The sequence below is a fragment of the Glycomyces sp. MUSA5-2 genome (assembly GCF_037034145.1).
Taxonomy (GTDB): domain Bacteria; phylum Actinomycetota; class Actinomycetes; order Mycobacteriales; family Micromonosporaceae; genus Glycomyces; species Glycomyces artemisiae.
The window spans coordinates 1-55,744 of the sequence record NZ_JBAGKG010000005.1; the positions used below are offsets into that span (position 1 = coordinate 1).

The window sequence follows — 55,744 nt, forward strand, 5'->3', positions numbered from 1 at the left end:
CCTAGCCCCCACCCACCCAGAGGGGATCGCGAGTCTGCGGCCGATCATTGCCGAGGGGTCCGACAGAAAACGGCCCCGGAACCACCTGTGTGCGCAAAATGCGCCCGAAAGAGTGATCCGGTACCGTTGATCGCATGGACCTCAACGCGGACCTGGGGGAAGGTTTCGGCCGCTGGGAGCTCACCGACGACGCCGCGCTGCTGCGGATCGTCACGAGCGCGAACGTCGCCTGCGGCTTCCACGCCGGCGACCCGGCCACGCTCCGGCGGGTCTGCGAGCTGGCCGCCGCCGCGGGCGTGCGGATCGGGGCGCAGGTCTCCTACCGCGACCTCGCCGGGTTCGGGCGCCGCGAGATGGACGTCCCGCCCGCCGAGCTCGCCGCCGAGATCGCCTACCAGATCGGGGCGCTGCGGGTCTTCGCCGAAGCCGCCGGGTCGCACGTCGCCTACGTCAAACCCCATGGGGCCCTGTACCACCGGGCCGGCCGCGACCCGGCCCAGGCCGCAGCCGTCGCCGAAGGCGCGCGCCTCGCCGGGATCGGGCTCGTCCTGACCCAGCGGGGCGGCGAACTCGACCGCGCCGCCACCGCGGCGGGCCTGCGGGTCGCGGGCGAGGCGTTCGCCGACCGCGGCTACCTGAGCGACGGCCGCCTGGTCCCGCGCGGCGCGCCCGGCGCGCTCCTCGCCCCGGCCGCCGCCGTGCTCCAAGCGCTCGACCTGGCCGCCCACGGCGAGGTCACCGCGGTCGACGGCACCCGCACCACCATTGCGGCCGAATCGATCTGCGTGCACGGCGACGGTCCCGACGCGGTCGCGGTCGCCGCAGCAATCCGGGCCGCACTGGACGAACGAGGCATCGACGTGGAGGCATTCTCGTGAGCACACCGCCCGCCGCCCACCGGCTCAGGCCCCTCCCGGCCGGGCCGAGGGGCATCCTGATCGACTGCGGCACCACAGCCGCCGCCCGCGCCTGCTACCGCTCGCTCCAGAGCCGCCGCATGTCGGGCCTCCTGGAGGCCTCCGACCTCGTCCCGGGGGCGACCACCGTCCTCGTCGACGGCGTCGACGAGCCCGAGCTCCTCGCCGCCGAACTCCCCGGCTGGCCGCTCGCCGACGAGCCCGACACCGCGGGCGAGGCCGTCGAGATCCCCGTCTGCTACGACGGCCCCGACCTCGAAGCCGTTGCGGCCCTGTGGGGCGTGCGCCCCGACGAGGTCGCCGACATCCACTCCGGGATCGAGTACGAGGCCGCGTTCTGCGGCTTCTCGCCCGGCTTCGCCTACCTCGAAGGGCTCCCCGAGCGCTACCGCGTGCCGCGCCGCGACAGCCCGCGCACGCGCGTCCCCGCGGGCTCGCTCGGCATCGCCGGGCCCTACACGGGCGTCTACCCGCGCACCAGCCCCGGCGGCTGGCAGCTCATCGCGACCATGACGAACCCGGGCCGCCTGTGGAACGAGCACCGCGAACCCGCGGCGCTCCTCGTCCCCGGCACCCGCGTGCGATTCGCGGCGGTGCGGGTATGAGCCACATCGAGATCCTCCGCACCGGCGTCCTCACGACCTGCCAGGACGCGGGCAGGCCCGGCTGGGGCCACCTCGCGGTCCCGCCCTCCGGCGCCGCCGACCGTCCTTCCTGGAGGCTCGCGAACCAGCTGGCGGGCAACCCGACCGGGGCATGCGCCCTGGAGACGACCCTGAACGGCTGCACGGTGAGGGCCCACCGCGACGTCACCGTCGTCGTCGGCGGCGCCCCCTGCGCGGTCACGGTCGACGGCCGCCCCGAGTCCTGGGGCCAGCCCGTGAAGCTCCAGGCCGGGTCGGTCCTCGACGCCGGGCCCGCCGAGGTCGGCGTCCGGTCCTACCTCGCGTTCTCCGGTGGCCTGCACCCGAAGTCGAGCCTCGGCTCGCACTCCACGTGCCTGCTCTCCGGGCTCGGCCCGGCCCCGCTGAAGGACGGCGACACGATCCCCCTCGGCCCGGCCCCGGCCCACCCGCCGCTGCCGACCCAGTGGCCCGCACCATGGGCGGGCATCGGCGACGAGTTCGTCATGAAGCTCCACTTGGGACCGCGGCTGGAGTGGTTCCGCCCCGAGGCGGTCGCGGAGCTGACCCGCGGCGTCTGGACGGTCTCGGAGCACTCCAACCGCATCGGCCTGCGCCTGGAGGGCCCGGCCCTCGCCCGCACCGACGCGTCCCTGGAGCTCCCGAGCGAGGGCATCGCCGCAGGCGCGCTCCAGGTCCCGCCGAACGGCCAACCGATCCTCTTCGGCGCCGACCACCCCACGACCGGCGGCTACCCGGTCATCGGCGTCGTCGGCCCCGAAGCCCAGGCCGCGGCCGCCCAGGCCCGCCCGGGCTCCCGCATCCGGTTCGTCCCGATCCCCATGCCCCACTGGAGCAAACGGGCCTGAACGCCAGCTACCAGGGCAGCGGGCCGTCGGCGCTGAGGAACGCGCCGGTCGGCCCGTCCGCCTCCAGCAGTGCCAGGTCCGCGAGGTACTCGGCCGCCTGCGCCGGAGCGAGGAGGCCGGTGTTGCCGTTGATCTCGGTGTCCACATAGCCCGGTGCGGCGGCGTTCACCAGGATGCCCTCGGCCCGCAGCTCGTTGGCGTACTGGACAGTGACCGCGTTGAGCGCGGTCTTCGACGGCGAGTACGCCGCCGACGGCAGGGCCGTGAACGGGCCCTCGGGGTCTGCGTACAGCGTCAGCGACGCCGCGTGGCTCGTGAGGTTCACGATGCGGGCCCGCGGCGAACGGCGCAGCAGCGGCAGCATGGCGTTGGTCACCGCGATCACGCCGAACACGTTGACCTCGAACACCTCCCGCACCACCGCGAGGTCGACGGCGCTGGCGACGCGGTCCACGGCGTCCTGCGGCGCCGCGTTCCCCGACCCGGAGATCCCGGCGTTGTTCACGAGTGCGTCGAGGCGGCCGTAGCGCTCCTTGATCTCCTTGGCGGCCCGGTCGATCGACGCCTGGTCGGTGACGTCGAGCGCGACCGCGCGTGCGTCCCCGCCGTCCGCCCGGATTGCCGCCGCGGCCTGCTCGCCGCGGCCCGGGTCCCGCGATCCGACGAGCACCGTCGCACCCCTGGCGGCGAGCCGTTCCGCGGTCGCCCGCCCGATCCCCTTGTTCGCGCCGGTGACCAGCGCGATCGTGCGCGATGCGTTGTCCGTGTTCATGTTCGGTCCTCCAGTGGTTCCGGTTCCTCGCACTCATGACGTACGGGCGCCGGAACTTGTGACCGCCGAACCGCAGGATCACTCAGGCACGAGAACCCCACCGGACCCGGCCGCACCTGGCGAGACCGGGACCAGTCGGCCAGGCGGACCCCGGGTCGGCCTGGCAAGACCGGGCTCAGCCCCGCCGGACCCCGGGTCGGCTTGGCGGGACCGGGATCAGCCCAGGCTCCCGCTGGACCCCGAGCCCGTCAGGCGGGGCCGGACTCAGCCCGCGTCCGTCTCCGGAGTGCGGCGCAGCAGCAGCGTTCCCCGCTCGTGGGGGAGGTGCTCCGTGGTGAAGTCGGGGTGGGCGTCGGTCCAGCGGGCGGCGATGGCGCGCTCGTCGGGGCGGTCGGCGTCGTCGAGGACGACGAGGGCGTCCTTGGCGAGGCGCTCGGCGAGGACCGGCAGGGCCGGGAAGCGGGCCTGCGGGCCGGTCGGGCCGGGAGGGCCGTCCACGAGGAGGATGTCGATCTCGCTGTGCGGCACGAGGTCCGGGTCGTACCAGCGCCAGCGCTCGCCGTCGAGGTCGACGTCGGTCAGGGGAGCGTCGACGACCTTGCCCCAGCCGCCGAGGTGGCGCGCGTCGAGTTCGGCGCGGGTCTGGGCGGCGTAGTGCGGGTCGTGTTCGAGCGCGGTGACCTGCCCGGTGCCGAGTGCGCGCGCGACGAGGGCGAGGACCACGGTGGTGGTGCCGGAGCCGCATTCGAGGACGCGGGCGCCGCCGCGGGCGGTGAACTCCTCGGCGAGGAACCGCGTCAGTTCGGGTCCGGCGGCCCAGCCGCGCATGCGCGGGAGCGGTCCGGCGGGCCCGGCGAGACGGTAGAGCGCCATGAGGTCCTCGACCTGGGCGTACGAGGTGCGCGCGCTCGCCTTGAGGGCCTTGCGGTTCGCGGCCGCTTCGGCTTCGAGGGCGTCGAGGCGCCGTTCGATGCCCGCTTGGGTCTCGCGGACGCCGTCGACGGCGTCGCCGAGGCGTTTGAGCCGTTCGGTGATCTCGACGAGCAGCATCCGGTCGGACGGTCCCATGGCACGGCCCCTTTCGCGGGCATTCGGCGCATTGGCCCCACCCTAATGAAGTTCTGTTCCCTGCGCCAGCGACCACCCCCTTCGTGTTCGTGCGGTTCCCCGGTGTCAGTCGCCGAGGGCGCGGCGGAAGTCGGCGATGAGGTCGTCGGCGGCTTCGATGCCGGTGGAGAAGCGGATGAGGTCGTCGGGGATGCCTTCGGCGGCGCGCTCCTCGGGGCTCATGCCGGCGTGGCTGGTGATCGCGGGCCGGGTGATGAGGGATTCGACGCCGCCGAGGCTGGGGGCGACGTAGGGGAGGCGCAGCGCTTTGAGGATCGCTTCGGCGGCCTCGACGCCGCCTGCGGGGCGGAAGGAGAGCACGGAGCCGTAGCCGTCGAAGAGCGCGGCGGCGCGGGCGTGGTCGGGGTGGGTGTCGAGGCCGGGGTAGTTGACTTCGACGACGGCGTTGTGGCCGTTGAGGAACTGCGCGAGGGCGAGGGCGGTGGCGCCTTGCTGGCGCACGCGCAGGGCGAGGGTCTTGAGGCCGCGGGCGAGGAGGAATCCGGCGTGGGGGTCGAGGCTGCCGCCGTAGAGGTTGAGGACGTGGCGGACGGCGGCGATCTTCTCGTGCGAGCCGGTGACGACTCCGGCGACGAGGTCGGAGTGGCCGTTGAGGGCTTTGGTCGCGGAGTGGCAGACGAGGTCGAATCCGATGGCGTGGGGCCGGAAGACGACTGGTGTGGCGAAGGTGTTGTCGATGATGCTGGTGAGGCGGTGCTCGCGGCTGAACGCGGCGATGCCTTCGAGGTCGGCGACGCGGGCGAGCGGGTTGCTGATGGTCTCGACGATGAACGCCTTGGTCTGGGGACGGAGTGCTTCGGTCCAGGCGTCGTGGTCGTCGGGGTCGACGAAGTCCACGGTCCAGCCGAGGCGCGGGGCCTGCTCGGTGAGGAAGTGGTGGGTGCCGCCGTAGAAGGCGCCCGCGGCGATGAGGTGGTCTCCGGCGCCGAGCGTGGCGAGGAGGGTGGTGGTGATGGCGGCCATGCCGGAGGCGGTGGCGAGCGCGGTCTCGGCGCCTTCGAGGGCGGCGAGTTTGCGGTGGAGGTACTCCTGGGAGGGGTTGGTGTTGAGGCGGATGTACTGGAGGTCGTCGTAGGCCTGGCCGGGGACGGTCTCGAAGACGGTGCCCTGGTAGAGGGGGTGGACGACGGATCCGCCGTGTGCGGGCCGGGGTTCGGCGGCGTGGACGGCGAGGGTCTCGAAGGCGGCGGTTTCGCTGGTGTGGCTGGTGTCGCTCATGCCGCAACGGTATGGCGGCCGGGGGCGGGCCGCATCTGTCTTTCGACCGGAATCGGGGGCCGGAATCCCTGACGTTGGTCGGGGGTGGTTCCGGACGTTCGTCTAGCGCCGTTCCTGGTCGAGGCTGGCAAGGTAGGCGTTGTACACCTCGTGGGGGTCGTCCTCCGGATGGCCTGAGGCGGCGGCGCGTTCGGCCATCCGGTCGAGGCGGCGCCCTTCCCGCTCCTCCGAGCGGGCCCACTGTCCAATGAGGACCACGATGATGATGAGGGAGGGGATTTCTCCGAAGCCCCAGGCGATCCCGCCTCCGGCGCGCTGGTCGGCGAGGAGGTCGGCGACCCAGGGGACGGCGATCTGGGTGTACCAGCCGTCGGCGATGAGCGTGGTCCCCATCATGAGGGTCACGCCGAAGATGGCGTGGAAGACGATCGACACGAAGTAGAGGAGGACCTTGGCGGGGTAGGAGAGCGGCCGGGGCTTCGGGTCGGGGCCGATGACGACCCAGAAGAACAGGCTTCCGGCGGCGAGGAAGTGCGCGGTCATGAACAGGTGCCCGAAGTGGGACCGCATGGCCCACTCGAACATCCCGGTGAAGTACATGAGGTAGAGGCTCGTCAGGTAGATGAGGAGCGCGATGAGCGGCCGCGAGATGAAGCTCGACCACTTGCTGTGGAGCGCGGCGAGGAGCCATTCGCGCGGGCCTCCGGCGCGATCGGGCTTGAGGGCGCGCAGCGCGAGGGTCACGGGCGCGGCGAGGACGAGCAGGATCGGCGCGAGCATGTTGAGCGCCATGTGCTGCACCATGTGGGCGCTGAACAGGACCATGCCGTACTTGCCGAGACCGGTGGAGGTGGTGAGCACGATGACCGCCCAGCCGCCGATCCACAGCGCGGTGCGGTACCAGGCCCAGGTGTCGCCGCGGCGGCGCAGGCGCACGACTCCGGCGATGTAGAAGCCGGTCGCGGCGAGGGCCGCGGTGCAGAACAGGACCGACGGGTACCAGTCGGTGAGGAGGCGCGCGAGCGTGATCGGCTCGGGCGTGGGGAATCCGAGGAGGGCCGTGTTCGGGTCGGGGAGCTCCTCGGCCGGGGGCGGGGTGACCGACAGGGAGGAGGCGAGGCCGAACGCGACCGCCATGAGCGCGAGCTCGACGGCGGCGAGCCGGTTGAACGCGCGGCGGCTCCCGGCCGCGACGGCGGGGAGGGTGCGGCGCCGGTGCGCCCACCCGAGGACGCCGCCGACGGCGAGGACCGCGAGCTTCGCGAGGGCGATGCGCCCGTACGCGGACGCCCACAGGTCGCTGAACGCGACGTTCGCGACGAACACGATGAGCCCGGAGGCGGCCACGGCTGGGTACGCGAACGCGGCGGCCGCGGAGTACCGGCGGGCGGCGACCGCGGGGTCCTTGCGGGCGATGAACAGCGCGAACAGGCCCCCGGCCCAGAACGCGGCGGCCACGATGTGGATGAGGAGCCCGTCGACGGCGATCTGGTGGTTGCCGTTGGACGCCGAGTGCCCGGTGAACACCGGCGGCACCGCGGCCGCGAGTGCCAGCGCCGCGGCGAGGGCCGCGCCCGGGATCGTGAACGCGCGCGCCGCCGCGACGGCGGCCGCGCCCGCGAGGAGCACCGTGAGCCCGAGCGCCCGGCCCTGCTCGTACTGCGCGATGTAGGACCACAGCCCCGGAAGGGTGACGCCCGAAAGGGGCCGCGCGAACGTGTTCGCGAAATCCACCGGGAGGCTCACGAGCGCCACGGCCGCCCACAGCCCGGAGGCCGCGGCGCCCACGCGCAGCCACCGCCACGACTGGGCCGACAGGCGCCCCCGCGCGTCCGCGCGACCAGGCAGGAAGCACGCCGCCGCGATGGTGCAGCCGACGGCGGCGAGCATCGCCAGGTCGTACGCGTACTTGAGGAGCCCGGCGGCCCACGTGACCGCGGGGTCCGCGGCCGAGAGCCCGGGGACGGCCTCGACGTCGACGGCGCCGCCAAGGTCGAGGGCGATCACCGCGGCGAGCAGCCCGGCGATCACCGCGGCGGCGACGGCGAGGACGCGCAGCCCCCGGCCGCGCTTCGCCGCGCGCAGCCCGCTTCGGGGACCGCCGCCGCCAACAGGTATGGTGTCGGCGGTGTTTTGGCTGGTCTCGGTCGATGCGGTCACGTAACCCAGCATGGCTGATTGTTCCAGCTCACGCCCCACCGGGTGGGGTCAGATATCTCCGGCAACTCCCCCGGCCCAACCCCGCGGGCGCCGATCCGCGCTGTCGGGGTCATAAGGCACGATCACGGGGCGCCGTCCGAAGAGCATTGCCAGTCGCAGCGACGCGGGCGGAGCCGTATTTTCTATGGTGGATCGCGATGGGAATCATCGAAAGACGCGGTGAGATCATGAACCTGCTCCAGGGAGGCGGCGGCGTGCTGGGCAACATGCACTTCACGTTGGACGGCTCGGACGACCCGTCCAACGTGCTGAACCTCATGGCACTGGACGCGTACGTGACCGGCGCGCAGCCGCACGCGGTCGTCCGGGCGCTCGACATGGTCGCGGACGACGTCGACCTGATCCCCGAGGGCGGGTCCCTCATCCGGTCGATCTCGGGGACCTCGTTCCTCCAGCTCGTCACCGGCGACGGCTGGACGCTGCGCACGCAGCGCTGGCGCGACGGCTCCGGCCAGGCCGTGGTCACGGCCGTCACCCGCGAGCGCGCCGAGGAGATCGCCGCGTACATCACCGACCGGACCGGCTCGGTCGAGGAGGTCGGCGAGGACAAGGTCGACATGGGCTTCTGGTACCGCTCGGCCCGCGGCCCGTTCCGCTCGACCCGCTCGATCAGCGCCCCGCGCTGGCCGGAGATCGAGCGCAACTACTCCTCAAGCGCCGGTTCGGCGCTCGGGAAGCTCATGGCGACCCAGTCGTCGGACGTGACGGGCCGCCTCGTGCTCTTCCACGGCCCGCCCGGCACCGGCAAGACCACCGCGCTGCGGGCCCTCGCCCGCGAGTGGGCGCCGTGGTGCCAGGTCGACACGGTCCTCGACCCGGAGGCGTTCTTCGCGGACCCGTCCTACCTGATGGAGGTCATCATCGGGTCGGAGATGGACCTCGCGATCGAGACGGACCTCGCCCCGGGCGAGACGCGCCGCGAGCACTGGCGGCTCATGGTCCTGGAGGACTGCGACGAGCTCATCCGCGGCGAGGCGAAGGAGGCGTCGGGCCAGTCGCTCGCGCGGCTGCTGAACCTGACGGACGGCCTCCTCGGCCAGGGCCGCGAGATCATGGTGGCGATCACCACGAACGAGCGCCTCGACCGCCTCCACCCGGCCGTGGTCCGCCCCGGCCGCTGCCTCGCGCAGATCGAGGTCGGCGAGCTGTCGCCGCTCGAATCCAGCGACTGGCTCGGCGGCGCCCAGGTCCGCGAGCCCATGACGCTCGCGGAGCTGTACGCGCGCCGCGGCGGCACCGACCCGCACCGCACCGAGCGCCAGGTCCCGCACCAGCAGGTCGGACAGTACCTCTAGGCTCCGACAATCCCGGAGAACATGCCGCGGAACTCCGCGTCGGTGTACTCGGACGCGAGGGACATGAAGTCGCCGGAGTACGAGAAGTAGACCGTCGAGTACGTGTTGTCCATGGTGTCCGGGCAGGCCTTGCCGATCTGCCGGGAGTACGCCGCGACCTCTTCGCCCGTGCGCAGCTCGTACGCGGTGATGTCGAACCGGTGCGCGTAGAACGTGGCCCACAGGGTGCTCCCGTCGGACCGCTGGTACCGGCACGAGTCCTGGTAGTCGCCGACCTCGGCGGTGACGCACACGACGAGTTCGGTCCCGGCCGCGTCCTCGCCGAGCCATTCGGCGGGGAACCCGCGGTCCTCTGACGTGGTGCCCTGCAACCGCATCGGGTGCGGCCCGCGGCCGCTGTACGCGGGCGCCCCGGGGTACGCGACGGGGTCGGCGCAGTACGAGCCGGTGTCGAGCACCCCGTCCGCGGCCTCCGCGGCGAGCTCGTGCTCGGGATACTCGGTCAAGAACTCGCGGTAGAGGGCCGCGGCCGTCTCCAGGTCGCCGCCGTCGGCCCATTCCTGGCCGCAGCGGAGCGTCCGCACGGGCGCGTCCGCCACCGAGGCGGCGGCGGGTTCGGCGAGTTCCGGTGCGTCCCAGTCCTGTTCGGCGAGCCAGTGGTCGGCGGCGTACCCGTGGCAGGGCGGCATGTCGACGAGGCCGGCCGTGAACGCCTCCACGACGCCGCGCACCGCCCCCGCCTGCCCGGGGTGCTCGTCGAGCGTGGTCTCCAACTGCGCGAACGCGTTCTCGACGTCGGTCAGGTCGAGCGCCCCGCCTTCGGCGGCCGCTTCGAGCAGCAGCGCGGCCCGCTCGGGCCCCGCGCCGTCCCACAGCGCCCCGGGGTGCTCCAGGTACTCCCCGAGGCCCTCCGCGGCCTCCGACGGCGCTTCCTCAAGGGCCGCAAGGAGGATCCCGCACGCCTCCCGCTCCTCGTCCGCGCGCGTCGTGACCGGCCCGAACGCGACCCGGTGCACCGCGTCGAGCGTGCCGAGCGCCGCCACCGCGTCCTCGCAGTCCCCGGCGGCCTGTGCGGCCTCGGCGTCGTGCACGATCCACCACGCGTCGATCCTGAACCAGCCCAAGGAGAGCAGCACCAGGGCCGCGGCGGTGCCCGCGAAGAACCGGAGCCGCCGCACGGCCCCGGCCGGGTCCACCAGCACGGACGGAACGGTCCGCCGCGTCAGCCACCACGCGTGCAGGATCATCGCGAGTCCCCACGCCGGAAGCAGGAACCTCCACAGGGGATTCTCGACCTGCACGGCCGCCGACCAGGTCAGGAAACCGGTGCCGCACAGCGCCACCACGGCCAGGATCGGCCGCCGCAGCAGCATGTACCCGATCCCCAGCATCGTCGCGTTGCCCGCGACCGCCGCGATCGGATCGGCATCGCCGCGGAGCGGCTGCGGCTTCGGCGGCTGCGGCGGGACGGCCTGCGGCGCTATCGGAAAGGGGTACATGGCGGCACTCCTCGGGCCCTCGGGAACCCCAGTGCAGCACGGCCCGCCCGGGACCGGTCCCGCCCGCGCGCGCCTACCGTCGGCGCATGCGCCACATCACCGCCCGCACCGCGCTCGCCGTCCTCGCCGCCGCGGCCCTGTCCGCCTGCGGCGCGGAGCCCGGCGCCGACCCGTCGGGGGACGCCGCGACCGAACCCGAGAGCACCGCCGCCGAGACCTCGCAGGCCGAGCCCACCGAGGCCGAGCCCACCGGCCCCGTCGCCGCCGACGGGGCCGACTACGCCGCCTGCGAAGACGGCGTCTGCGAAGTGGCCGTTGCGGAACCGGTGGACATCGAGGTCGGCGACGCGCTCCCGTTCTCGGTCACCGCCGTCACCGACGAGGGCATCGAGTTCGCGATCGTTGACGGCGGCGCCTCCGTCGGCGGCTCGGTCAACGGGATCTGCGAGATCCGCGCCGTCGGCACCTCGTTCCAGTCGCAGTGCCCGGGCGACGTCAGCGAACTCGGCGACGAGCCCGCCGCAGGCGAACTGCTCGTCCAGCTCCTCGGCTTCGACGCCGACGGCGCCGCGGTCCTGCGCTTCACCCTCGGCTGACCCGGTGCGGAGCGGGCGGTGTGGGGTCGCCCGCCCCGCGCCGGTCAGTCCTCGGCGTCGCGCGCCGCGAACACCTCGCGCGCGGCGGTCATCGCGTTGATCGCCGCGGGGAACCCGGCGTAGACCGCGATCTGCGTGAGCGCCTCGACGACCTCCTCGCGGGTGCACCCCGCGTTGAGCGCGCCGTTGATGTGGAACCGCAGCTGCGGCGCCGCGTTGCCCAGCGCCGCAAGGGCCCCGAGCGTCACGAGCTGCCGGTCCCGCGGTTCGAGGACGGGATTGGAGTAGATCTCGCCGTACCCGAACTCGACGATGTGCCGGCCGAGTTCGGGTGCGATGTCGGCGAGGGAGGTGACGACCGACGGTTCGGCTTCGCCCGAGACGAACTGAAGCGCCTTCAGTCCGCGCTCGTATTGCTGCTCCATCAGAGTTGGCCTCCTCTGTCTGAAATGTTCAGTCGCGTGAGGCTTTCCTCTTGCCCCACAAGGCCAATCCTGCTGCAACGAACAGCGCGGCCGCAAGCGTCCATGCCAGGGCGGAGAACCCGTGCGGCGCGACGGCCCGCGCCGCCAGCGGCCCGACGGTGGCGCCCACGTAGAAGCTGAACATCGCCACCGACGTCGCGGCGGCCCGGTGCTCCCCGCCCGCCTCCGCCGCGGTCTGGTTCATGGCCGGGCCCACGATCCCGATGCCGAGCACGAGCACGGCCAGCAGGAACGCGAGTGCCACGACCTCCCCGCCCGCGAACGCCGCCCCGACCATCGCGACTCCGGCGACGCCGGTCCCGGCCAGCAGGTGCGTCGTCCGGTCCAGCCGCGCGAGCGGCACGGCGAGGAACGGCAGCGCGATCATCACCGGCAGGGCACTGGCGCGCAGCGCGAGCAGCCCGGCACTGCTGGTGACGACGCCGGTCAGCTCGATCCCGGTGTACGCGGCGACCATGGAGCCCATGGCGAGTGCGGCGGCCGCGAACATCGGCACGAGCCGCCCGATCCGCAGCACCCGCGGGATCGCCGCGTAGCTGCGCGCGAGGTTCGCATCGGGCCGCACCTGGTCGGGCGCCATGATCCGCAGGGCCGCGAGCGCCGCGACCCCGAAGAGCACCGCGGACCCGCCGAACACCCACCGCCAGTCGGCGAAGCCGACGACGGCCTGCGCTGCGAGCTGGCCGATCACGGTGGCCGAGAGGAACGCGGTGACGATCGCGGTCACGGCGACCGCGCGCCGGGCCGGGTCGATCCTGGTGGTGGCGTAGGCGGTCATGGCCGGCGGGATCGCGCCGACGGCGAGGCCCTGGAGGACCCGCAGCGGGATCGCGACCGCCAGCGTCGGCGCCAGACCGGTCAACAGTGTGACCACTCCGGCGGCGATCAATCCGGTGACCAGCACGCGGCGCTGCCCGAACCGGTCGGCCATGGGCCCGAAGAGCACGAACCCGCCGGCGTAGCCGAACGCGAAGGCGGAGATGATCCAGGTCATCGCGCCGATCCCGGCGTCCCATGACGCCTCCATCTGCGCGAACATCGGTATGGGGGTGTACATCTGGCCGGTCGCGAGGAGCGCGGCGAAGGCGAAGACCGGGACGGCGACGCGCGCCGGGGTGTACTCGGTCCTGGGTCGCCCGGCAGGCCCTGCGGGCACGTACCGGACGGATGACGCGGTGGTGGATGCTGTCATGCGGCCAAATGTAGGCCCGTCCGCGGCCCCATGTCAACCAAATAGTTGGTTGTGAATCTGGTAACCTGGGACTCATGCCGACCGCACCCGCCAAATCCGAGGCCGCCCGAGCGCCTGAGCCGGAGCCCAAGCACGAGGTCAGGCGCTCCGACGCCACCAGGACCGCCCTCCTCTGCGCCGCCCGCGAGGAGTTCGCCGAGCGCGGCCTGGCGGGCGCCCGCGTCGACCGCATCGCCGAGGCCGCGGGCGTCAACAAGGAGCGCATCTACGGGATCTTCGGCTCGAAGGACAAGCTCTTCGACGCCGTCCTCATCGACGCGCTCAAAGAGTTCACCGACATGGTCGACCCCCTCTGGAACGACGGCCGGGTCGGCCCGTTCGTCGTGCGCCTCTACGACTACCACCGCGAGCACCCGCAGCTCCTGCGCCTGCTCACCTGGGAGGGCCTGCACCGCGGCGAGGACGCCCACGACATCGACGGCTGGCGCCGCGCCCACTACGATCGCAAGCTCGACGCCGCGATGGACCGGTTCGCCACCGACGACGCCTTCCGCGCAGGCCTCATCACCCTCCTCATCTGCGGCATCCCCAACTGGCTCAACCTGGTCCCGCAGCTGCGCAGCCTCATGCTCGGCGACCGCATGAACGACGTCGACGCCATCAAGGCCCTCCTCGTGCCCTTCGCCGAGAACGCCGCGAACGCCTTCACCCCCGAGACCGCGCCCGCCCCGCCCGAGGACCCGGAGGACGAGGTCGCCGCCGCCGCCGAGCGCCTGCGTCGCGCCCAGGCCGAGGCCGACGCCGCCCGCGACGAGCTCGGCGCGGCCCTCCGCCGCGCCAACGCCGCGGGCGCCAGCGCGAACCACCTCGCGAAACAGGTCGCGGGCACCGTGTCCCGCCCAGTGGTACTGCGTCTCCTGAACGAGTGAACATCCGCCGGGCCGCCGAGCGTTTCACTCGCCGCCCCGGCCCGCCCCCGCCGTTAGGCTCAGGCCCGGCTCCCCCGGCCGCCGACCATCGAGCACCCAAGGGGGACACGTGCATTTGAAGACCCGGGGCCGCAGGGCCCGCCGCCTCTCACTCGCGGGGGCGGCGACGCTCACCGCAGCGGCGGCCGCGACGGCCATCGCCTTCAACGCCGCGGGCACCGCCCCGACCGCCCAGGCCGCGACGATCGCCTACGACCCGCTCGCGCCCGCCCTCGACTTCAACTCGTTCGTGGAGAACGAGACCACCCTCGTCTCGACCGAGTCGGAGGGCCCGGTCGCCACGGGCGGGAACCTCGTCGTCAAGGGCTCGTACAACGTGAACATCCACGAGGCCGGCACCTTCATCGCGCCCGGCGACGCCGAGCAGTCGGGCCTGGTCGTCGGCGGCCGCGTCGACTGGACGCAGGACCCGGCGACCTCGGTCGTGCAGGTCCACAACTATGTGAAGATCGGCGACCTCACCGGCTCCGACGCCCTGAACACCGACAGCAACGGCGCCTCCGTGAACACGCACGTCGTCGCCGACGGCGCCGGGTACAACTCCACGCCGCGCCTGGAACTCGACACGCAGGAGCCGCTCGCGTCGGTCGAATCCTCGCCGATCGACTTCGACGCGGCCTTCTCCCAGCTCCGCGCCAACGCGCGGGGCCTGTACGCGTGCGAGGCGCACGAGGTCGAGATGCACACCCCCGACGGCACGGCCGTCGCCAAGGGCGACGTCGCCTCCGGCGACCAGATCCGCATCACACTCGTCGACGGCGTCACCAACGTCCTCAACGTGACCGGCGAGGATCTCAACGACATGTCCGAGCTCGACTTCCAGAACCAGCCGACCGCGACCATGCCGCTGCTCATCAACGTGGACACCTCCGGCACGGGCGGCGAACTCGACTGGGAAGTCCCGAACCAGGCGGGCGCGGGCGGCGGGAACGGCGCCTCATACATTCTGTGGAACTTCAACGACACCTCGCGCCTGACCCTCACCGGCGGCGACACGGTCGAGGGCAGCATCCTCGCCCCCGACGCCGACTACACGGACTTGAGCGCTTCGAACGTGGAGGGCCAGATCATCGCGAAGAACGCCGTCCACGGCGACATCGGGTTCAGCGGCGGCGAGATCCACCATTTCCCGTTCGCCGCCGAACTGGCCTGCGAAGACGACATCATCTCGCCCGACGCGACCACCGAGACGCCGTCCACCGACGGCCCGACGAGCGACGCGCCCACCAGCGGCGGCCCCACGGACGACACCGGCTCGCCGTCCGGCGGCACGGACTCGACCACCACCGACGGCGGCTTCTCGCCGCTCGCGACGACCGGCTCCTCCTTGGGCCCCATCGCGTTCGGCGCGGCGGCGCTCATCCTCCTCGGCACGGGCGCGGTGGTCGCGGCGTCAATGCGCCGCAAGCGCAGGGAGAGCTGAGGAGCGTCGATGACGATGCACCGCACCGGCACCGCTAAGGAAAGCTGAGGAGGAGCCGATGACATCCGCCCCGATCGACCGCGCCGGAGCCCACGCGTGGACGGCGCTCGTGCTGACCGCGCTCGCCGGTGCGGTCGACGGGGCGGGGTTCCTCAGCCTCGGCCAGCAGTTCGTCGCGAACCAGACCGGGAACGCCGTGCTCCTGGCGGTCGCGGTCTCCGGCGAGCTGACCGGCCGCGGCGACGCCCTCTCCGCGATCGGCCCGCTGTGCTCGCTCGGCGGGTTCGCGGCCGGCACGGTCGCCGCGTCGCTCGCGACCCGCAGGCACGTGCTCACCAGCTTCGGCGTGCCCGCCCTCCTCGTCGCCGAGGTCGTGTTCCTGGCCCTGGCCGGACTCTCCGGGAACTTCAACGTCGCGATCGCGTTGGCGGCGTTCGCGATGGGCGTGCAGAGCATCCACGCCGCGCGCATCGGCCTCGCCGGGGTTACGACCACCGTCCTCACCGGCACCCTGATCGCCTTGTCGGTCAACCTGTCCGGCACCCGCGACGACCTCCGCTCGGCCCGCCTCCAAGCGGGCGTCTGGGCGGTCTACCTCGTCGGCGCCGGGCTCGGCTCCGTGCTCGCCCACGCGGTCTCGTTCAGCGCCGTCTGCTGGACCGCCGCCGCGGTCGCCGCCCTCATGGCGGTCGCCGGGTTCATCGAGGACCGCCTCCAGGGCTAGGCGGCGAGCGTACGCTCCGTGACCGACACTTTCCCCGACGCGAGGTTCCCGGCCGCGGCCTCCCAGGCCGGGAACTCGAACTGGAACCCGGCCGCCTCCAGCCGCGCGGGCACCACCCGGCGGCTCTTGAGCAGCAGCTCGGTGTCGGTGCGCAGCGCGAACGCACCCAGCTCGGCCATCCACCGGGTCGCCGGGAGCCCGAACCGCACACCCTTTGCGCGCCGCAAGATGCGCATGAAGTCCTTGTGCCGCAGCGGATGCGGGGCGCACACGTTCACCGCGCCCGCGAGATCGCCGCGCTCCAGCAGGAACTCAACGGCCCGCACGAAGTCGGCTTCGTGAATCCACGACACGAACTGCCGCCCGCCCGCCACGGTGCCGCCGAGGCCGCACCGCACCAGCCGCGACAGCACGTCGAACACCGACCCGCGATCCGGGCTCATCACCATCGCCGTCCGCATCGCGACCTTCCGCGTCCCGGGGGTGTCGGCCTCGGCGAGGGCCGCTTCCCAGGCCCGTGCGATGGCGATGCTCTCGGCCCAGTACGCGGGCGCGTCAGGCTCGCCGCCGCCGATGACCCCGGTCGCCTCGTCGTTGGGCCGTCCCTGGGTGTGCGCGTAGATCGTCGCGGTCCCGGCCTGGAGCCACACCGCGGGCGGGCGCGCCGCGGCCGCGATCGCCTGCCCCACAACCCTGGTCGAGTCGACCCGCGAAGCGGTCATCTCGTCGAGGTGCTCGCGCGTGTACCGGCAGCTCACGCTGCGCCCGGCCAGGTTGATGACCGCGTCGGCGCCGTCGATCGCCTCGGCCCAGGGCCCGAGCGTGCGCCCGTCCCAGTACAGGTGATTGGGCCGCACCGGGTTCCGGGTGAGGACCGTGATGCGGTGGCCTGCCGCGAGGAGACCGCGTTCAAGGACGGCGCCGAGGTTGCCGGTGCCTCCGGGGATGACGATCTTCATGGGGGTTCCTCCTTATGGCACAACCATACCCCGATTATTGAACACGTTCAATTATGATCTCGGCGCTAGCGCGATCCGCCCGTTCGGAGTACCCTGCCGCCCGCCCGTGGTCGGTACGCTCCATGGAGTAGTCACAAGTGCAGACAGGACCCCTCCATGAGCGACCCCTCCCCCGAGCCCGAGGAGATCGGCCTCGACCTCGAACCCGACCCCGACCCGGGCCACGACCCCGACGGCGGCGCGGGCACGTGGCTCGTGGCCTTCGTCCTGCTCCTGGGAGCCGTGGCCGTCGCCGTGTTCCTCTTCCTCCCCGACGGCTCGGACAACGACCCGGTCGCCGCCGCCACGACCGACGACGCCGTCACCGAGTCACCAACCCCCGCATGGGAACCCCGCACCACCGACCCCGCGCCCACCACCGACCCCGAACCGAACCCCCCGATCGGCACCGAGACCGAGGAGGAGGCCACCGAGCACGCCCTCCCGACCGTCCCGCCCTCCGAGCACCCGCCCTGCACCACCTACCTCGACGGCGGCCGCGACTCGGCCGCCGACGTCGAAGCCGCCCTCGACGAGGCCGCCGGCACCCAGTTCTGGACGAACTCCAGCGTCGACCTCTCCGCCGACCTGGTCAAAGCCATCGCCTGGATGGAGTCCGGCTGGCAGTCCGACATCGTCGCCTGCGACGGCGGCACCGGCCTCATGCAGATCCAGCCGGACACCGAGGAGTTCGTCAACACCCGCTTCGAGACCGACTTCGACCGCACCGACACCCGCGACAACGCCATGCTCGGCAGCGCCCAGATCCAATGGCTCGCCAAGTACTTCGCGGTCAACTACTTCGGCGCCCCCGACCCCGGCTCCTACGACCTCGCCGACGACTGCTCCCGCGACGACGCGGTCCCCGACCACCAGGAGACCTGCCTGCTCAACTCCGTCATCTCGGCCTACCAGGCCGGGTTCGGCACGGTCGAGACCGCGCTCGACTCGGGCTCGGGGTACACGAACCTCCAGTACATCGAGACCGTCCGCGCCCTACTCGACCTGCGCCCCTGGGAATGACTCCGGCCGTACCGAATCACATATCCTATAGGATATAGGATCTACGATTTCCGGGCGCGCTCCGGCCGCCGCCCGGATCGGCCGTTTCAGTCCCCGGCCCCTCCCGCCGTGGCACGATCCGACCTGGACAGGGAACTCGAAAGGGACCAGCAACGGGAGGCCGAATCCATGCCGCGAAACTCGAACACCAAGAAAGCACTGGTCGTAGGCGCCGTCGCCGCGGGCACGATCGCGGCAGGGGCCGCGGTCGTCGCCACGGTCAGGCGTCGCCGCCGCCCGATCGTGGGCAGCGTGAGCCGGAACAAGTTCGACCGCTGGTTCGACACCCTCGACGTCGACGGCAACGACTACATCGCCGAGGAGAACCTGCGCCAGGCCGCCGACCGCGTGCTCGGTGCGCGCGGCGTCCCGGTCGAGAGCCCGATGGGCCTGGAGCTGCGCGAGGCCACGCAGCGCCTGTGGACGGAGTTCATCGCCCCGGCCGCGGATGGCGATGACGCCCGCGTCACCCGTCGCCAGCTTCGCAACGCGCTCGCCGAGCACATGCTCGCCGACCGCATCACGGCCGCCGCCAAGCTCGCCTCTATCGCCGACGCCTATTTCGCGATCGCCGACGAGGACGGCGACGGCCTCATCAGCTCCGGCGAGTTCGTTCACCTCCTTCGCAATTGGAACGGAGTCGACTATATGGAGAGCCACCGACTCTTCGAGTTCCTCGACGCCGACCACGACAACCGCATCTCGCCCGACGAATGGCGCCGAACGATCTTCAGCTTCTTCCTCGGCAGCGAGCGCAACCACCCGACGAACGACCTGATGGGCAAGGTCGGCAGCCCGATCCTCGCCCCGGCCGACTTCTGACCGGCGATCCTACATCCTATAGGAAATAGGATGCAGGATTCGAGTAGAGGATCCTATTTCCTATAGGATGTAGGATTCGCGCAGACGAACGGGCCGGCCGATGCTCCACCAAGCATCGGCCGGCCCTTCTCATGCCCGAGTCAGGGGCCTTATGGCTACTCCTGCACCTCGGGCGGTCTATGAAGCCGAACGGTCCCTTACCGGTTCCGCGGCCGCTTGATCAGGCTGAGGGTCTGCCTCAGGATCCACTCGCACCACTCGTCGCCTTCCCACGCGCCGAACCATTCCGGAGCCGGATCGGAACCGTCGGGAATCCGACAGATCACCCGCGGCCCGGCCCCGTCGTTGCACTCGATCCGGTACTCCGGAGGCGACAGCGGATGCGCCGCCTCCATCTCCCTGTAGACCGCGAACACCGCTGGCCCCCTGGAGAAGTCGCCGAGCCAGCCGTCGTCGCCGGAATGCACTTCCCCGGTCTCAGCCGTCACAGAACCGCACCCCGATCCCGCGCCCGGTGTAGAACACCTTGAACGCGGCGTCCTCCAGCCACACCTTCCACTCGGGCGTGGCGGCCCGCCACTTCGCGCCCCAGGTCGCGTGCAGGTGTCCGGAGTTCAGCCCCGAAACGATCAGCACGATATCGACCGGGTTCCCCATCGCGTACACCTGAAACGAGTCCGGCGCAATGGAACTCGACGCCCGGACCTTGAACTCCGTCCGGCCGTCGCTGAACCCCCCGCGCTCCAACGCCTCTCGCCCCGACTCATCGGGCTTCGGTCCACCCATCGCCATCCTCCATTTCGGACTCGGTTTCGATGCGCTCTTCCCACCACCAACATAAGCGCATCACAAGCCCCTGACCAGGGTCTTCATTTGTCGAGTTCTGAGTGACGAAAACTGACCCAATCAGAATTCGTCATCGGCCCCGCCCTGACCGGAGATGACTCATCCACAACGCAATGTCATCATCGGAGGTTGGACAGTGCGAGCACTTCGTGGAGAGGCGGCACATGGCGCAATCACATCTCGCCAAATGGTTCCCGGGCAGGGTGACTCATCACTACCGCGAACTTCGCGGCAGAACGCAGGGGTACCTCGGTGCACTTCTGGGCGTCAGCTACCAGACCGTGGGGAGGTGGGAGCAGGGCAAGAAGTGCCCGACCGTCGGGGAGGTACTGGCGCTCGCCAAGTACCTGAAGATCCCGCAGGAGCTGAGCAACTACATGGAGGAGATCTCGCGCAACGAAGCGCAGAAGAACTTTCGAGCGGACCAGCGCTTCAACGCCATCTGCCTGCAGTACGCCGAGATGTACAACGGCGTGATCTGCAAATGGGATCCCCTCTACATCCCAGGCATCGCACAGACCCGCGCCTACCACTTCAAGTTCCTGCGAATGGCGGAAGGCTCCACTGACCAGCAGCTCAAACGAGGCTGGAAGTTCAAGCTGGCGCGGCTCAAGGCTCTCCTCGCTCGCACCGACAACCCCCGGGTCGTGATCCTGATCAGCGAAACCGCTCTCCTGAACTTGCGGTTCCTACCAGCAGCCGATCGCCTCGACCAGATCAAACGACTCCAATACCTCGACTCACTTACCAACTGGGAGATCATGATCGTCCCGGCGGTGCACCTGGAACATGGTGGCGCTTTCGAGATCTACCGCGCCGGTGAAGCCGAATTCGGCGGCCCGGACTTCGTGTACACCGAGGTGCTGGACGACAGCTGGTGCATCGAGGAAACCCCTCGCATTGAGCGATACGATGAGCGGTGGAAGTTCCTCCTGGGGAAATCGATCGCGTTGAAGGAGTACCTCGATGACCGACGTGACGGCGTGGCGGAAGAGCACTCGCAGCGGGAGTGACAACAACACCAGCTGCGTCGAGCTTCGCCGAGCCTGGCGCAAAAGTACCCACAGCGGCGGCGATAACAACTCCAACTGCGTGGAACTGGTCGCCTGCAACGACTCTGACGGAATGCACGTGCGGGATTCCAAGCTGGGCAACGAGTCTCCGGTCTTCGACCTCCCGCTCGCCGACTTCAAGAGCCTTCTGCGGGCCGCACGCTAACCCAGCCGCGCCAACAAAATCCATATAAGACTTCGCGACACACCGTCACATGGGGTTGACAATCCCGTGGGCGGTGTTCATTCTTTACACCGTCCATAGAAAACGCCGCCCAGTGGCTACTAGCTACCAACTTTTGACCACCGGGCGGCTACCAACAGAAAGGCAGCGCCTTCCATGTCGTGTTCGACGATACCGCAGCCGACTGCGCCCAAAAACCGTCCGACACAGCTCACGACCCACCCATCCGGGTACATTCTCCGCACCACCCCTTACGACGCCTTCGACCCCGGCCCCTGGCCCTGGCGACCCGACAACACCTACCGCCGCGACCACCGCACCGGCCGCCACCGCCGCTACGAAGCCCCCGACTCCTTCCCCCACTTCCGAGAACTCGCCTGGGACCGCTTCCTCCAAGCCTCAGAACCCCTCGCCAAAGCCCACCACTCCCGCCGCCGCCCAAGCAAGCGCGGCCCCATCACCGAAGCCGTCCTCCGCCTCGCCCAGCGGCTCACGTCCCGGAGAAGAGGGGTCCAGTAGAGGCTGGGGGACACCACGACGCGCGTGAGCGAAGTATCCTTCTCTGGCCCTGTAGCCCCGGCCAGGAGTCCCCCTCATATGTACGCAATTGAATTCGTCGCGACCGTCCTTTTCGTGAGCCTCTGCATGTTCCTCATGTGCCTGTTGCAGTTCGCATGCCTCGGGTGGATGTTCAGCGGGGCCCTGATCGGCTCGCTGGACGAACGCTGGGCGCGGAGCATCGGCCGGCGCGGGCCGTTCGCCACGGCCCGGCTGATGTTCCGCGCGACCATGATGCGGCAGGGCGGCCGCGGCCGCATACTCGCGACCGCGGCCGCCTTGGGCGAGGTGTCGTTCTTCCTGGTGGTCCTGCTCGGGGTCTCATCCGCAATTGCCGCCGCCGGGGTGTACCTCATCCGGTTCGTCATCCAGGCGTATGCCGACACCGAGCCGTTCGGCGGTGAGCTGTGGATCTACACCGGGCTGCTCTCCCTGTACATGGTGTACCTGCTGAGCCCGTGGGGCGTCATTCGGCAGCTCCGGTGGATGTTCCGCGACGACAAGACGAAGTACAAGTGGCCCCCGGCGCTCCCGTTGTCCGAGGCGCACATAGACGCGGAGAGCCGCTTCAGCGCCGCCAAGGCGGTCTACCGGCTTCATCTCTTCTCGAAGATCGCCTTGCTGTCGGCGGCTTTGACACTCGCGCTCTTCTGGAGTGATGTCGTGTTGTCGCCCGATTCCGGCAGGGAGAACCCGCGTCCGATGCTCATCGTGCTGCTCGGCGCCGCGGCGGTCGGCTTGTACCTGGTGGCCTTCGAGCGGATCGTGCGCTCGCGCCTCCGGCGGTGGCACGCCCTCGATCGGGTGGCGGCATACCTGGCGGCGTCTCCCGACAAGTCGTCCAAACGGCCGGTATCCGACGCTTCCGGTAAGCGGCGCAGGGCGTTGCAGGGGGTGGCGACTGCGGCGGAGCGGCAGGCCCGGCACCTCCAGGCCGGGGCGGGTCCGGGGGTCGAGCATCCGACTGCGCTACTGCTCTCGTTGAGCGTGGCGCATCTTCGCGCGCACTTGTCCGGGCACGACTCGATGCTCGCCACGGTGCCGCCCGAGGTGCGGGAGACCCTGGCGCGCATGGCCGTCATCCTGGCCGGCACCGCCGACACGGCGTACCTCGAAACCTCCGAGGAACGACTCCACCGCTTCCGGGACTCCATCCGACCCGACGACCCCCCGTCCCGCGGCACCCGCTTCTCAGCGGGAATCGACCTCACCGATCGCGCAACAGGCCTCTTCGTCAAGGTCATCGTCGTCGCCCTCGTCCTCTGGCTCCTACTCTCCCAACAAGTCGCAGTCAAAGACCTGGTCCAGATGCTCCCCTGAGCCCGCATTATGGAAACGCCCGCTTCAACTCAGGAGCAGATCGTTACTTTATTGGAGTCGAAGCCTTTGAGATACTTCTCCCACTCGTCTCGGGACAGGGCCCGATCGGTCCGCTCGCATGCGGCCTTATACGGATCGGACAGGAACGACATATCGGGGTAGACGATCCGCTCACCGCTCATTCCCACCAAGGTCCAGGTTCCAGACTGGAACTCACCATATTGCGTGATCGCCCCTGGGAAGATATCCGGGACCAGCTGGCTCCGCTCGATGTTCCATACGTTCGTACTGGCGTTATCCGTTATGAGGACGAACTTCCCGTCAGGAGTGAACATCATGTCGGCGGTCGACTTCGCGCCGGTGGATTGCATCTCGGCTGCTTCGAAGTCCCACACTCGCACGCCCCCGAGTCCGTCCATGGCGAGTAGCTGCCCGTCCTGACTGAATGCGAGGTTGCCTATGTTCGTGTCTCCGGTCTCGATGGGTTCGATCGTGTCGGACTCGCTGCCGTCCTGGCTGCTCAGGAACCGCACCGTTCCGGATCCGTCACTGACGACCACGTGCTTGCCGTCCGGGGTGTAGGCCAACAAGGCGAGGCCCGGGTCCGATTCGGCAATGCGGACGGTTATCTTGTTCTCAGTGAAGTCCCATATCCAGATCTCCGAATCCCGGGTCACGGTCTCACTGTCGGGATCAACCATGATCGCGAGCTGGTTCTCGGTGGGACTGAACCTCATCCTCTGGAAGAAGCCGTCTCCCGCGGACGGAACCGGCAGAGGTTCACTGGTGACCGCATCCCAGAGATAGATGCCGAACGTGCCGTCCGCATTGCCGGTTCCGCCTACGACGCTGCCGTCGTGGCTGAGGTCGGCAAAGTCCATGAAGAATACGTCGTCGCTGACGGCACCCAGCGAAGTGCTCGGGGGTTCAAATACGGAGACGCCTTCGAGCGCATCCAGGACGATTCGGTCCGAGTCCGCGGCGACCGCGATCCTCTCAACACGCTGTGGAAGATACTCCACAGTCTTCCGGCCATCGATGTCCCAGGTCTGAATGCCTTGAGTCGTGGCCATCGCAACAGCAGAGCTCCCGGCGAACAACACCATGCGGTTCACCTCGCCCGTGACTGACGGAATTGAAGAATAGACGCCAGTTTCTGCGTCCCATCGTGTCAGGGCGCCCTCGCCGTAGCCGACGATCGCACCACCGTCGGGGGCAACGTCGAAAGTGATCTCCGAGTACACGCCCCCGAATGGCAGTGCTGTCCATTCGCCTTCCGGATCGAGCTGGTAGCACTGGATTCCGTCGCAGGCGAACAGGCGTCCCGGCTCCTCCGAGCTGACCCAGATCTCATCGAGGGAATCTGTCGGGGCCCCTTCCACTTCGGATCCTTCACCGGTCACCGGGTTCCATTCCCTGAACTCGCCTTCCAGGTCGCTCGTAAATAGCGATGCTCCGTTGTGGGAGAATGCGATCGCGGTTGCAAATTCAGGAATCGGCAGCTCTGCGGTCATCGATTCAGTTGCCATATCCCATATTTCGACCGCCGTTTCACCGCCGATCGCGAAGGTGCTCGCATCGGGGCTCAGAGCGATTTCACCGCGGGCGGTCGTGGCGAGATGGGCGACCGGTTCGCGGGATTCAACGTCCCAGACCGTGACTCCGTTTTCCGTGAGGGAGGCGAGAAGGGTTCCGTCACGACTGAATTCGAGCCCTGTCGAGGCGTAGCCGTAGGTGCCGTCTGTCGCAAGCGTGCCGAGCTCGGTCCAGTCCTCAGTGCGCCACAGGGTGACCATGCCGCTCGATCCGGTGCTCGCCGCATAGGCGCCGTCGAGGCTTGTGGCGAGGTCGCCAACGGGATCGAGGGTCTCGGTGGTGACTAGGCCGGTGGTCGGATCGTTCGCGGATCGGATGAGGGCCTCGTAGGCCTCGTTGGTCTGGCTGAGGTTCCAGGCGGCGGCTGCGAGTAGGCGGGCAAGTTCGCCGTCGGTGCCGAGGAGGTCGATGCTCTCTGCGGCTAGGCGCTGGGAGACGGTGCGGTTGAGCGTGTCGGCGAGCTCGTCGCGCTGGTCGGCGAGTTCGCCGTTCTGATCGAGAAAGACCAGGCTAGCGATGATTGCGAGCACGGCGACAATTGCGACTGCGGCGAATCGGATGCGCCGGTCACGCTCCTGCCGTTGCGCGTGCAACCGGGACTTCCGCAAGAACTCTGCCGCGAGCGCGCTCGGTCGCAGTCCCAGTTCCGGCCAGCGGGGTTCGCCGTTGGTCTCGATCGCGGTGAGGCTGTCTTTGTCGTAGAGGCCGCCTCTCCTTTGTTCGCGTTCGGATGCGGCGGCTTCGAGGCGGGTGAAGAGGATGCGGGCGGTGAGGTCCGGCTCCATCCATTTCCTGAGCCGTTCCCACTGCTTGAGCAGGATGTCGTGGGCGATCTGTAGGGTTGCCGCGTCGGTGACGAGGAGGCGGGCTTCCAGGAATTTCCCGGCGACCGCCTGCTCTGCATCGGTGAGGGAGTCAGCCGCGACTTCGGTGCGGACAAGCTGATCCGCCGATTCGGCGCCGACCAGGCGGCGGAAGAGGTGTTGGGCGGTGATGCGTTCGGGTTCGGTGAGATCGTTGTAGACCGCGTCTGCTGCGGTGGTGACCGCGCGGTGGACGCCGCCGATGGCGGTGTACTCGGCTTCGGTGAGGCGGCGGTCGGCGCTGCCGTGGTTCCAGAGGAGCAGCATCGTCTGGGACATGAGCGGGAGGGCTGCGCCCGGTGATCGCGGGGTGTCGTTGGCGCCGAACAGGTCGTCGAGCAGGATGCTGACCACCCGGTCGTCGATGCGGACTCCGGCTGCGGCCGCGGGCAGGGTGATGGCCTGGCGCATCTGGTCGCGGGTCATGGGGCCGACCCGGAACAGGCGGTGCTGCGCGGTCTCGCGCAGCGAGGGGACCGTCATGCAGTGGTCGATGTAGTCGCTGCGGATGCCGAGGACCGTGAAGGCGTTGGGGCTCTTGGCGATCGACTCCAGCGCGCGTAGGAAGAGGCTGCGTTCCTCGTCGTCGGCGAGGGTGAAGAGCTCTTCGGCCTGGTCGATGAGGATGAGCAGGCGCTCGGGCCGCTGGCCGTCGTCGCCGGTGCGGCGCTCCTCGACGCGGGCGGCTGCGGCCTCGGGGTGGGCGCGGAGTGATGTCTCCGTGGCGGTTGAGTCGGGGCCGCCGTGTTTGGCGAGTTCCGCTGCGAGCGCGGCGATCGGGTGCTCGCCGGGGCGTTCGAGGGTGATTGTGCGCCAGGGGGCCTGGGCCGGGTCCTCGCGAAGGAGGCCGCTCTCGACGTCGCGGGCGAGTCCGGCCCGCAGGAGCGAGGACTTGCCGACCCCGGAAGGGCCGGTCACGATCATCATGCCGCCCGGAACGCAGGCTTCGGCCTTGGCGACGAGCTTCGAGAGGGTGACCGAGCGGCCGAAGAAGACCGGCGCGTGGCGCCTCGTGAACGGTTGCAGCCCAAGGTAGGGGCTGCCGGTCCAGCTTGCCGTCTGCGGGGCGTCTCCTGCGTTCGGGGTGGCCGCCGTGTACTGCACGAACTGGTACATCTCGACCAGGACGCCGAGGGCTTCTTCAGCGGTGTCACGGGTGGAGGTCTGGATGTTGAGGCTGGTCGCGAAGTCCCGGTAGAGGCCGAGCAGCAGGTCTTTCTGCTCCAGGAGCAGGTGGCGGCTCTCGTCGCTCGACTGCGCGAGGCGCTCAAGTTCGGTGCGGAGGGCGTTCAGGAGGTCGCGGTCGCCGTCGACGATCGCCTCGCGGATGACGATCGTGAAGGCGCCGGTGCGCTCCAGCAGGGCGGTGACGGCTTTGCGGGTCTCGGCGAGGTCGGGCGAGTCCGATTCGAGGACTTCGGCGAAGGCTTCGGCCAGCGCGGCTTCAGTATCAGGGGCGTTCCTCGCCTTCAGCCGGGCGAGACGGTCGCTGACGAACTCGCTGATGGCGTTGCCGCCCAGGGAGCCCAGAAGGCCGAGGGCGGCGGTGAGGGTGAGGCCGGCGCCGGTCGCGGCGGCGATCACGGGCGCGCAGGCGCTGGCGCAGATCATCGCCGTCAGGGTCGGGTGGGCGGCCCTGCCGAGGGAGGCGCGGAGGCGGTCCATCGAACTGAGCACACCGTCGCGCATCGAGGCGAGGAAGGCGGCTTTGTCCTGGGCGTGGTCGTGGGCGTTTTCATCGGGGGTGGATGAAGACATATGGCTGACCATAACCGAAACCGTCGCGTTTCGGTGTCCCCGCCGATGACTGAGGAGTGACTCGGCGATGTGTCGCCGGGGCGGGATTGTCGGTGGGGTGGCGTAGCCTGCCGGGGGTCGAGCGAGGAGGCATCGGGTGAAGTTCAGGAAGATCGACGACAAGTTGTCGATGCGGAGGCCGCTGGTCGAGGAGGAGCGGCTGCGTCCTCTGGAGGAGGGGCCGGACTACGACTTCGAGTGGAGCGAGCGGGTCGTCGAGGGCGCGGACTGGACTGAGGCCCAGGGGGACGGGAGCCTGGAGGGCTCGCTGATCCGCAACAGCGACCTGTCGGGGGCGGTGCTGTCGCCGTTCGAGGTGGTCGATGTGGCGGTGGACCACTCGGTGCTGTCCAATGCGCGCTGGGAGCAGGTGACGGCTCGCCGGCTGGAGATCACCGAGAGCCAGCTCGTGGGCTGGCAGGCGCAGTTCTCGCTGGTGCAGGATCTCTATGTTGCGGACTCGCGGGCGGACTTCGCGGGCATCTCCATCGGGACCGCGAAGGGGCCGGTGGTGTTCGAGCGGTGCCGGTTCACGAACGCGACGTTCCTCGGGGACCTCTCGAAGGCGGTGTTCATCGAGTGCTCGTTCCCGGGGGCGGACTTCTCGCGGGTCGCGAACGCGAAGGGCTGCGACCTGCGCCGGTCCGAACTCGGCGGGATCACCGGCCTGATGAGTCTGAAGGGAGCGTTGATAACAGCGGATCAAGCAGTGGAGATCGCCGGGGAGCTGGCGACTGCGGCGGGCTTCAAGCTCACCTGAGCCTGGCCTGCAAGCGGGACTTGGTGTCGGGCCATTCCGGCGCGATGATCGAGTACATGGCGGAGTCGCGCAGCCTGCCGTCCTCGCCGGGCGCCCAGGACTTCGACCAGTTGCGGAGCACGCCTTCGAACTGCGCGCCGGTCGCCTCGATCGCGGCCCGGGACCGGAGGTTCCGCGCGTCGGTCTTGAGGTCGACCCTGTCGACCTTCCACGTCTCGAACGCGTGCGTGAACAGCAGCAGCTTCGCTTCGGCGTTGATCCCGGTCCCCTGCGCCGAGGCCGCAAGCCAGGTGAAGCCGACTTCGATGGCGAACAGTTCGCCGCTGTCGGGATGCAGGCGCGGGTCCCAGAACGCGGTCGCTCCGACCGCCCGCCCGGTCTGGCGGGACACCTGGGCATACGGAGCGAGCCGCCCCGAATCGCGCCGTTCCAGCTGGGCCTCGACGTACCCGGCGACCTCGGAGGCGCGGGGAACCCAGGTGTGCCCGTACGACTCCCGGCCCTCCTCGGCGGCTACTGCCAGCTCGGCGGCATGCCGCCGCTCCAGCGGTTCGAGCCGCACCAGCGACCCGTCCAACGTCGGCCCGTCAAGCACGAATCCCATTGCGGCCCTCCTCGATCGACCAGGAGCATAAGCCGCCTCGGACCCGCCGGGCCGCCGCGATTCCACTATGCGAGCGCGGCGGTCAGTCCCCGGAGAGGGTGCTGTAGAGATCGTCGGGGTCGATCTGGGCCCGGTACTTGAACATGAGGGAGACCGGGCCGCCGAACGATCCGAGGGTGTCGGACGGGTCGACGGCGAACTTGGGCTCGGGCCACTGCTGCGCGATCACGGCCGCGGGCCTGCCGTTCACTTCGAGGAGCCAGGTGGCGCGCCCGCCCGCGATGGTCGGGAGGTACCCGCGCACGCGCAGGGAGGCGACGGCCTCGGCGATCGTGCTCGACTCGGACAGGTCGACTGCCTCGTCGTGCGGGTAGATGTCGTCGCCCATCGCGACGCTCGACCGGTCCACGTTCACGATCATGAGGTCCTCCTCGGTTCGGACTGATCTTCTCCCAGCTGCGGCTGCCGCTAGTCCAGGTCCTCGAAGGTCCCGGAGTGGACCTCGCCGGTCCGGCCGCCGTTCTCGTCGAAGGACCAGAAGCCGGTGATCGTGCGGTCGTGGAAGTTCATGACGTGAGTGACCGCGGTGCCGGTGACCTCGTTCCATCCGAGCAGGTAGACCTTCGGCGAGACCTCCGCGACGTGCAGGTCGACGGTCCCGGAGGCGCCCTCCGAGGCGCCGTCGATCTCGGCGTACTGGAGCTTGTTGCCCTCGGCTCCGAAGATGTTGTGCAGTACGACGCCGTTGTCCAGCCGGATCACGAACGTCTTGCCCGCGAACGCGAAATCACTCATCACATTCCCCCTGTCGATTCCCCGCGAACCGACCTCCAACCTAAGATCCGGCCCGCCCTGAAACCTCCGTTTTCCCGATTCCCCCGCTCCCCAATCCCGCCGGGGCCTCGCGGCCCCGGCGGGGTCCGGGGCGGGTTCTACGGCTCCGCTTGGGCCGCGAATCCGCCGAAGATGTACAGCACCTGGTCGAGGAACTTGATGCCGGTCTCGGGGGTGTCGACGACTTCGGTGCACGCCATCGCATTGCCGCTCACCTCGCCGGGGAGGTCGGTGGTGGAGATGTTCCATGCGACGAGGCCGAGCACGGCGCACACCAGGATGATGCCGATCCAGCGGGGGACCAGGTGCTTCCCGGCCAGGACGACCAGGAGGAAGGCGGTGACGATCATCAGCGTCCCGGAGGTGATCTTGCCGCCGCCGAGCAGCACGATGCCGCATGCGCCGATGAGGACGATTCCGGTCCACTTCGCGATCTTCTTGAGGGTGTTCATCAGGGGTTGCTCCTTGCGGACGACCGGATCGCGCGTGGATCCGGCCAGAGAAGGGGATGATTTCTCTATAGAACTAGGATGTTAGCACTATAGAGCTCGCGGCATCGTGCCGTCAATTGCGCCGCGGCCGTGCGCCCGTCCCCTGGCTCTCCCTCGGCCCTCCCGGTGATCGCGCCGCCGCCGACCGCTTGAGCCCTCGTCGGCAGGCAGCGGCGGCGCGATCGCTCACTTGGCGGGCCCCAGGGATTCGAGGAGGGTCGGTGGGACGAGGCTGTCCTTGATGGCTTGGTCGGCGAGTTCGAGGCGGGTGCGGAACTCCTGGTCCGGGGAGTCGGCCAGGGCGGCGAGGGTGGTCTGCCGCCGCTGGAGCGAGCGTTCGAGCCAGGCCCGCCATTTCGGGTCGGACTCAGCCTTGGCGACGGTGACGGGTCTCCACACCGGCATCGGCGCCCCTGACACCGCGAACCGCGGATTCGGCTTCAGCGCTTCAGGACCGGGCAGGAAGTCGCGGATGGCCGACTCGGTCCACCCCCGCGCCCGCAGCATCGGCTTCGTCAGCCACACCGACTTGTCCCCCATCCGCACATACTGCGGCCGAGCCGAGGACGCCGGTGCCTCGATCGACAGGTCGGTCGAGGCCGGGGCGGCGATCCGCGAGACGGTCGGGACGCCGACCGGCGAGTTGGCGAGGCCCGAAGCCGCGACCGGCGACTGGACTTGCGCCGGGTCGGCCGGAGGCGCCATACGTGTGGCCGCCGTCGATTCGATCGGTGCGGCAGTCGGTGTGAATCGCGGCGATTCCGGCTGCTGTGGCGGGGGTGTTGCGTCGGTGAGCGGGCCTTCGGGTTTTCGGGTCGGCGGGCGGTTCGCCGCCTTGGCGCGCTTCGGCTTCGGCGCGGAGTTCGGCGCGGCCGGGCCGCCTGTCGGGCCGGTGACGGCCGTTTCGGGTGCCGTGGCCGCCAGGGCCGCTGGGTCGATCGCCGCCGGAGGCGAAGCCGCCGCCGGTGCCGTCCCGTCAAACTTCGGTAGCGGCGATGCCGCTTCCTCCGTGCCGATTACCGGCGTCGGGTCGTCGCCTGTCGGGAAGTGCGCGTGGGTAAGGGTTTCGATCAGCCATTTCGTGAAGTGCTCTCGGAGGAGCTCGATGGGGATCGTCTCGAAGTTGAGCGCCTCGGCGACCGCCGCCGGGCCGGTCGGCCCCGCCGCCGCTGCTGCCGGCCTCGCGGCCTCCACAGGCCCCGCAGCAGGGCGGGCCGCCGCCGATTCCGGCGGGTGGGGGTCGAGGATGGCCGTGTTGTGGATCTGGGAGCTGCTGGATGAAGTCGTCATTGTCATCTCACCGTCCGATCGTTTGTCGCACCGGACCCGGAGGTCCGATGCGGTATTCAGTTGCTCACCCGAAGTTATCGACGGGCTACGACACTTTTCGACCCGTCGTCCCCGATCGGGTGATATGTGATGGCGTTCACGGAGAGGGGCGTCAAGGGAGCGTCAAGACAGGCCGGGCCGAGTCCCGATGTGGTCGGTGGGGCAGGGCAGACTTGCCCGCATGCGCGTACTCCTTCTAGGTCCGTTCGACATCCGCGACGACAAGGACCAGCCCCTCGACCTCGCCGGAGCACGACTCCGCGCGCTCGTGGCGCGGCTCGCATTCGAAGCCGGACGGGAGGTCTCCGCCGACACGCTGATCGACGCGATCTGGGAAGACGACGCGACCTCCGCGAACGCCCTCCAGGCCCTCGTGTCGCGCGTGCGACGCGCCATCGGCGCTGACAAGGTCGTGCGCGGCGCCGCCGGGTACAAGCTCGCAGTCGAACCCGGCGACGTCGATCTCGTCAGGTTCGAGCGGCTCGCCGAGACCGGAAGGCGCGGAGGCGATCTCACCGCGCTCCGCGAAGCCGACGGGCTCTGGCGCGGCCCCGCGCTCGCCGACCTCCTCGACTACCGGTTCGCCCAGAACGAAGCCCTCCGACTGGAGCGCCTGCGCACCGAGACCACCCGCGAGCGGCTCGCCCTCGAAGTCGCCACCGGCACCGACGTGCTCGCCGAACTCGAACCCCTCGCCGCGGCCCACGCCCTCGACGAGCGCTGGCAGGCCCTCCACATGCGCGCGCTCTATGCGACCGGCCGCCCCGCCGAGGCCCTCGACGTGTACGAGCAGACCCGCGAGCGCCTCGCCGACGAGCTCGGCGCCGACCCGTCCTCCGAACTCGCCGACCTGCATCTCCAGATCCTGCGCCAGTCCTCCGCGCCCGCGCCGAAGCCCGCGCGGCGCTCGAACCTGAAGTCGCTGCTGACGAGCTTCGTCGGGCGCGAAGACGACCTCGCGTCGCTCGCCGACGCCGTCGCCGCCGCGCGGCTGGTCACCGTCACCGGCCCCGGCGGGGCCGGGAAGACCCGGCTGTCGGTCGAGACCGCCGCGGCCATCGCCGCGAAAGGCGGTGCGCCCGACGGGGTCTGGCTCGTGGAGCTCGCTTCGACCACCGACGGGTCCGACGTCGCCCCGGCCGTGCTCCGCGCCATCGGCGCCCGCGAGTCGGGCCTGCTGGAGCCCTCGGCACACGGCGCCACCGCCCGTCTGGAGGAGTACTTCGGCGGACAGGACGCGCTGATCGTCCTCGACAACTGCGAACACCAGCTCGACGCGGTCGCCGACCTCGCCTCGCGCCTCCTCGGCGCGTGCCCGCGGCTGCGCATCCTCGCGACCAGCCGCGAGGCGCTCGCGATCGGCGGCGAGCGGCTGTTCCCGATCCCGCCCCTGCCGCTGTCCACTGAAGACCCCGAGTCGAGTCCGGCCGTGCGGCTGTTCTGCGAGCGGGCCGCGGCAGTCAAGCCCGATTTCAAGCTCGACGACTCGAACATCGATGCGGTCGTGGAGATCTGCCGCCGACTCGACGGCCTGCCGCTCGCCGTCGAACTCGCCGCCGCCCGCATGCGGGCGCTCGACGCGGCGCAGATCGCGTCCAGACTGGACGACCGGTTCGCGCTCCTCGCCGGATCCGACCGGACCGCGCCCGCCAGGCACCGCACCCTCAGCGCGGTCATCGCCTGGAGCTGGGACCTGCTGTCGGAACCCGAACGGGCCCTTGCCATGCGGCTGTGCGTCTACCCCGCCGGGGTCGCGCTGGAGCGGGTCGACGACCTCGACGCACTCGCCGGACTCGTCGAGAAATCCCTTGTGGACCGCGACGGCGAGCGGTACCGGATGCTGGAGACGATCCGCTCCTACGCCGTTGCGCGCCTGGAGGAGAGCGGCGACGCCGAAGCGATGGCCGACGAGATGGCCGAGCGCTGCATCGAACTCGCCGAGCGCTCCGACCAGGAACTGCGCACCGCCGCCCAGATCACCGCCATGGCCCGCCTGACCGCCGAGCACGGCAACCTCGTCACCGTCATCGGCCGCGCCGCGGCCACCGCCGACGTCGAGACCGGGCTGCGGATGCTCGCGGCCCTGTTCTGGTACTGGCAGCTGCGCGGGAGCTACTCCGAGTTCCGGCACTGGGCCGAAGCGGTGCTCGCCGTCCCGGCCGAGATCCCCGAGCACCTCCAGTCCGCGGCGCTCATCGTCTCCGGCGTCGCCGCGACCGCCAAGGGCGGATTCCTTGCGGGACAAGACGACATCAAGGCGGGGATTGCGAAGGGCGAAGCGCTCGAACCGGGTGCGCCGGGCCAGTTCCTGGTGACGATGGCGCCCGCGTTCCTCCCCGACGCCGGGCCCGCCGACGGGCGCGGCCTGGAAGGCTGGGAGCTCGGCACCGCGCTGATCATCGAGGCCGCCGGGGAGAGCCAGACACGCGGCCTCGAAGGCGCCGCGCCCGCCGACCGCGCCGAAGCCGTGTTCGCGGAGATCGGCGAGCGGTGGGGCCTCGCGTCCTCGCTGCGCATCAAGGCCGAGCGTCTCGGATGGGAAGGGCGCCTTGAAGAAGGAGTGCAGGCGGCCGACGAAGCGGCCCGGCTGCTCGACGAACTCGGCACCTACGGCGACGCCAGCGAGGCGTACGCGGAACTTGCGCTGTGGCGGGCCCGCAACGGCGACGTCGAGGGGTCGCACGAGGCGTTGGAACGGGCGATCGCGCTCGCCGACACGGTCCGCGAGCCCAACTCGATGGCGTACGCGCGGTGGTTCCAGCTGCCGGTGCTCATCAGCGAGGGCCGCTACCGCGACGCGATCGCCGTGATCCCCGACATCGAAGGGGCCCTTGACGGGGCGACCGGCCTCGGCGAGCGGATCAAAGTCCTCACCTCCTCGTTCAAAGACCTCGTGGTGCTGCTCCAGGGCGAGGGCCGCCCGGAGGCCGTCGCGGCCATCTCCGCCGCGAACATCGAGGGCGCGGCGGTCGCGGACCTCGCGATGGCCTGCCGCGTGTCCGCCGCAGCGGCGCTCTTGGACGACGACGCCGCCCGTGCCGCCCGGCTGCTGGGCTTCGCTCGGGCGCTGCTCGGGATCGACGACGGCCGCGGATACGACACGGAGCTGCGCACCGAGGAGCGTGCCCGTGAAGCCCTGGGCGACAAGGCGTTCAAGGAGGCGTACGACGCCGGAGCGAAGCTCGGGCGCGACAGCGCGGTCGCCGAGCTGACCGGCGCGGCGCAGTAGCGGAGGGAGCGCCGTCGCCGTGCCTTGCGCGGCGCTGACGTGCCCTGCGGCCGGAGCGGCACGGCCGCACCGGAGCGACCCGCGCTTTTCGCGGGACCGCCCGAGGCCGTCCCCGGCCGGAGCGGTCATGTTTCAGCGGCTTTCAGCGGCCCCGCGCGATGCGCGGGGCCGCTCGGGCTGCCTACTGCGTTGGTCCTTCGTTCCAGTTGGGGACGTTCAGATCCCGTACTTCACGGTGACGGTGCCGACGCCGCTGGACACCTCGATGACGTAGTCGGCGTCGGCGGTCGGGTCGGTCGCGACCCTGATGTCCTGGTCGCCGACGCCGCCGTCGACCCGCACGTCGTAGGTGGTGCCGTCGTCGGGGACGGTGATGACCACGTCTCCGGCTCCCGCGTCGACGGCGATGTCGCCGAGGACCGCGTCGAATTCGAGGTCGACGTCTCCGACGCCGCTCTCCACGGTCACACCGGTCGTGCGCAGGTTCGTGCCGGTGATCGAGCCGACGCCCGTGATGACGTCGACGTCCCCGTCGAGCCCGTCGAGGCGGATGTCGCCCACCCCGACATCGCCCGAGGCGTCGGCGCCCGCGGGCAGGCCGAGGGTGTAGTTCGTCTGGCACTGGTCGATGTCGAGGCCGAGGAGGCGGCTGTCGTCGCATTCGCCGCTGACGGAGAGGAAGTCGCCGCTCCATTCCTCCGAGGTCTCGGGTTCGCCGCCGCGCCAGGTGGATTCGAGGCGGAAGTCGAGGGCGGTGCCGCGGGCGGCGTCGAACTCGATGCCGCCGATGTCGGCGGTGACGTCGACGGCGCTCACTGCGCGGTCGAACTCCTCCGTGCGCGTGGCGCTCTCGTCGTCGTTCGAGACGGCCCAGGCCCAGGCGCCGAAGACCGTGAAGCCGGTGACGAGGGCGGCGCCGGTGATGGAGCCGCCGACGATCCACCACACCTTGCGGGCGGGGTAGGCGGGCTGGTCGGGGGTGTCGGGCGAGTCGGCCGCGGGCTTGGTCGGGGTGTCGATCATGACCGGTCCTTTGCGTTGCCTTGCAGGAACTTGAGAATGGCGAGCACGCGGCGGTTGCCGCTGTCGGTGGGCGGGAGTCCGAGCTTCGAGAAGATCGAGTTGATGTGCTTGCTCACGGCCCCCTCGGAGAGGAACAGGACCGCCGCGATCCCGGCGTTCGAGCGGCCTTCCGCCATGTGCGACAGGACTTCCCGCTCGCGCGGCGTCAGGCGGTCGAGCTCGTCGCCGTCGCGGCGGACCAGGAGCTGCGAGATCACCTCCGGGTCGAGCGCGGTGCCGCCGTCGGCGACCCGGCGCAGCGAGTCCAGGAACTCCTCGACGTCGGCGACGCGGTCCTTCAGCAGGTAGCCGATGCCGCGCATCTGACCGGTGAGCAGCTCGACCGCGTACCGCTCCTCCACGTACTGGGAGAGCATGAGGATCGCCAGGTCGGGGTAGCTGCGGCGCAGGACCAGCGCGGCCCGCACGCCCTCGTCGCTCTGGTCGGGCGGCATCCGCACGTCGGCCACGACCAGGTCGGGGCAGTCGCGCTCAACCGAGCGGAGCAGGGCCTCGGCGTCGCCGACGGTGTCGATGACCTCCATCCCGCCGATCTCCAGGAGCCGGGCGAGGCCCTCCCGGAGGAGGACAGAGTCTTCGGCGATCACGACGCGCATGGCAGCTCCGCTTCGATGGTGGTGGGCCCGCCGAGCGGGCTGGTCAGCTTGAACGTCCCGTCGACGGATCTGACGCGATCGGACAGTCCCTTGAGGCCGGTTCCGTTCTCGGCGTCGGCGCCGCCGCGTCCGTCGTCGATCACCCTCAGCCGCAGCACGTCCCCGGCGAGGGTCACCTCGACGGCGGCGTGCTCGGCGCCCGCGTGGCGGGCGGTGTTCGTGAGCGCCTCGGAGACCACGAAGTAGGCCACGGCCTCCACGTCGCGGGCGACGCGCCGGTCCATGTCGACCTTGAGCCGCACCGGGATCGGCGACCTCGCGGCGACCGCCGACAGCGCGGCGTCCAGGCCCCGGTCCTCCAGGACGGCGGGGTGCAGGCCGCGCACCAGGTCGCGCAGGTCGGTGAGGACCTGCTTCGACTCCTCGTGGGCTTCGGCGAGGGCGCGCTTGGCCTCCTCGGGGAGGTCGGTGAGGGTGGCGCGGGCGATGCCGAGGTTCATGGCGAGGGAGGTGAGGCGCTGCTGCGCGCCGTCGTGGAGGTTCCGCTCGATGCGGCGCCGCTCCGCATCCGCGGCATCTACTGTGGAGTGACGGCTCTCGGTGAGGTCCGTGACGCGCAGTTCGAGCTGCTGGGCGCGGGTGGTGCCCACGAGGAGCTGGCGGGCGAACAGCGCGTCGAGCTCCGAGAGGCCGCGCGTGATCCACGGGGCCGCGAGCAGGAGGACCACGCCGCCGAGGAACAGCACGAAGTGCCGGAGCCCGAGGCCCGAGCGGATGCCGAGGATCGGCGAGGCGATCATGGCGGGCGCGATCGTCCACGCGGTCAGGGCGATGAGCCCTGCGAAGAACCCGTACACGCCCGCGATCACGTGGTAGGCGAACTGGCGCCAGGTCTTCGCGGCCCGGACGACGCCGAGGAGGGACCGGGGCGTGAACGTCACGGGCGCCGACTGATCCTTGGGCCACTCCATCCCGAGATAGGCGGTGTGGCGGGCGCGCTGGACGATCGTGAGCGCGGCGCTGACGAGCAGGATCGCGGCCAGCGCGATCGCCGGGAGGACGAGGGTGACGAAACCCGCCGCGCCCATGGCGAACAGCACGCCGATGACGATCCCGCCGAGCGTGCCGATCACCGACCCGGCCACCAGGTGTACGAGGGCGAGCCAGGTCCGGCCGTCCCACAGCCCCCGCACGATCACGCGGGGCGCTCGACGCCACGGGAGCGCCTGCGGCATTGCTATGTCCATGCCTAGAACATTAAGCAGATCCGCAGCTCCCGCCATTGCCGCAGGCGCCCGACTTCGGGGTGAAGTTTCCTCTACCCCGATCCCCGCTCACTCGCAGCCGACGCCGTCCCCGTCCCGGTCGAGGTGCGACGCGTAGCCGGGGTCGCCGCGGTGGATGGGGTCGGCGCCCGCGGCGCGGACGGCGTCGCAGTTCTCGTAGTAGACGGAACCGGAGTCGTCGCCGTCGTCGCTGCCCTCGCCGGGGTCGCCTGGATCCGCCCGATTCGCCGACCCACTTCTACCTGCGGTTTCGCCGAGTTATCCACAAGTAGGTTCTTCGTGTTCGACAGTTCGATGCCGTACCTGTTGTAGTAGATGGCAAAAACGTCATCCGCTATCGGCGGGATGGCGGCGACAGAGGGGATTCGCGAACGTCGCCATACCGAGGCCCAAGTGCGGGAAGCCACCCGCGCCGGGTCCCCGCCGATAGCTCAGCTCCGCGGAGCACGCGGGCGGCCGACCTGACGAGGTCGGCCGCCCGCGATACACCGCGCTCGATCCCGCGCCCTCGCCCCGGACTCATCCGAGAACCAGGCCCTCAGATACCGGTCGGGGCGCCGCCCGGCGGCGGTAATTGGGGCGGGGGTGGAGGGATGTAGGACATGGTGCCTCCCAGGGGGTCGGAGGGTTGCCGGGGCAGGAAGAGGCTATGCCCGTTGATACTTCAACAGAATCCGCTGAGCGGTTGAGCGGCTACCAACCGTAAGGACTCCCTCGTTCGTGTGAGCGGGGAGCCCAGGGCCCGGCGGCGGACTGGTACCCGGGTCCCATCGGGGGCGGGAAGACTCCACTGCGGGCCCAGTGGATCGGGCCCGGGCGCTCGTAGGTTCGGTCGCGGATGCCGCGGAAGGGGTGCGGCACCGTCTTCCGATTGGAGCAACCCGTCCATGGCCACCTTCCTCTACCGGCTCGGCAGGGGGTCCCTGCGGCTGCGATGGCTCGTCATCGCCGTGTGGGTCCTGATCGCCGCTGGCGTCGGCGCGGCCGCCGTCGCCTTTCAAGAAGAGACCGAAGCCGAGTTCGTCCTCCCGGGCACCGAGTCCCAGGAGGCGTTCGACCTGCTCGCAGAGCGCTTCCCGCAGATGAGCGCCGACGGCGCCTCCGCCAAGATCGTCTTCGCCTCCGAGGACGGGCGGCCCCTCACCGACGCGGACCACGCCGCCGTGGTCGACGGCCTGGCCGCGGTCATGGAGGAGTCGCCGCAGGTCGCGATGGTCGCCAGCCCGTTCGCGACCGGCCCGAACGGGGAACCGGTCGGCATGCTGTCGGCCGAGGACCAGACCATCGGGGTCCTCCAGGTGTCGTACACGGCCCCGCAGGAGGACCTCGACCAGGCGACGATCGACTACCTCGAAGACGCGATCGGCGACGTCGAAGGGCAGGGCCTCCAGGTGGAGGTCGGCGGCGACGTGCTCGAAGAGTCCGGCGGGCCGCCCGCGACCGAGGCGATCGGCATCGGCGTCGCGCTGGTGGTCCTGGTGCTGACGTTCGGGGCGTTCCTGAGCGCCGGACTGCCGATCCTCACCGCGCTCATCGGGATCGCGGTGACCACGTTCGGGATCACGGCTTCGACCGCGTTCCTGGAGGTCAACGACTCCACGAGCATCCTGGCGATCATGATCGGCCTCGCGGTCGGCATCGACTACGCGCTGTTCATCCTCTCCCGCTACCGCAGCGAACTCGCCCAGGACGGCCGCGTCGACGACCCCGACGCCCGCGCCGAGGCGATGGGCCGCGCCGTCGGCACCGCCGGGTCCGCGGTGGTCTTCGCGGGCCTGACCGTGGTCATCGCGCTGCTCGGCCTCGCGGTCGTGGACATCCCGTTCCTGACGCAGATGGCCGCCGCCGCGGCCGTCGCCGTCTCGCTCGCGGTGGTCATCGCCGTGACGATGCTGCCGGCCCTCGGCGGCCTGCTCGGCGCGAAGGTGTTCTCGCGCCGCCAGCGCCGCCGCATCGCCGCGGGCTTCAAGGAGACGAAGCCGAACGGCGGGAGGCGCTGGGCCGGATTCGTCACCCGCCGCCCCGTCCTCGTGGGCCTCATCGGGATCGCGGGCCTCGGCCTCATCGCGATTCCGGCCGCCGACCTCGAACTGAGCCTGACGACCGGGCCGTCCGCGGAGACCTCCGCGGGCCGCGCCTCCGCGCTCATCGCCGAGGGCTTCGGCGAGGGCTACAACGGGCAGCTCCTCGTCGTCGGCGACCTCGGCGACGGCACCGACCCGGCCGCGGCCGTCAAGGCCGTCACCGAGGAGCTCGGCGGCGTCGACGGGGTCGCGTCCATCGGCCGGTCCGTCCCCAACGAGGCGGGCGACACGGTCCTGATCTCGGTGATCCCCGAGACCGGGCCCTCCGACGCCGCGACCACCGACCTCGTGCACGCCATCCGCGACGCGCTCGCCGGGGACCCGGACGCGGCCTGGTCGGTCACCGGCCAGACCGCGATGAGCATCGACATCTCCGACACGCTCAGCGACGCGCTCGTCCCGTACCTGGCGCTCGTGGTCGTCCTCGCGGCACTCATCCTCATGCTGGTGTTCCGCTCGATCCTGGTGCCGCTCATGGCGACCCTCGGGTTCGTGCTCAGCGTGTGCGCGGCGCTCGGCGCGCTCGTCGCGGTCTTCCAGTGGGGCTGGGGCGCAGGGCTGTTCGGCGTCGAGGAACCCGGCCCGATCATGTCGATGATGCCGATCCTCATGGTCGGCCTCGTGTTCGGCCTCGCCATGGACTACCAGATCTTCCTGGTGACGCGCGTCCGCGAGGCGTACGTGCACGGCGCGGACCCGAAGCAGGCGATCGTGGACGGCTACGGGCACTCCTCGCGCGTGGTGGTCGCCGCGGCGCTCATCATGATGAGCGTGTTCGCCGCGTTCATCCTCGCCGAGCAGTCGTTCATCGCCTCGATGGGCTTCGGCCTGACCATGGCCGTGGTGTTCGACGCGGTCGTTGTCCGGATGGCGGTCATCCCCGCGGTCATGGCCCTCATCGGCCGCGGCTCGTGGTGGATGCCGAAGGGGCTGGACCGGGTCCTCCCGAACGTCGACGTCGAGGGCGAGCGGCTCCACCAGCGCCTCGCCGAGGACGGCGCGGAGGAGAACGCGAAGCTCATCGACGCGGCGAAGTGAATCGCGGACAATGAGGGCCATGAGTTCAGCGCCCGCGGCCGGCCTCGGGGAGCAGGCGGCGCCGCTCCCCGGGGCCGACCCGCTGCCGGCGCACCCGCCGCTGGACCGCGTCATGCGGCTGCGGCGGTGGATGCGCGGGTTCGACGAGCGGCATCCGCGGGTGCTGGACGCGGCCGTGGTGGCGTTCGTGGCCCTGGCCGCCCTGGCGGAGCTGCTGTTCGGCGAGGGCGGCTCGGTGCCTGGCTCCGACGCGGGCGACACCGTCCCGGCGGTCATGCCGTACGTGCTGTCGGCCGCGATGGCGGCGGCGCTGTGGTGGCGGCGGCGCCGACCCGCGCTGGTGTTCTTCATCGTCTCGACGATCGTCGTGGCGCAGTCGGCGATCGGCCTGTGGCTGCCGCCGCGCGTCAGCGTCCTGTTCGCCCTCTGCGTCCTCTTCGCGCTCTATTCGCTCGCCTCGCGCGGCTCGCTGCGGCTGTTCACGTGGGCGGGCGTCATCATCACCGTGGAGCTGCTGCTCATGGTGCTGGTGTTCGAGGACATCGACCGACCGCTGCTGAGCCTGTTCTTCATCCTCCCCGCGGTGACCGCCGCGGGCGCGATCGGCCTGGCGGTGCGCATCCGCCGCATGTACACCGCGGCCCTGGAGGATCGCGCGAGGCGGCTCGAAATCGAACGCGACCAGCGCGAGCGGCTCATCGCCGCGGCTGAGCGCTCGCGCATCGCCCGGGAGATGCACGACATCCTCGGCCACAACCTGTCCGTGATGGTCACCCTGGCGGACGGGGCCGCGACCCTCGCCGACAAGCGCGGCGAGGAGGCGGCGGGGACGCTGCGGATGCTCGGCGAGACCGGCCGCGAGGCGATGGACGAGCTGCGGCGCGTCCTCGGCGTCCTGCACGCCGAGGACCGCGACGAGCGCCAGCTGAGTCCGCAGCCGGGTGTTGCCGACCTCGACGCGCTGTTCGACCGCGTGCGCGCGGCCGGCCTGATCGTCAACTGCCGCACGTCGGGGCGTCTCGACCTGCTCGGGTCCGGCGTCCAGCTCACGGTCTACCGGATCATCCAGGAGGCCCTGACGAACACGATCAAGCACGCGGGCGGCCCGGCGGCCGCCGCCGTGACGCTGTCGGTCGACCACAGCCGGGTCCACATCAGAGTGATGGACTCCGGGGGCGGGGCCCCGCGACCGCCTGCCGGGCGCGGCGAACCGGGGCGGGGCCTCATCGGCATCCGCGAGCGGGCCGCCCTCTACGGCGGCACGGTCATCATCGGCCCCAACGGCAGCGGCACCGGCTGGCTCGTCGACGTGGAGCTGGAGCAGACGGCCGCCGCCGTGCCCGAAACGGAAGAGGAGACCTCGTGATCACCGTGCTCGTCGCCGACGACCAGCCGATGCAGCGCCTCGGCCTGTCGATGCTCATGCAGGGCACCGAGGGGCTGGAGCTGGTCGGCGAGGCCGCGAACGGCGCCGAGGCCGTGCGCATGGCCGCGCACCTGCGGCCCGACGTGGCGCTCATGGACGTGCGCATGCCCGGCATGGACGGCCTCGAAGCGACCCGCCGCATCGTCGCCTCCGGCGGCCGCACCAGGGTCATCATCCTCACCACGTTCGACCTCGACGAGTACGCCCACGACGGCCTCCGTGCGGGCGCGAGCGGGTTCCTCCTCAAGGACGCCCGCCCGGACGAGCTCGTGGCGGGCATCCGCGCCGTCGCCTCCGGCGACGCCGTCGTCGCCCCGAGGCTCACCAGGCGCCTCCTCGACGCCTATGCGCACCAAGTGCTCTCGCCGCCCGCCGACACCCCCGCCGCGGCCGACCCGCGCCTGCGGGACCTGAGCGAACGCGAGCTCGAAGTGCTCGTCCTCATCGGCCAGGGCCTGTCGAACACGGAGATCACCGAGCGGCTCGTGCTCACCGAGTCGACGGTGAAGAAGCACGTCGGGAAGGTCCTCGCGAAGCTCGGCGCCCGCGACCGCGTCCAGGCCGTCATCGCCGCCTACGACGCGGGCCTGGTGAAGCCGAAACCCTGACTTCATTCGGAAAACAGGAGATGCTCCAGGCCGAGGGCTTCGCCCTTGGCCCGGAGCGTCGGCGGAACACCAGTCAGGCCCCGTCGAAGACGGGGCCTGAGCCGAACTTGCTGTGGTCGGGTTGACAGGATTTGAACCTGCGACCCCCTCGTCCCGAACGAGGTGCGCTACCAAGCTGCGCCACAACCCGATGTTCTGTTTTCGCGCACACGCTGGGTGGATGCGTCGTTGGGAAATGCTACCCGAACCCGGGCAGGCCCGTCGAACGGGGTCGGGGGCGCGGGGCCCGGTCACATCCGGGCCCCGGCGCCGCGACTAGAAGACCTTCGGGACGAACGTCAGGAGGCTCGCCTCCGGGGCGCACGCGAACCGCACGGGCGCGTACGGGCTGGTGCCCAGGCCCGCCGACACGTGCAGCCACATGTCCTCCCACGGGTGGAGGCCCTTGACGCGCTCGCGGTCGATGCCGCAGTTGGTGACGAGCGCCCCGTAGCCGGGCACGCAGACCTGCCCGCCGTGGGTGTGGCCGGCGGCCACGAAGTCGTAGCCGTCGGACTCGAAGGAGTCGAGGACGCGCGGCTCGGGCGAGTGCGTGAGGCCGATCGAGAGGTCGGCGCTGGAGGGGACGGGCCCGGCGACGAGCTCGTAGTCGTCGAGGTCGAAGTGCGGGTCGTCGACGCCCGCGAAGTGGACGTTCATACCGGAGACGACCTTGTCGGCGGCGGCGTTGTTCAGGTCGAGCCACCCGCCGTCGACGAGGACCTTCCGCAGCTCCTCGGTGGGCAGCGGCTCGCCGTACCGGTGCTCGTGGTTCCTGTTGAAGTACTGGAGCGGGTTCTTGAACACCGGCGCGTAGTAGTCGTTCGAGCCGAACACGAACGCGCCCGGCGCCTTGAACAGCGGCCGGAGGGTCTTGGCGACCAGGTCGACCGCGTCCGGGTGGGCGAGGTTGTCGCCGGTGAGGAGCACCAGGTCCGGGTCGAGCGCGGACAGGGACGCGACCCAGTGGGCCTTGCGGACCTGCCCGGGCGTCATGTGGAGGTCGGAGATGTGCAGGACCCGGATAGGCTCGGCACCTTCGGGAAGCGCGGGCACCGCGAAGTGCCTGAGCGTGTACTGGACGCGTTCGTATAGGGACGCGTAGGCGAGCGCCAGCGCCCCCGCGCCGACCCCGATCCCGGCTGCTGCGGCAAGTCCACGGCTGATCTTCATACCCCCAACGGTAGATTGTCGAGTTATGAGCGAGCTAAAGACCCAGCTGGAAACGGATATGCGAGCCGCCCTCAAGGCCAAGGATAAGGTGACACTGGGCACGCTCCGCATGATCATCACGGCAATTCGGAACGAAGAGGTCGCCGGGAAGAGCAAGCGCGAACTCGACGACGCCGAGATCGTGAAAGTGCTGGTCAAGCAGGCGAAGCAGCGGCGGGAGGCGGCCGAGGCGTTCCGCGCCGGGGGCCGCGAGGAGTCCGCGGAGAACGAGCTCGCGGAGGAGGCCGTCATCAAGCGGTACCTGCCGACGGAGCTCACTGAGGCAGAAGTCACTGAACTCGTGCGGGCGGCTATCGCCGAGGGCGGGTTCTCCGGGCCGAAGGACATGGGCAAGGTCATGAAGGCGATCGGCCCGAAGACCGCGGGCCGCGCCGACGGGAAGGTCGTCGCCGGGATCGTCAAGGCCGAGCTCGCCGGTTAGGCGCGCTCAGGGCCGACACCCGCCGGTGAGGCGCGTTAAAAGCTGAAGGCAGTAGGCCGTCCCAAACCCCCACCCACCCGGAAGGGGAACGTAGCGTCCAGGTTTGCGCGGGGGTCCGACAGGAAACCGCCCCGCAGCGGGCTGCGCGGCCGTGTCGTTCACCACGGCTATCGTTGAGGGTCGGGCCCGCACGCAATTCAGAACCTTGAGGAATCCATGTCCAGCCACATCTCGGCGGAGGCCGCGCGCCGCCGCACGTTCGCGGTGATCTCCCACCCCGACGCCGGCAAGTCGACGATCACCGAGGCCCTGGCGCTGCACGGCCGCGCCATCTCGACCGCGGGCGCCGTCCACGGCAAGGGCGACCGCAAGGGCGTGGTGTCCGACTGGATGTCCATGGAGCAGGACCGCGGCATCTCGATCACGTCGGCGGCCCTCCAGTTCGAGTACCGCGGCTGCGTCGTCAACCTCCTCGACACCCCCGGCCACGCCGACTTCTCCGAGGACACCTACCGGGTCCTCACCGCCGTCGACGCCGCGGTGATGCTCCTCGACGCCGCGAAGGGCCTCGAACCGCAGACGCTGAAGCTGTTCGAGGTGTGCCGGGCGCGGCGCATCCCCGTGATCACGTTCATCAACAAATGGGACCGGCCCGCGAAGGACGCCCTCGAACTCATCGAGGAGATCGAGACGCGCATCGGCATCAAGCCCACGCCCGTGACCTGGCCGGTCGGCGTCGGCGGCGAGTTCCGCGGCGTCATCGAGCGGATCGGGTTCGGGGAGTGGAGGGACGGCCGCCGCGAGGCCGGACCCCAGGTCCCGGGCATGGTCCGCTACGAGCGGTCCCCCGGCGGGGAGCGGTCGGCGATCGCCGAGCAGCTCGGCGCCGACGAGGCGGCCGCGCAGTTCGGGGCCGACTACGAACGCGCGCAAGAGGAGTCGGAGCTGCTGAGCGAGGTCGAGGCGGACTTCGACCAGAAGACGTTCGAGGCCGGGCAGACCACGCCGACGCTGTTCGGCGCCGCGCTCGTCCACTTCGGCGTCGGGCAGCTGCTCGACCTGCTCGTGGACATCGCGCCGTCGCCGTTCGCGCGCGACGACGCGAAGGGCGAGCCCCGGGAGCTGGAGACCGGGTTCTCCGGGTTCGTGTTCAAGTCGCAGGCGAACATGAACGCCTCGCACCGCGACCAGCTCGCGTTCATCCGCGTCTGCTCGGGCCGGTTCGAGCGCGGCATGCAGGTGACGCAGGCCCAGGGCGGGCGCACCATGTCCACGAAGTACGCGCAGACCCTGTTCGGGTCGGCGCGCGACACCGTCGACGAGGCGTGGCCCGGCGACATCGTGGGCCTCGTCAACGCCACCGGCCTGTCGGTGGGCGACACGATCTACCAGGGGAAGGCCGTCGAGTACCCGCCGCTGCCGGCGTTCGCGCCCGAGCACTTCGGGGCGCTCCAGATGCACGACACGTCGAAGGCCAAGCGGTTCCGGCGCGGCATCGCGCAGCTCGACGCCGAAGGGGTCGTGCAGGTCCTGTACTCCGAGCGGCGCGGCGAGGCCACGCCAGTGCTCGCCGCCGTCGGGCCCCTCCAGTTCGAGGTGACCACGGCGCGGCTCCAGGCCGAGTTCGACGTCCCCGCCACGATCAGCAACCTGCCGTACCAGCTCGCGCGGCTCACCGACGCCGAAGGCGCGGCCCGGCTGCGCACCGCTCCGGGCGTCGAGGTGTTCTCGCGGCCCCGCGACGGCGCGTTCCTGGTGGCGCTGCCGAACAAGTACCGCATCCAGACCATCCAGAACGACTACCCGGGGATCGTCCTGGAGCCGCTCCTGGCCGGGGGCCAGGGCTGATGGCGCGCCTGCTGACCTCGGGCGACATCCGCACGCTCTCGCGCGGCCTGAACATCACCCCCACCAAGAAGTGGGGCCAGAACTTCGTCGTCGACGCGAACACGGTGCGGCGCATCGCCGCCGCCGCGAAGCTCGACGCCGATGACGTCGTCATGGAGGTCGGCCCCGGCCTCGGCTCGCTCACCTTGGCGCTCATCGAGATCGCCCGCAAGGTGATCGCCGTCGAGATCGACCCGAAGCTCGCGCTCGCGCTGCCCACGACCGTGGCGCACCGGGCGCCCGAGGAGCACGACCGGCTCGCGGTGGTCGAGACCGACGCCGCCCGCGTCGCGCCCGAGCAGCTGCCCGAGCCGCCGACGGCGCTGGTCGCGAACCTGCCGTACAACGTCGCGGTGCCGGTGGTGCTGCACGCGCTGGAGACGTTCCCGACGCTGCGCAAGGGCCTCGTCATGGTCCAGGCGGAGGTCGGCGACCGGCTCACCGCGCAGCCCGGGTCGAAGATCTACGGCTCGCCGAGCGTGAAGATGGCCTGGTACGCCAAGGCGAAGCGGGCCGGATCGGTGTCGGCGAACGTGTTCTGGCCGGTGCCGAACGTCGCGAGCGCGCTCGTCGCGTTCGAGCGGATCCAGAGCCCCGACGCGAACCGGGTCGAGGTGTTCGGCGCGGTCGACGCCGCGTTCGGGCAGCGGCGCAAGATGCTGCGCCAGTCCCTGAAGGCGTGGGCGGGCGAGGACGTGGACGCGGTGCTGGAGCGGTCCGGGATCGAACCCACCAGGCGGGGTGAATCGTTGGACATAGCGGAGTTCATCGCCCTCGCCGACGCCAAAGAGGCGCTGGGCGGGACCAGTCGGACCTGAGGAGGCCTGAATGACCGGACAGACCGCGCCGGCCGCACCGCCGGTCGGCGTTTCCGTCGACGTCCCCGCCAAGATCAACCCGCACTTGGGCGTCGGGGACGCCCGCGCCGACGGCTACCATGCACTGTCCACGGTGTACCAGGCGATCTCGCTGCACGACACCGTGACCGCGGAGCGGCGCGGCGAGCCGGGCATCGAGATCACCATCTCCGGGGAGGGCGCCGGGGAGCTGCCCACCGGCGAGGCGAACCTCGCGCACAAGGCCGCGAAGCTCGTCGCCCTGTACGCCGGGATCGAACCTGACGTCAAGCTGCACTTGAACAAGCGCATCCCCGTCGCCGGGGGCCTCGCGGGGGGCTCCGCGGACGCGGCCGGCGCGCTCATCGCCTGCTCGCGGCTGTGGGACGTGGAGATCGGCGACGCCGAGCTGCACCGCCTCGCCGCGGGGCTCGGCTCCGACGTGCCGTTCTGCCTCAAGGGCGGCACCGCGATCGGCACCGGGCGCGGCGAGGAGCTGACCTCGGTGGACGCCAAGGGGACCTGGCACTGGGTCGTGGCGACCACGGACACGCAGATCTCGACCCCCGAGTGCTACAAGGAGGTCGACCGGCTCCGCGAGGACGGCATCGGCCGCTACTCCTCCGATGTGGACCAGATCGTGCGGGCCTTCGAGTCCGGCGCCGACGCCGACTCGCTGGCGCGCCTCCTCGTCAACGACATGGAGGCCGCGGCCGTGAGCCTGCGCCCGCAGCTCGCCTCGCTCATGCACGGCGGCCTCGAAGAGGGCGCGCTCACCGCGCACGTCTCCGGCTCGGGGCCCACGATCCTGTTCCTCGCCAACGACGTCAAGCACGCCGTGGCCCTCGCCCGGCGCATCCGGATGCGCGGCGGCGCCAGGAGCGTCCACCTCGCCCACGGGCCCGTCCCCGGCCCCGCCGCCTAGGGTCCGGCTCGGCCGCCTGAGAACCGTTCCGCGCGTACGGGGCCGCCCCTCACCGGGGCGGCCCCGTACGCGCGTCAGCGGAGATTGCATTTCCATAAAGAAATCTTGCAGAAGCGTTCCAGGCCAACCCCGACCGCGCCCCGCCCGCGCCCGCCCAAAGCCCCGCGGAGCGCACCGGCCCGTAACCCGCGGCCGCTACGTTCACGCCGTCACCAGCCTGCTTCGAGAAAGGTGCGGGGAACATGCCCTCCGTGTTCGAAGACCCAGAAGGATTCCTGCGGGATTTCGAGGCCCGCATAACCGCCATGGCGCAGAAGGCGTCCAGCCTCGACGAGGCCCTTGAGGCCGCCACCGCCACCGCCAAGTCCGAGAACGGCGAGGTGCGCATCAAGGTCGGCGCGGGCGGCGCCCTCCAGGAGATCCACCTCAGCAGCCAGGCCTCCACCCTCACCCCCCGGACCCTCGCCGCCATGATCAAGGAGGTCTACGACCAGGCCGCGATCCAGGCCGGGGACAACTCCACCCGGGCCCTCGCCGACGTCTTCGGCGAGGACAGCGAGATCGTCAGCCAGGTCAGAGCGAACCGCCCCGAGGTGTAGCCGCCGTGCAGAACAGCAATCAGATCCCGTCGGCCGAGGCGTTCGAGAACCACGCCGCAGGCATCAAGTCCAAAGTGGTCGACCGGGTGGCGCAGGCCGCCGACGCCGCGCAGCAGAAGGGCTACGGCGACCTCCTCGACTTCGGCATCGTCAACCTGCCGTTCGCGGGCGGCGCCGCCGACCTCAAGAACAAGGCCGTCGAAGCCCTCGGCCTCGCCGTCGACGGCACCGAGGAGCTCGCCGCGCAGATCAAGGAGACCGGCCAGGCGTACCACGACAACGACGACGCGGTCGCCCAGACGTTCAACGAGTTCACCAGCGAGACGGAGCAGCCATGAACGACCTCATCGTCAACCCCGACAAGTCCGTCCCCGGCGCCGGGACCTTCACCGGCGCGAAGGCCCTCCACAGCGCCCAGCTCCTCGCGAACTCCGAGACCGACCTCGAAAAGGGCCTCAACGGCACCGTGATGGCCCTCGACATCATCGGCATGGTCCTCAACCCGCTCATGGGGTTCGCGAAAGCGGGCGTCGGGTTCCTCATCGAGCACGTCGGGCCGCTGCGCGACTTCCTGGAGATCCTCGCGGGCGACCCCACGTCCATCAACGCCACCAAGGACACCTGGAAGAACATCGAGGCCGCCCTCGACCAGGCCGCCACCGACCTCGTCGGCGACGCGGGCACCGTCGCCGACTGGACCGGCGACGCCGCCGACGCCTACCGCGACCGCCTCGCCGACTTCGAGGCCGCGATCCGCGCCGCGGGCTCGGCCTCCGGGAGCATCGCGAAGTACATGGAGGTCATGGGGATCTGGACCGCGGTCACCCGCGCGATCATCCTGGAGGTCATCTGCGAGTTCGTGGCCCGCGCCGTCATGTACGCGCTCGCGGCGCTGGCGGCCTCGTGGTTCACCTTCGGCGGGTCGTTCGCGGCCATGATCTCCGGCGTCATCGCCGACGCGCTCGTCCAGATCGCGAAGATCATGACGCACCTCGCGAAGCTCGGCAACGCGATGTCGAAGCTCGCGGGCCGCTTCCCGAAGGTCGCCGGGTCGCTCGACGACGCGGGCAAGGCCGTGTCGAACCTCGGCATGAAGGGGTACGTCAAGACCGGCTACAAGAACATCGCCTACAACCGCAAGGCCCTCGACCAGCAGGAGGCGGCCATCGCGGCCGGCAAGAACACCAAGGGCATCGGGAAGATGACGGGGACGCAGGGCGACAACGGGGCCGAGATCTACAAGACGCTGCGCAGCCCGTGGGGCTCGGGCAACATCCCCGGCACCGGCGGCCTCAAGCCGATCTACGACAGCAAGGTCATCCCGCAGATGACCTTCAAGGGGCACGAGATCACCGAAGGCAAGAGCATCGCGAAGATCATCGGCGGCTACCCGATGACCGGTGCCAAGGGCGGCATGAAGGGCGCCCCCGCGGCCACGCAGGACCCCGCGCCGCCGGAGAGCCAGCAGCAGCAGTGACGCTCGGGACCGCAGCGCCCTTGACGGTCAGGCGTTGCGGTCCCAGATCATCCTGAGGCCGTGCAGGGTCAGGTTCGGCTCGTAGTGGGTGATGGTCTCGCACTGCTCGATGACCACGGGCGCGAGGCCGCCGGTGGCGACGACCGCTCTGACCTCGCCGCCGAGCTCGGCGGTGATGCGGCGGACCAGGCCGTCCACTTGCGCCGCGGTGCCGTAGACCATGCCGGACTGGAGGCACTCGACGGTGTTCTTGCCGATGACGCTGCGCGGCTTGACGAGTGGGATCTTCAGCAGGTTCGCGGCCCGCGAGGCGAGGGCGTCGATGGAGATCTCGATGCCCGGAGCGAATGCGCCGCCGAGGAAGTCGCCCGCGTCGGAGATCACGTCGATGTTGGTCGACGTTCCGAAGTCGACGGTGATGCACGGACCGCCGTAGAGGTGGAACGCCGCGTACGTGTTCGCGATGCGGTCGGGTCCGGCCTCGCGCGGGTTGTCGATGCTCAGGCGCACACCGGTCTTCACGCCCGGCGCGATCTGGACGAGGCGCGCGTGCGGGTAGTACCGCTGCGCCATCTTCGCGACCTCGGCGCCCTGCTGCGGCACCGTGGACGACAGCGCTATCCCCGAGAGGTCGACGCCGTCGCCGTCGAGGAGGGCCCGGAACGTCAGGCCCAGCTCGTCGGCGGTGGCGTGCGGGTCGGTGCGGATCCGCCACGAGTGCTTGAGGGTCTCGCCGTCGAACACGGCCAGGACCGTGTTCGTGTTCCCGATGTCGACGCACAGCAGCACGGCTACTCCTCGAAGTCCAGGCCGATGTCCAGAATGGGCGAGGAGTGCGTCAGCGCGCCCACGGAGATGTAGTCGACGCCGGTGGCGGCGTAGTCGACCGCGCTGTCGAGGGTGATCGTGCCCGTGGCCTCCAGCTCGGCGCGCTCGCCGACCGCTTCGACGACCTCGGCGAGCTCCTTGGGGCTCATGTTGTCGCACAGGAGGAACACGGCCCCGGCGGCGACCGCTTCGAGGGCCTCCTCGATGATCTCGACCTCGACCTGGACGTCCACATCGGGCTCGGCGGAGCGGACCGCGTTGAACGCCTCGGTGATCGAGCCCGCGGCCTCCTTGTGGTTGTCCTTGATCATGGCGACGTCGTACAGGCCCATGCGCTTGTTGTCGCCGCCTCCGGCGCGGACCGCGTACTTCTCGAAGGCGCGCAGGCCCGGCGTGGTCTTGCGGGTGTCGAGGACGGTGGTGTGCCAGTCGGCGAGGACGTCGGCGAAGCGGCGGGTGTGAGTGGCGACGCCGCTGATGCGGCACAGCAGGTTCAGGGCGGTGCGCTCGGCGGCGAGGAGCGAGCGGGTGGGGCCGGTGACGCGGGCGAGGACCTGACCGGCGCGGATGCGCGCGCCTTCCTTTGCGAGGTAGGTGAACTCGATGTCCCCGGGCATGGCGTGGAAGACCGCGTGGGCGACCGGGAGGCCCGCGAGGAGCCCGTCGGCGCGGGCGGTGACGGCCACGGTGGAGGTGTGCTCGGGGCCGAAGATCGACTCGGAGGTCACGTCGCGGCGCGCGTGGGAGAGGTCCTCATCCAGGTAGTCCTGGACGGCGACGTACACGTCCTCGGGGTCGAGGCGGCAGGCGAGCAGCCGCTCGTCCAGTCCGGCCCCGCCGGGGACTTCGGCGAATCTGCTCATCTGATGGGCTCCCAGGTGGTTTCGAGCTCCCCGTCGGAGCTGATGGACAGGCACAGGTGGCCGAGCCAGGCGTCGGCGGCGTCGGGGTGGTCCTCGCGCCAGTGGCTGCCTCGGGTCTCGCGGCGGCGATGGGCCGCGGCCGTGACGGCGGCCGCCACGGTCAGCAGGTTAGTTGCCTCCCATGTGGCCGGTCGCGGACGTCCGGACACATTGTCCCCCAATGCCGTGAGCGACGCCGCGGTGGCCTCCAGTGACGATTCGGAGCGGAGCACGCCCGCGCCTTTCGTCATCGCCTCCTGGAGGGGCGCGCGGGAGGTCGTGGAGCAGACGGTGCCCTCGCCCTCGGGGAGCTCGGGGACGCCGGGGCTCGGCTTGCGCTCGGCGAGGTCGTCGGCGATGCGCTGCGCGAACACGAGCGCTTCGAGCAGGGAGTTGGAGGCGAGCCGGTTGGCGCCGTGCAGGCCGGTGCAGGCGGCCTCCCCGGCGGCGTAGAGGCCGGGGACGCTCGTGCGCCCGTGCAGGTCGGTGCGCACGCCGCCGGAGGAGTAGTGGGCGGCGGGGGCGACGGGGATCATGTCGCTCACGGGGTCGACGCCGATGGCGCGGCACGACGCGGTGATCGTCGGGAACCGGTGCTCCAGCATGTCGCGGCCGAGGTGGCGGGCGTCGAGCCACATGTGCGGCTTGCCTTCGGCGATCATGCGGTTGGTGATGGCCTTGGCGACGACGTCGCGGGGCGCGAGCTCGGCGAGTTCGTGGCGGCCGACCATGAACCGGTCGCCGGTGAAGTCGCGGAGGTACGCGCCTTCGCCGCGGAGCGCCTCGGAGATGAGCGGCTGCTGGTCGACGCGGACCGCGTGCGCGTCCTGGAAGTGTCGGTCCCCGGGGATACCGTCGGGACCGAGTTCGGGGCTTCCGGCTTCGGTGCCGCCGCCGGGGCCGGAGGCGCCGGGCCGACCGCGCAGGCCTTGGACGCCTGCGACGTACAGGGACGTCGGGTGGAACTGGACGAACTCCAGGTCGGTCACGGTCGCACCGGCCCGCAGCGCCAGCGCCACGCCGTCGCCGATGGACACGGAGGGGTTGGTGGTCGACTGGAAGATCTGACCGAGGCCGCCGGTGGCGAGCACGACCGCGCGGGCCTCGACGCCGCCGACACCGTGCTCGACGCCCTCGCCGAGGACGTGGAGGCTCACCCCGGCCGCGTGGCCGCGGGCGTCGGTGAGCAGGTCGAGGACCATGGCGTTCTCGATGATGCGAATCCACGGGTCGCGCAGGACCGCGGCGTGGAGCGCGCGCTGGATCTCGGCTCCGGTGGCGTCGCCGCCGGCGTGGACGATCCGGCGGGCGCGGTGGCCGCCTTCGCGGGTGAGCTGGAGTGAACCGTCGGGGTCGCGGTCGAACTCGGTGCCGAGGTGGATGAGGTCGGCGATGCGTTCGGGGCCTTCGGTGACGGTAACGTCGACGGCCGCGGGGTCGCAGAGGCCGACGCCGGCGATCTGGGTGTCGCGGGCGTGCGCCTCGGGGGTGTCGTGCGGGTCGAGCACGGCGGCGACGCCGCCCTGCGCCCAGCGGGTGGAGCCGTCGTCGATGTGGACCTTGGTGACGACGGTGACGTGGAATCCGGCCTGCCGCAGGTTGAGCGCGCAGGTGAGCCCGGCGACGCCGGAGCCGATGACGCACACGTCGGTCGTCTCGGTCCATGACGGCGCGGCGGCGCGCAGCCGCCGCGGCAGGCGGGGCAGGTGCGGGAGCGCCCCGGCCTCCGGCCCAGTGAACACGGGTGGCACGTGCCGTCGCCCTTCTAGCCGGGTCGGCCCGGTCGCCCGGGGACCCGCTCGGTGTGCGCGCCGACGGGCGCGCGGTTCGGATCAACTGTGCCCTCACGGGGCGCCTCCGCGCCAGCGGACGTGACGATCGCGTCACACGGAGAGGCGCAAACACGAAGGATGCGCAGGTTCACGGCCGCCCCCGCTTTCGAGCGTGCCCGAGGGGTCCGACAGGGGTGTTGCGGCGGAGATCCGGGGAGGGCGCGGTTCGCAGCGGCGAGGCGGGCGGGAATGCGAAGGATTCGCGGGTTCGCTGGCGCCCCCGCTTTCAAAGGTGCCTTGGGGGTGTGACAGCGGATTCGCTGCGAGGTTGTGCGGTCGGGAATGTGAGTGATTCGCCGGTTCGCTGGCGCCCCCGCTTTCAAGCGTGCCCGAGGGGTGCGACAGGAGCGCCGGGCCCGGCCTGTGCCGCTGGTGGCGGTGCAGGCCGGGCCCGGGTTCGCGGTGGTCACGGGTGGGGTCAGCCTCGGGCGGAGGCGCGCTGGACGAAGTCGGCGAGGTCCGCGGACTGGGCCAGGCGGGACGGCTCGTGGACGTACATCATGTGGCCGGCCGGGTAGGTCTTGGTCTCGATGCTGGCGCGCGCTTCGAGGGGGATCTCCAGGTGGTCGAGGGTGTACTCGATGGCCTCGACGGGGACGCCGCCGTCGTAGCGGCCCATGGCGACGTGGACCTTCATGTGCGGGTTGAGGCGCATGGCGTTGCCGAGCTTGCCGATGACGTCGACGGCCTCGCCCTCGAACTCCTTGTACGACCACGGGTGCACGGCGCGCGAGAGCCGCTCGTAGACGTGCTCGTTCTCGTATTCGAGCTCGGTGCGCACGTAGTGCTGGAGCGCGGCCGTGTACGGCCCGTCGGTGCCGATGAGGAACGGGTCGTACGGCATCCGCTCGTACGTGTAGTGGTCGGCGGGCCCGGTGAAGCGGGTGTCGAGGCGGCCGGTGACGAGTCGCTTGTGGCGCAGCAGCTCCGCGTAGAAGCGGGTGTGCTCCAGGCGCAGGTTCGCGGCGTCGACGTAGTCCTCGGAGACGCCGGTGAGGGAGGCGATCTTGGCGACGGCGGCGGCGCGCTCTTCGGGCGCGAGGTTCTGGCCCTTGGCGAGGACGGCGCGGTACTCGTCGGCGTAGGCGCGGGCCTCGGCGACGAGGTCGTCGAGGTCGCGGTCGGGGTGGAGCCCGTGGTAGTGCGCGGTGACCGCGTACATGGGGAGGAACAGCGGGCCGGGCAGGTCGGAGCGGCTGGTGTGGAACAGCGTCTCCATGTTGAACGCCGGGGCGATGAACATGACGCCGTTGAGGGCCAGGCCGAACCGGGTGAGGAGGTACTCGGCGATGCCGGCGCCGCGGGTGCCGCCGTAGGACTCGCCGATGAGGAACTTCGGCGACAGCCAGCGGTTGTTCCGCGTGGTCCACAGGCGGATGATCTCGCTGACGGACTCGATGTCCTTGGTGAACCCGTGGTAGTCGCGGGGGTTGCCGCCCTCGACGGCGCGCGACCAGCCGGTGGAGATCGGGTCGATGAACACCAGGTCGGTGTGGCGCAGGAGGGTCTCCTCGTTGTCGAGGAGGCCGTACGGGGGCGGGGTGAGGTTCCCGGCGTCGCCGGAGTCGACGCGGCGCGGGCCGAGCAGGCCCATGTGCAGCCAGATCGAGGACGAACCGGGGCCGCCGTTGAAGGCGAAGGTGACCGGCCGCTCGGTGACGTCGGCGTCGTCGAGGGTGTAGTACGTGATGGAGACCTCGGCCTTGGGCTTGCGGCCGTTGAACTTCTCGTCCTCGGTGACCTCCTCGTGGAACACGATGCGCCCGGTGGTGGCCGTGTACGCGAGGTCGCCCAGGGTGTGGCGGGTGGTCTTCAGGTCGTCGACGGGGTCGGGCTTGTCGGCCTTCTTGGCCTCGTCGGCGGTCGCTTTGTCGGCGGTCTCGTTCTTCGGTTCTTCGCTCATGAGTCTGTAACTTACCGCCCGGCTAGTGGCGACGCCACCACGTTGCCCGCCGTTCCGGGCGCGGGGTGCGCCTTGTCGGCGTTGACCTCGATGATCTCGTTGCGCTCGTTGACGTGAACGACGGTGGGCTTGAACGCCCGCGCCTCCGCGTCCTCCATCTGCGCGTACGAGATGAGGATCACAAGGTCCCCGGGGGCGACGAGGCGGGCGGCCGCGCCGTTGATGCCGATCACGCCCGTGCCGCGCTCCCCGGCGATCGTGTACGTCTCCAGGCGCGCGCCGTTGGTGATGTCGACGATGGCGACCATCTCGCCGTCGAGGATGTCGGCGGCGTCGAGCAGGTCCGCGTCCACGGTGACGGACCCGACGTAGTGCAGGTCGGCCTGGGTGACGGTGGCGCGGTGGATCTTCGACTTGAACATGGTGCGGATCATCGGGCGTCTCCT

53 protein-coding genes, 1 tRNA gene and 1 pseudogene (1 of these 55 cut by a window edge) are annotated in these 55,744 nt (G+C 70.6%); 27 read left to right on the top strand and 28 right to left on the bottom strand.

The window, feature by feature from the left end; translation table 11 throughout:
• Positions 1–134 precede the first annotated feature (134 nt).
• The 3 genes from WA640_RS16400 to WA640_RS16410 are packed head-to-tail and all read left to right on the top strand — an operon-like array spanning position 135 to position 2,409.
• Positions 135–878 (top strand): LamB/YcsF family protein, encoded by a 744-nt coding sequence (locus WA640_RS16400; RefSeq protein ID WP_335988981.1) that lies wholly within the window; start codon positions 135–137, stop codon positions 876–878.
• The gene (locus WA640_RS16405) at positions 875–1,522 is read left to right on the top strand and encodes a 5-oxoprolinase subunit B family protein (RefSeq protein ID WP_335988982.1); all 648 of its coding nucleotides are present in this window, start codon (positions 875–877) and stop codon (positions 1,520–1,522) included. Before WA640_RS16400 ends, WA640_RS16405 begins: the two co-directional genes overlap by 4 nt.
• Complete coding sequence (locus tag WA640_RS16410) at positions 1,519–2,409, top strand: biotin-dependent carboxyltransferase family protein (protein WP_106362986.1); 891 nt, start codon at positions 1,519–1,521, stop codon at positions 2,407–2,409. Before WA640_RS16405 ends, WA640_RS16410 begins: the two co-directional genes overlap by 4 nt.
• Positions 2,410–2,416: 7 nt before the next feature.
• Here the strand turns inward: WA640_RS16410 and WA640_RS16415 are convergent, their stop codons facing one another.
• The 4 genes from WA640_RS16415 to WA640_RS16430 all read right to left on the bottom strand — a co-directional run bounded on the left by WA640_RS16415 (position 2,417) and on the right by WA640_RS16430 (position 7,687).
• A complete protein-coding gene (locus WA640_RS16415; RefSeq protein WP_335988983.1) occupies positions 2,417–3,181 on the bottom strand; it encodes an SDR family oxidoreductase in 765 nt (254 codons plus the stop codon).
• A gap of 264 nt (positions 3,182–3,445) precedes the next feature.
• Positions 3,446–4,249, bottom strand: coding sequence for a class I SAM-dependent methyltransferase (locus WA640_RS16420; protein ID WP_335988985.1), 804 nt, complete (start codon positions 4,247–4,249; stop codon positions 3,446–3,448).
• Between the two features lie 105 nt (positions 4,250–4,354).
• Positions 4,355–5,527, bottom strand: a complete 1,173-nt coding sequence (locus WA640_RS16425; protein WP_335988987.1) for a trans-sulfuration enzyme family protein — start codon at positions 5,525–5,527, stop codon at positions 4,355–4,357.
• 102 nt (positions 5,528–5,629) lie between these two features.
• Positions 5,630–7,687, bottom strand: a complete 2,058-nt coding sequence (locus WA640_RS16430; protein ID WP_335988988.1) for a cytochrome c oxidase assembly protein — start codon at positions 7,685–7,687, stop codon at positions 5,630–5,632.
• A gap of 227 nt (positions 7,688–7,914) precedes the next feature.
• On the opposite strand from WA640_RS16430, the gene WA640_RS16435 reads away from it, so the two are divergent.
• Positions 7,915–9,042, top strand: a complete 1,128-nt coding sequence (locus WA640_RS16435) for a DUF5925 domain-containing protein (RefSeq protein ID WP_425433433.1) — start codon at positions 7,915–7,917, stop codon at positions 9,040–9,042.
• On the opposite strand, the gene WA640_RS16440 is transcribed toward WA640_RS16435, so the two are convergent.
• Positions 9,039–10,541, bottom strand: a complete 1,503-nt coding sequence (locus WA640_RS16440; RefSeq protein WP_335988989.1) for a hypothetical protein — start codon at positions 10,539–10,541, stop codon at positions 9,039–9,041. The two genes, WA640_RS16435 and WA640_RS16440, sit on opposite strands and share 4 nt — an antisense overlap.
• 86 nt (positions 10,542–10,627) lie before the next feature.
• On the opposite strand from WA640_RS16440, the gene WA640_RS16445 reads away from it, so the two are divergent.
• Positions 10,628–11,137, top strand: coding sequence for a hypothetical protein (locus WA640_RS16445; RefSeq protein WP_335988990.1), 510 nt, complete (start codon positions 10,628–10,630; stop codon positions 11,135–11,137).
• 44 nt (positions 11,138–11,181) lie between these two features.
• On the opposite strand, the gene WA640_RS16450 is transcribed toward WA640_RS16445, so the two are convergent.
• Together WA640_RS16450 and WA640_RS16455 are read right to left on the bottom strand one after the other, a co-directional pair.
• A complete protein-coding gene (locus tag WA640_RS16450; protein ID WP_106362979.1) occupies positions 11,182–11,562 on the bottom strand; it encodes a carboxymuconolactone decarboxylase family protein in 381 nt (126 codons plus the stop codon).
• Positions 11,563–11,590: 28 nt separating this feature from the next.
• The gene (locus WA640_RS16455) at positions 11,591–12,814 is read right to left on the bottom strand and encodes an MFS transporter (protein ID WP_335988991.1); all 1,224 of its coding nucleotides are present in this window, start codon (positions 12,812–12,814) and stop codon (positions 11,591–11,593) included.
• Positions 12,815–12,888: 74 nt separating this feature from the next.
• Here WA640_RS16455 and WA640_RS16460 point away from each other — a divergent pair, with 74 nt between their 5' ends.
• From WA640_RS16460 to WA640_RS16470, 3 genes are all read left to right on the top strand, one after another.
• Positions 12,889–13,743 (top strand): TetR/AcrR family transcriptional regulator, encoded by an 855-nt coding sequence (locus WA640_RS16460; RefSeq protein ID WP_335988992.1) that lies wholly within the window; start codon positions 12,889–12,891, stop codon positions 13,741–13,743.
• A gap of 109 nt (positions 13,744–13,852) precedes the next feature.
• On the top strand, positions 13,853–15,226 hold the full coding sequence (locus WA640_RS16465; protein WP_335988993.1) for a choice-of-anchor A family protein: 1,374 nt from the start codon (positions 13,853–13,855) through the stop codon (positions 15,224–15,226).
• Between the two features lie 58 nt (positions 15,227–15,284).
• Positions 15,285–15,950 carry a YoaK family protein gene (locus WA640_RS16470; protein WP_335988995.1) on the top strand — a complete coding sequence of 222 codons (666 nt, stop codon included), beginning with the start codon at positions 15,285–15,287 and terminating at the stop codon, positions 15,948–15,950.
• On the opposite strand, the gene WA640_RS16475 is transcribed toward WA640_RS16470, so the two are convergent.
• The gene (locus WA640_RS16475; protein WP_335988997.1) at positions 15,947–16,909 is read right to left on the bottom strand and encodes a TIGR01777 family oxidoreductase; all 963 of its coding nucleotides are present in this window, start codon (positions 16,907–16,909) and stop codon (positions 15,947–15,949) included. The two genes, WA640_RS16470 and WA640_RS16475, sit on opposite strands and share 4 nt — an antisense overlap.
• 156 nt (positions 16,910–17,065) lie before the next feature.
• On the opposite strand from WA640_RS16475, the gene WA640_RS16480 reads away from it, so the two are divergent.
• Positions 17,066–17,971: a lytic transglycosylase domain-containing protein gene (locus WA640_RS16480; RefSeq protein ID WP_335988999.1), complete on the top strand. Its 906-nt coding sequence runs from the start codon at positions 17,066–17,068 to the stop codon at positions 17,969–17,971.
• A 108-nt stretch (positions 17,972–18,079) separates the two neighbouring features.
• The gene (locus WA640_RS16485) at positions 18,080–18,832 is read left to right on the top strand and encodes an EF-hand domain-containing protein (protein WP_335989000.1); all 753 of its coding nucleotides are present in this window, start codon (positions 18,080–18,082) and stop codon (positions 18,830–18,832) included.
• A 197-nt stretch (positions 18,833–19,029) separates the two neighbouring features.
• Here the strand turns inward: WA640_RS16485 and WA640_RS16490 are convergent, their stop codons facing one another.
• Both WA640_RS16490 and WA640_RS16495 read right to left on the bottom strand, forming a co-directional pair.
• A complete protein-coding gene (locus WA640_RS16490) occupies positions 19,030–19,320 on the bottom strand; it encodes a hypothetical protein (RefSeq protein WP_335989002.1) in 291 nt (96 codons plus the stop codon).
• Positions 19,310–19,618 (bottom strand): hypothetical protein, encoded by a 309-nt coding sequence (locus tag WA640_RS16495; protein WP_335989004.1) that lies wholly within the window; start codon positions 19,616–19,618, stop codon positions 19,310–19,312. The genes WA640_RS16490 and WA640_RS16495 overlap by 11 nt, the downstream gene beginning before the upstream one ends.
• A gap of 224 nt (positions 19,619–19,842) precedes the next feature.
• On the opposite strand from WA640_RS16495, the gene WA640_RS16500 reads away from it, so the two are divergent.
• The 4 genes from WA640_RS16500 (at position 19,843) to WA640_RS16515 (ending at position 22,792) form a co-directional block, all read left to right on the top strand.
• On the top strand, positions 19,843–20,691 hold the full coding sequence (locus WA640_RS16500; RefSeq protein WP_335989005.1) for a Scr1 family TA system antitoxin-like transcriptional regulator: 849 nt from the start codon (positions 19,843–19,845) through the stop codon (positions 20,689–20,691).
• On the top strand, positions 20,645–20,896 hold the full coding sequence (locus WA640_RS16505; protein ID WP_335989006.1) for a DUF397 domain-containing protein: 252 nt from the start codon (positions 20,645–20,647) through the stop codon (positions 20,894–20,896). The genes WA640_RS16500 and WA640_RS16505 overlap by 47 nt, the downstream gene beginning before the upstream one ends.
• A gap of 174 nt (positions 20,897–21,070) precedes the next feature.
• Positions 21,071–21,433, top strand: coding sequence for a hypothetical protein (locus WA640_RS16510; RefSeq protein ID WP_335989007.1), 363 nt, complete (start codon positions 21,071–21,073; stop codon positions 21,431–21,433).
• 78 nt (positions 21,434–21,511) lie between these two features.
• Positions 21,512–22,792, top strand: coding sequence for a hypothetical protein (locus WA640_RS16515; protein ID WP_335989009.1), 1,281 nt, complete (start codon positions 21,512–21,514; stop codon positions 22,790–22,792).
• A gap of 29 nt (positions 22,793–22,821) precedes the next feature.
• On the opposite strand, the gene WA640_RS16520 is transcribed toward WA640_RS16515, so the two are convergent.
• Entirely contained in the window at positions 22,822–27,009 is a 4,188-nt protein-coding gene (locus WA640_RS16520) for an AAA family ATPase (protein WP_335989010.1), read from the bottom strand.
• 136 nt (positions 27,010–27,145) lie between these two features.
• On the opposite strand from WA640_RS16520, the gene WA640_RS16525 reads away from it, so the two are divergent.
• Entirely contained in the window at positions 27,146–27,808 is a 663-nt protein-coding gene (locus tag WA640_RS16525) for a pentapeptide repeat-containing protein (protein WP_335989011.1), read from the top strand.
• Here WA640_RS16525 and WA640_RS16530 read toward each other — a convergent pair.
• From WA640_RS16530 to WA640_RS16550, 5 genes are all read right to left on the bottom strand, one after another.
• Complete coding sequence (locus WA640_RS16530; RefSeq protein WP_335989012.1) at positions 27,801–28,412, bottom strand: GNAT family N-acetyltransferase; 612 nt, start codon at positions 28,410–28,412, stop codon at positions 27,801–27,803. The two genes, WA640_RS16525 and WA640_RS16530, sit on opposite strands and share 8 nt — an antisense overlap.
• Before the next feature lie 82 nt (positions 28,413–28,494).
• Positions 28,495–28,833 (bottom strand): hypothetical protein, encoded by a 339-nt coding sequence (locus tag WA640_RS16535; RefSeq protein WP_106362964.1) that lies wholly within the window; start codon positions 28,831–28,833, stop codon positions 28,495–28,497.
• A 47-nt stretch (positions 28,834–28,880) separates the two neighbouring features.
• The gene (locus tag WA640_RS16540) at positions 28,881–29,207 is read right to left on the bottom strand and encodes a MoaF-related domain-containing protein (RefSeq protein ID WP_106362963.1); all 327 of its coding nucleotides are present in this window, start codon (positions 29,205–29,207) and stop codon (positions 28,881–28,883) included.
• A gap of 137 nt (positions 29,208–29,344) precedes the next feature.
• Positions 29,345–29,698 (bottom strand): hypothetical protein, encoded by a 354-nt coding sequence (locus tag WA640_RS16545; protein WP_335989016.1) that lies wholly within the window; start codon positions 29,696–29,698, stop codon positions 29,345–29,347.
• 225 nt (positions 29,699–29,923) lie between these two features.
• On the bottom strand, positions 29,924–30,442 hold the full coding sequence (locus WA640_RS16550) for a hypothetical protein (protein WP_335989018.1): 519 nt from the start codon (positions 30,440–30,442) through the stop codon (positions 29,924–29,926).
• 4 nt (positions 30,443–30,446) lie between these two features.
• Here WA640_RS16550 and WA640_RS16555 point away from each other — a divergent pair, with 4 nt between their 5' ends.
• Together WA640_RS16555 and WA640_RS16560 are read left to right on the top strand one after the other, a co-directional pair.
• Positions 30,447–31,157, top strand: coding sequence for a hypothetical protein (locus tag WA640_RS16555; RefSeq protein ID WP_335989020.1), 711 nt, complete (start codon positions 30,447–30,449; stop codon positions 31,155–31,157).
• Between the two features lie 90 nt (positions 31,158–31,247).
• Positions 31,248–34,295, top strand: coding sequence for a BTAD domain-containing putative transcriptional regulator (locus tag WA640_RS16560; RefSeq protein WP_335989022.1), 3,048 nt, complete (start codon positions 31,248–31,250; stop codon positions 34,293–34,295).
• A 216-nt stretch (positions 34,296–34,511) separates the two neighbouring features.
• Here the strand turns inward: WA640_RS16560 and WA640_RS16565 are convergent, their stop codons facing one another.
• From WA640_RS16565 to WA640_RS16580, 4 genes and pseudogenes are all read right to left on the bottom strand, one after another.
• Positions 34,512–35,318 carry a DUF4097 family beta strand repeat-containing protein gene (locus WA640_RS16565; protein ID WP_335989024.1) on the bottom strand — a complete coding sequence of 269 codons (807 nt, stop codon included), beginning with the start codon at positions 35,316–35,318 and terminating at the stop codon, positions 34,512–34,514.
• On the bottom strand, positions 35,315–35,974 hold the full coding sequence (locus tag WA640_RS16570; protein ID WP_106362958.1) for a response regulator transcription factor: 660 nt from the start codon (positions 35,972–35,974) through the stop codon (positions 35,315–35,317). The genes WA640_RS16565 and WA640_RS16570 overlap by 4 nt, the downstream gene beginning before the upstream one ends.
• Entirely contained in the window at positions 35,962–37,221 is a 1,260-nt protein-coding gene (locus WA640_RS16575) for a sensor histidine kinase (RefSeq protein ID WP_335989026.1), read from the bottom strand. Before WA640_RS16575 ends, WA640_RS16570 begins: the two co-directional genes overlap by 13 nt.
• A gap of 87 nt (positions 37,222–37,308) precedes the next feature.
• Positions 37,309–37,407: pseudogene (locus WA640_RS16580) on the bottom strand (excalibur calcium-binding domain-containing protein); the annotation flags it as partial.
• A 740-nt stretch (positions 37,408–38,147) separates the two neighbouring features.
• Between WA640_RS16580 and WA640_RS16585 the strand changes: the two are divergent.
• Genes WA640_RS16585 through WA640_RS16595 form a run of 3 tightly spaced genes read left to right on the top strand, consistent with a single transcriptional unit; the run spans position 38,148 to position 42,416 of the window.
• Positions 38,148–40,382 carry an MMPL family transporter gene (locus WA640_RS16585; RefSeq protein ID WP_335989027.1) on the top strand — a complete coding sequence of 745 codons (2,235 nt, stop codon included), beginning with the start codon at positions 38,148–38,150 and terminating at the stop codon, positions 40,380–40,382.
• Between the two features lie 19 nt (positions 40,383–40,401).
• A complete protein-coding gene (locus WA640_RS16590) occupies positions 40,402–41,748 on the top strand; it encodes a sensor histidine kinase (protein WP_335989028.1) in 1,347 nt (448 codons plus the stop codon).
• Positions 41,745–42,416 carry a response regulator transcription factor gene (locus tag WA640_RS16595; RefSeq protein WP_335989029.1) on the top strand — a complete coding sequence of 224 codons (672 nt, stop codon included), beginning with the start codon at positions 41,745–41,747 and terminating at the stop codon, positions 42,414–42,416. Before WA640_RS16590 ends, WA640_RS16595 begins: the two co-directional genes overlap by 4 nt.
• Positions 42,417–42,529: 113 nt before the next feature.
• Here WA640_RS16595 and WA640_RS16600 read toward each other — a convergent pair.
• A tRNA-Pro gene (locus tag WA640_RS16600) sits at positions 42,530–42,606 on the bottom strand.
• Positions 42,607–42,731: 125 nt separating this feature from the next.
• Complete coding sequence (locus tag WA640_RS16605; RefSeq protein ID WP_106362953.1) at positions 42,732–43,628, bottom strand: metallophosphoesterase; 897 nt, start codon at positions 43,626–43,628, stop codon at positions 42,732–42,734.
• 25 nt (positions 43,629–43,653) lie between these two features.
• Here WA640_RS16605 and WA640_RS16610 point away from each other — a divergent pair, with 25 nt between their 5' ends.
• From WA640_RS16610 to WA640_RS16640, 7 genes are all read left to right on the top strand, one after another.
• Complete coding sequence (locus WA640_RS16610) at positions 43,654–44,109, top strand: GatB/YqeY domain-containing protein (RefSeq protein ID WP_106362952.1); 456 nt, start codon at positions 43,654–43,656, stop codon at positions 44,107–44,109.
• Between the two features lie 216 nt (positions 44,110–44,325).
• Complete coding sequence (locus tag WA640_RS16615; protein ID WP_335989032.1) at positions 44,326–45,957, top strand: peptide chain release factor 3; 1,632 nt, start codon at positions 44,326–44,328, stop codon at positions 45,955–45,957.
• The gene (rsmA, locus tag WA640_RS16620; RefSeq protein ID WP_335989034.1) at positions 45,957–46,814 is read left to right on the top strand and encodes a 16S rRNA (adenine(1518)-N(6)/adenine(1519)-N(6))-dimethyltransferase RsmA; all 858 of its coding nucleotides are present in this window, start codon (positions 45,957–45,959) and stop codon (positions 46,812–46,814) included. The genes WA640_RS16615 and rsmA overlap by 1 nt, the downstream gene beginning before the upstream one ends.
• 10 nt (positions 46,815–46,824) lie before the next feature.
• Positions 46,825–47,757, top strand: coding sequence for a 4-(cytidine 5'-diphospho)-2-C-methyl-D-erythritol kinase (locus WA640_RS16625; protein WP_335989035.1), 933 nt, complete (start codon positions 46,825–46,827; stop codon positions 47,755–47,757).
• Positions 47,758–47,999: 242 nt separating this feature from the next.
• Positions 48,000–48,356, top strand: a complete 357-nt coding sequence (locus WA640_RS16630) for a YbaB/EbfC family nucleoid-associated protein (protein WP_106362948.1) — start codon at positions 48,000–48,002, stop codon at positions 48,354–48,356.
• Between the two features lie 5 nt (positions 48,357–48,361).
• Positions 48,362–48,694, top strand: a complete 333-nt coding sequence (locus WA640_RS16635; protein WP_106362947.1) for a type VII secretion target — start codon at positions 48,362–48,364, stop codon at positions 48,692–48,694.
• Positions 48,691–49,833, top strand: a complete 1,143-nt coding sequence (locus WA640_RS16640) for a hypothetical protein (protein ID WP_335989036.1) — start codon at positions 48,691–48,693, stop codon at positions 49,831–49,833. The genes WA640_RS16635 and WA640_RS16640 overlap by 4 nt, the downstream gene beginning before the upstream one ends.
• Before the next feature lie 27 nt (positions 49,834–49,860).
• Here the strand turns inward: WA640_RS16640 and WA640_RS16645 are convergent, their stop codons facing one another.
• The 6 genes from WA640_RS16645 to panC form a co-directional block, all read right to left on the bottom strand.
• A complete protein-coding gene (locus WA640_RS16645; RefSeq protein WP_106362945.1) occupies positions 49,861–50,622 on the bottom strand; it encodes a type III pantothenate kinase in 762 nt (253 codons plus the stop codon).
• Positions 50,623–50,624: 2 nt separating this feature from the next.
• Positions 50,625–51,524, bottom strand: coding sequence for a carboxylating nicotinate-nucleotide diphosphorylase (gene nadC / locus WA640_RS16650; RefSeq protein ID WP_335989037.1), 900 nt, complete (start codon positions 51,522–51,524; stop codon positions 50,625–50,627).
• Positions 51,521–53,314, bottom strand: coding sequence for an L-aspartate oxidase (locus WA640_RS16655; RefSeq protein WP_335989039.1), 1,794 nt, complete (start codon positions 53,312–53,314; stop codon positions 51,521–51,523). Before WA640_RS16655 ends, nadC begins: the two co-directional genes overlap by 4 nt.
• Positions 53,315–53,813: 499 nt before the next feature.
• Positions 53,814–55,298 carry a S10 family peptidase gene (locus WA640_RS16660; protein WP_335989040.1) on the bottom strand — a complete coding sequence of 495 codons (1,485 nt, stop codon included), beginning with the start codon at positions 55,296–55,298 and terminating at the stop codon, positions 53,814–53,816.
• 11 nt (positions 55,299–55,309) lie between these two features.
• Entirely contained in the window at positions 55,310–55,732 is a 423-nt protein-coding gene (gene panD, locus WA640_RS16665) for an aspartate 1-decarboxylase (RefSeq protein WP_335989042.1), read from the bottom strand.
• Positions 55,729–55,744, bottom strand: partial view of a pantoate--beta-alanine ligase gene (gene panC, locus WA640_RS16670; protein ID WP_335989044.1) — the end only. 812 nt of this gene lie beyond the right edge of the window; 16 of the gene's 828 nt are visible here — the last part of the coding sequence; the start codon falls outside the window, past its right edge; its stop codon occupies positions 55,729–55,731. Before panC ends, panD begins: the two co-directional genes overlap by 4 nt.

Bases quoted from the DNA above. Each gene is read 5' to 3' on its own strand.
- WA640_RS16400 (WP_335988981.1), top strand. From the start codon at position 135: ATGGACCTCAACGCGGACCTGGGGGAAGGTTTCGGCCGCTGGGAGCTC.
- WA640_RS16410 (WP_106362986.1), top strand. From the start codon at position 1,519: ATGAGCCACATCGAGATCCTCCGCACCGGCGTCCTCACGACCTGCCAG.
- WA640_RS16415 (WP_335988983.1), bottom strand. From the start codon at position 3,181: ATGAACACGGACAACGCATCGCGCACGATCGCGCTGGTCACCGGCGCG.
- WA640_RS16420 (WP_335988985.1), bottom strand. From the start codon at position 4,249: ATGGGACCGTCCGACCGGATGCTGCTCGTCGAGATCACCGAACGGCTC.
- WA640_RS16425 (WP_335988987.1), bottom strand. From the start codon at position 5,527: ATGAGCGACACCAGCCACACCAGCGAAACCGCCGCCTTCGAGACCCTC.
- WA640_RS16435 (WP_425433433.1), top strand. From the start codon at position 7,915: ATGAACCTGCTCCAGGGAGGCGGCGGCGTGCTGGGCAACATGCACTTC.
- WA640_RS16440 (WP_335988989.1), bottom strand. From the start codon at position 10,541: ATGTACCCCTTTCCGATAGCGCCGCAGGCCGTCCCGCCGCAGCCGCCG.
- WA640_RS16445 (WP_335988990.1), top strand. From the start codon at position 10,628: ATGCGCCACATCACCGCCCGCACCGCGCTCGCCGTCCTCGCCGCCGCG.
- WA640_RS16450 (WP_106362979.1), bottom strand. From the start codon at position 11,562: ATGGAGCAGCAATACGAGCGCGGACTGAAGGCGCTTCAGTTCGTCTCG.
- WA640_RS16455 (WP_335988991.1), bottom strand. From the start codon at position 12,814: ATGACAGCATCCACCACCGCGTCATCCGTCCGGTACGTGCCCGCAGGG.
- WA640_RS16460 (WP_335988992.1), top strand. From the start codon at position 12,889: ATGCCGACCGCACCCGCCAAATCCGAGGCCGCCCGAGCGCCTGAGCCG.
- WA640_RS16470 (WP_335988995.1), top strand. From the start codon at position 15,285: ATGACATCCGCCCCGATCGACCGCGCCGGAGCCCACGCGTGGACGGCG.
- WA640_RS16475 (WP_335988997.1), bottom strand. From the start codon at position 16,909: ATGAAGATCGTCATCCCCGGAGGCACCGGCAACCTCGGCGCCGTCCTT.
- WA640_RS16480 (WP_335988999.1), top strand. From the start codon at position 17,066: ATGAGCGACCCCTCCCCCGAGCCCGAGGAGATCGGCCTCGACCTCGAA.
- WA640_RS16495 (WP_335989004.1), bottom strand. From the start codon at position 19,618: ATGGGTGGACCGAAGCCCGATGAGTCGGGGCGAGAGGCGTTGGAGCGC.
- WA640_RS16500 (WP_335989005.1), top strand. From the start codon at position 19,843: ATGGCGCAATCACATCTCGCCAAATGGTTCCCGGGCAGGGTGACTCAT.
- WA640_RS16505 (WP_335989006.1), top strand. From the start codon at position 20,645: ATGACCGACGTGACGGCGTGGCGGAAGAGCACTCGCAGCGGGAGTGAC.
- WA640_RS16510 (WP_335989007.1), top strand. From the start codon at position 21,071: ATGTCGTGTTCGACGATACCGCAGCCGACTGCGCCCAAAAACCGTCCG.
- WA640_RS16515 (WP_335989009.1), top strand. From the start codon at position 21,512: ATGTACGCAATTGAATTCGTCGCGACCGTCCTTTTCGTGAGCCTCTGC.
- WA640_RS16520 (WP_335989010.1), bottom strand. From the start codon at position 27,009: ATGTCTTCATCCACCCCCGATGAAAACGCCCACGACCACGCCCAGGAC.
- WA640_RS16530 (WP_335989012.1), bottom strand. From the start codon at position 28,412: ATGGGATTCGTGCTTGACGGGCCGACGTTGGACGGGTCGCTGGTGCGG.
- WA640_RS16535 (WP_106362964.1), bottom strand. From the start codon at position 28,833: ATGATCGTGAACGTGGACCGGTCGAGCGTCGCGATGGGCGACGACATC.
- WA640_RS16540 (WP_106362963.1), bottom strand. From the start codon at position 29,207: ATGAGTGATTTCGCGTTCGCGGGCAAGACGTTCGTGATCCGGCTGGAC.
- WA640_RS16545 (WP_335989016.1), bottom strand. From the start codon at position 29,698: ATGAACACCCTCAAGAAGATCGCGAAGTGGACCGGAATCGTCCTCATC.
- WA640_RS16550 (WP_335989018.1), bottom strand. From the start codon at position 30,442: ATGGCGCCTCCGGCCGACCCGGCGCAAGTCCAGTCGCCGGTCGCGGCT.
- WA640_RS16560 (WP_335989022.1), top strand. From the start codon at position 31,248: ATGCGCGTACTCCTTCTAGGTCCGTTCGACATCCGCGACGACAAGGAC.
- WA640_RS16565 (WP_335989024.1), bottom strand. From the start codon at position 35,318: ATGATCGACACCCCGACCAAGCCCGCGGCCGACTCGCCCGACACCCCC.
- WA640_RS16570 (WP_106362958.1), bottom strand. From the start codon at position 35,974: ATGCGCGTCGTGATCGCCGAAGACTCTGTCCTCCTCCGGGAGGGCCTC.
- WA640_RS16575 (WP_335989026.1), bottom strand. From the start codon at position 37,221: ATGGACATAGCAATGCCGCAGGCGCTCCCGTGGCGTCGAGCGCCCCGC.
- WA640_RS16585 (WP_335989027.1), top strand. From the start codon at position 38,148: ATGGCCACCTTCCTCTACCGGCTCGGCAGGGGGTCCCTGCGGCTGCGA.
- WA640_RS16590 (WP_335989028.1), top strand. From the start codon at position 40,402: ATGAGTTCAGCGCCCGCGGCCGGCCTCGGGGAGCAGGCGGCGCCGCTC.
- WA640_RS16605 (WP_106362953.1), bottom strand. From the start codon at position 43,628: ATGAAGATCAGCCGTGGACTTGCCGCAGCAGCCGGGATCGGGGTCGGC.
- WA640_RS16610 (WP_106362952.1), top strand. From the start codon at position 43,654: ATGAGCGAGCTAAAGACCCAGCTGGAAACGGATATGCGAGCCGCCCTC.
- WA640_RS16615 (WP_335989032.1), top strand. From the start codon at position 44,326: ATGTCCAGCCACATCTCGGCGGAGGCCGCGCGCCGCCGCACGTTCGCG.
- rsmA (WP_335989034.1), top strand. From the start codon at position 45,957: ATGGCGCGCCTGCTGACCTCGGGCGACATCCGCACGCTCTCGCGCGGC.
- WA640_RS16625 (WP_335989035.1), top strand. From the start codon at position 46,825: ATGACCGGACAGACCGCGCCGGCCGCACCGCCGGTCGGCGTTTCCGTC.
- WA640_RS16630 (WP_106362948.1), top strand. From the start codon at position 48,000: ATGCCCTCCGTGTTCGAAGACCCAGAAGGATTCCTGCGGGATTTCGAG.
- WA640_RS16640 (WP_335989036.1), top strand. From the start codon at position 48,691: ATGAACGACCTCATCGTCAACCCCGACAAGTCCGTCCCCGGCGCCGGG.
- nadC (WP_335989037.1), bottom strand. From the start codon at position 51,524: ATGAGCAGATTCGCCGAAGTCCCCGGCGGGGCCGGACTGGACGAGCGG.
- WA640_RS16660 (WP_335989040.1), bottom strand. From the start codon at position 55,298: ATGAGCGAAGAACCGAAGAACGAGACCGCCGACAAAGCGACCGCCGAC.
- panD (WP_335989042.1), bottom strand. From the start codon at position 55,732: ATGATCCGCACCATGTTCAAGTCGAAGATCCACCGCGCCACCGTCACC.